At 63.2% G+C, this 56,486-nt stretch carries 52 protein-coding genes (1 of these 52 running past the window's edge); 34 read left to right on the top strand and 18 right to left on the bottom strand.

Annotation, left to right across the window (positions count from 1 at the left end):
* The 8 genes from H6A23_RS05880 to H6A23_RS05845 form a co-directional block, all read left to right on the top strand.
* Positions 1-187, top strand: partial view of a DUF6870 family protein gene (locus H6A23_RS05880; RefSeq protein WP_204831273.1) — the 3' portion only. The gene continues 65 nt to the left of window position 1, outside the view; the window shows 187 of its 252 coding nt (coding positions 66-252); its start codon lies off the left edge, out of view; its stop codon occupies positions 185-187.
* A 69-nt stretch (positions 188-256) separates the two neighbouring features.
* The gene (locus H6A23_RS05875; RefSeq protein WP_204831272.1) at positions 257-1,024 is read left to right on the top strand and encodes a ParA family protein; all 768 of its coding nucleotides are present in this window, start codon (positions 257-259) and stop codon (positions 1,022-1,024) included.
* On the top strand, positions 1,012-1,962 hold the full coding sequence (locus H6A23_RS05870) for a ParB/RepB/Spo0J family partition protein (protein WP_204831271.1): 951 nt from the start codon (positions 1,012-1,014) through the stop codon (positions 1,960-1,962). Before H6A23_RS05875 ends, H6A23_RS05870 begins: the two co-directional genes overlap by 13 nt.
* Before the next feature lie 219 nt (positions 1,963-2,181).
* Positions 2,182-2,586, top strand: a complete 405-nt coding sequence (locus H6A23_RS05865; protein ID WP_204831270.1) for a ribbon-helix-helix protein, CopG family — start codon at positions 2,182-2,184, stop codon at positions 2,584-2,586.
* A 2-nt stretch (positions 2,587-2,588) separates the two neighbouring features.
* Positions 2,589-3,803: a relaxase/mobilization nuclease domain-containing protein gene (locus tag H6A23_RS05860; protein WP_204831269.1), complete on the top strand. Its 1,215-nt coding sequence runs from the start codon at positions 2,589-2,591 to the stop codon at positions 3,801-3,803.
* Positions 3,800-4,339: a hypothetical protein gene (locus H6A23_RS05855; RefSeq protein WP_204831268.1), complete on the top strand. Its 540-nt coding sequence runs from the start codon at positions 3,800-3,802 to the stop codon at positions 4,337-4,339. Before H6A23_RS05860 ends, H6A23_RS05855 begins: the two co-directional genes overlap by 4 nt.
* Positions 4,340-4,591: 252 nt before the next feature.
* Positions 4,592-5,320 carry a type IV toxin-antitoxin system AbiEi family antitoxin domain-containing protein gene (locus H6A23_RS05850; protein WP_204831267.1) on the top strand — a complete coding sequence of 243 codons (729 nt, stop codon included), beginning with the start codon at positions 4,592-4,594 and terminating at the stop codon, positions 5,318-5,320.
* Positions 5,317-6,096, top strand: coding sequence for a nucleotidyl transferase AbiEii/AbiGii toxin family protein (locus tag H6A23_RS05845; RefSeq protein ID WP_204831266.1), 780 nt, complete (start codon positions 5,317-5,319; stop codon positions 6,094-6,096). The genes H6A23_RS05850 and H6A23_RS05845 overlap by 4 nt, the downstream gene beginning before the upstream one ends.
* Before the next feature lie 269 nt (positions 6,097-6,365).
* Here H6A23_RS05845 and H6A23_RS05840 read toward each other — a convergent pair whose 3' ends face one another.
* Positions 6,366-6,539 (bottom strand): hypothetical protein, encoded by a 174-nt coding sequence (locus tag H6A23_RS05840; RefSeq protein WP_204831265.1) that lies wholly within the window; start codon positions 6,537-6,539, stop codon positions 6,366-6,368.
* Positions 6,540-6,804: 265 nt separating this feature from the next.
* Between H6A23_RS05840 and H6A23_RS05835 the strand changes: the two genes are divergently transcribed.
* From H6A23_RS05835 to H6A23_RS05815, 5 genes are read left to right on the top strand one after another with little or no spacing between them, the layout of a single operon-like run.
* Positions 6,805-8,022 carry an AAA family ATPase gene (locus H6A23_RS05835; protein ID WP_204831264.1) on the top strand — a complete coding sequence of 406 codons (1,218 nt, stop codon included), beginning with the start codon at positions 6,805-6,807 and terminating at the stop codon, positions 8,020-8,022.
* Positions 8,023-8,024: 2 nt separating this feature from the next.
* Positions 8,025-8,699, top strand: coding sequence for an RloB family protein (locus tag H6A23_RS05830; RefSeq protein WP_204831263.1), 675 nt, complete (start codon positions 8,025-8,027; stop codon positions 8,697-8,699).
* Positions 8,696-9,817 carry an SAVED domain-containing protein gene (locus H6A23_RS05825; protein ID WP_204831262.1) on the top strand — a complete coding sequence of 374 codons (1,122 nt, stop codon included), beginning with the start codon at positions 8,696-8,698 and terminating at the stop codon, positions 9,815-9,817. Before H6A23_RS05830 ends, H6A23_RS05825 begins: the two co-directional genes overlap by 4 nt.
* Positions 9,801-10,931 (top strand): nucleotidyltransferase domain-containing protein, encoded by a 1,131-nt coding sequence (locus tag H6A23_RS05820; protein WP_204831261.1) that lies wholly within the window; start codon positions 9,801-9,803, stop codon positions 10,929-10,931. Before H6A23_RS05825 ends, H6A23_RS05820 begins: the two co-directional genes overlap by 17 nt.
* Positions 10,921-11,358 (top strand): hypothetical protein, encoded by a 438-nt coding sequence (locus H6A23_RS05815; RefSeq protein ID WP_204831260.1) that lies wholly within the window; start codon positions 10,921-10,923, stop codon positions 11,356-11,358. The genes H6A23_RS05820 and H6A23_RS05815 overlap by 11 nt, the downstream gene beginning before the upstream one ends.
* A gap of 88 nt (positions 11,359-11,446) precedes the next feature.
* On the opposite strand, the gene H6A23_RS05810 is transcribed toward H6A23_RS05815, so the two are convergent.
* From H6A23_RS05810 to H6A23_RS05770, 9 genes are all read right to left on the bottom strand, one after another.
* A complete protein-coding gene (locus H6A23_RS05810) occupies positions 11,447-12,487 on the bottom strand; it encodes an ArdC-like ssDNA-binding domain-containing protein (protein WP_204831259.1) in 1,041 nt (346 codons plus the stop codon).
* 390 nt (positions 12,488-12,877) lie between these two features.
* Positions 12,878-13,807, bottom strand: coding sequence for a nucleotidyl transferase AbiEii/AbiGii toxin family protein (locus tag H6A23_RS05805; protein ID WP_204831258.1), 930 nt, complete (start codon positions 13,805-13,807; stop codon positions 12,878-12,880).
* Positions 13,795-14,571, bottom strand: coding sequence for a type IV toxin-antitoxin system AbiEi family antitoxin domain-containing protein (locus H6A23_RS05800; RefSeq protein ID WP_204831257.1), 777 nt, complete (start codon positions 14,569-14,571; stop codon positions 13,795-13,797). The genes H6A23_RS05805 and H6A23_RS05800 overlap by 13 nt, the downstream gene beginning before the upstream one ends.
* Before the next feature lie 336 nt (positions 14,572-14,907).
* Positions 14,908-15,315, bottom strand: coding sequence for a type II toxin-antitoxin system RelB/DinJ family antitoxin (locus tag H6A23_RS05795; protein WP_204831256.1), 408 nt, complete (start codon positions 15,313-15,315; stop codon positions 14,908-14,910).
* Positions 15,312-16,199, bottom strand: a complete 888-nt coding sequence (locus tag H6A23_RS05790) for a type II toxin-antitoxin system RelB/DinJ family antitoxin (RefSeq protein ID WP_204831255.1) — start codon at positions 16,197-16,199, stop codon at positions 15,312-15,314. Before H6A23_RS05790 ends, H6A23_RS05795 begins: the two co-directional genes overlap by 4 nt.
* Before the next feature lie 9 nt (positions 16,200-16,208).
* The gene (locus H6A23_RS05785; RefSeq protein WP_204831254.1) at positions 16,209-16,604 is read right to left on the bottom strand and encodes a hypothetical protein; all 396 of its coding nucleotides are present in this window, start codon (positions 16,602-16,604) and stop codon (positions 16,209-16,211) included.
* A gap of 23 nt (positions 16,605-16,627) precedes the next feature.
* Positions 16,628-17,035 carry a hypothetical protein gene (locus tag H6A23_RS05780; RefSeq protein WP_204831253.1) on the bottom strand — a complete coding sequence of 136 codons (408 nt, stop codon included), beginning with the start codon at positions 17,033-17,035 and terminating at the stop codon, positions 16,628-16,630.
* Between the two features lie 38 nt (positions 17,036-17,073).
* A complete protein-coding gene (locus H6A23_RS05775; protein WP_204831252.1) occupies positions 17,074-17,382 on the bottom strand; it encodes a hypothetical protein in 309 nt (102 codons plus the stop codon).
* A gap of 94 nt (positions 17,383-17,476) precedes the next feature.
* Positions 17,477-17,884 (bottom strand): type II toxin-antitoxin system RelB/DinJ family antitoxin, encoded by a 408-nt coding sequence (locus H6A23_RS05770; protein ID WP_204831251.1) that lies wholly within the window; start codon positions 17,882-17,884, stop codon positions 17,477-17,479.
* A 321-nt stretch (positions 17,885-18,205) separates the two neighbouring features.
* On the opposite strand from H6A23_RS05770, the gene H6A23_RS05765 reads away from it, so the two are divergent.
* From H6A23_RS05765 to H6A23_RS05725, 9 genes are read left to right on the top strand one after another with little or no spacing between them, the layout of a single operon-like run.
* The gene (locus tag H6A23_RS05765; RefSeq protein ID WP_204831250.1) at positions 18,206-18,550 is read left to right on the top strand and encodes a sugar transferase; all 345 of its coding nucleotides are present in this window, start codon (positions 18,206-18,208) and stop codon (positions 18,548-18,550) included.
* Entirely contained in the window at positions 18,547-19,770 is a 1,224-nt protein-coding gene (locus H6A23_RS11690; protein WP_204831249.1) for a glycosyltransferase family 4 protein, read from the top strand. The genes H6A23_RS05765 and H6A23_RS11690 overlap by 4 nt, the downstream gene beginning before the upstream one ends.
* Positions 19,760-20,815, top strand: coding sequence for a polysaccharide biosynthesis protein (locus tag H6A23_RS05755; RefSeq protein WP_204831248.1), 1,056 nt, complete (start codon positions 19,760-19,762; stop codon positions 20,813-20,815). The genes H6A23_RS11690 and H6A23_RS05755 overlap by 11 nt, the downstream gene beginning before the upstream one ends.
* Positions 20,815-22,005, top strand: a complete 1,191-nt coding sequence (locus tag H6A23_RS05750; protein ID WP_204831247.1) for a polysaccharide biosynthesis C-terminal domain-containing protein — start codon at positions 20,815-20,817, stop codon at positions 22,003-22,005. Before H6A23_RS05755 ends, H6A23_RS05750 begins: the two co-directional genes overlap by 1 nt.
* Positions 21,965-23,245: a hypothetical protein gene (locus H6A23_RS05745; protein WP_204831246.1), complete on the top strand. Its 1,281-nt coding sequence runs from the start codon at positions 21,965-21,967 to the stop codon at positions 23,243-23,245. The genes H6A23_RS05750 and H6A23_RS05745 overlap by 41 nt, the downstream gene beginning before the upstream one ends.
* Before the next feature lie 16 nt (positions 23,246-23,261).
* Positions 23,262-24,602 (top strand): hypothetical protein, encoded by a 1,341-nt coding sequence (locus H6A23_RS05740; protein WP_204831245.1) that lies wholly within the window; start codon positions 23,262-23,264, stop codon positions 24,600-24,602.
* Entirely contained in the window at positions 24,583-25,821 is a 1,239-nt protein-coding gene (locus tag H6A23_RS05735; RefSeq protein ID WP_204831244.1) for a glycosyltransferase family 4 protein, read from the top strand. The genes H6A23_RS05740 and H6A23_RS05735 overlap by 20 nt, the downstream gene beginning before the upstream one ends.
* Positions 25,814-26,821 carry a hypothetical protein gene (locus tag H6A23_RS05730; protein WP_204831243.1) on the top strand — a complete coding sequence of 336 codons (1,008 nt, stop codon included), beginning with the start codon at positions 25,814-25,816 and terminating at the stop codon, positions 26,819-26,821. Before H6A23_RS05735 ends, H6A23_RS05730 begins: the two co-directional genes overlap by 8 nt.
* Before the next feature lie 23 nt (positions 26,822-26,844).
* The gene (locus tag H6A23_RS05725) at positions 26,845-28,005 is read left to right on the top strand and encodes a UDP-N-acetyl glucosamine 2-epimerase (protein WP_353653023.1); all 1,161 of its coding nucleotides are present in this window, start codon (positions 26,845-26,847) and stop codon (positions 28,003-28,005) included.
* Between the two features lie 641 nt (positions 28,006-28,646).
* Here H6A23_RS05725 and H6A23_RS05720 read toward each other — a convergent pair.
* Complete coding sequence (locus tag H6A23_RS05720; protein WP_204831241.1) at positions 28,647-29,891, bottom strand: Fic family protein; 1,245 nt, start codon at positions 29,889-29,891, stop codon at positions 28,647-28,649.
* A 189-nt stretch (positions 29,892-30,080) separates the two neighbouring features.
* Positions 30,081-30,614, bottom strand: coding sequence for a hypothetical protein (locus H6A23_RS05715; protein WP_204831240.1), 534 nt, complete (start codon positions 30,612-30,614; stop codon positions 30,081-30,083).
* A gap of 43 nt (positions 30,615-30,657) precedes the next feature.
* On the opposite strand from H6A23_RS05715, the gene H6A23_RS05710 reads away from it, so the two are divergent.
* Both H6A23_RS05710 and H6A23_RS05705 read left to right on the top strand, forming a co-directional pair.
* Complete coding sequence (locus H6A23_RS05710) at positions 30,658-31,803, top strand: ImmA/IrrE family metallo-endopeptidase (protein WP_204831239.1); 1,146 nt, start codon at positions 30,658-30,660, stop codon at positions 31,801-31,803.
* Positions 31,800-32,321 carry a DUF4411 family protein gene (locus H6A23_RS05705; protein ID WP_204831238.1) on the top strand — a complete coding sequence of 174 codons (522 nt, stop codon included), beginning with the start codon at positions 31,800-31,802 and terminating at the stop codon, positions 32,319-32,321. The genes H6A23_RS05710 and H6A23_RS05705 overlap by 4 nt, the downstream gene beginning before the upstream one ends.
* A gap of 117 nt (positions 32,322-32,438) precedes the next feature.
* On the opposite strand, the gene H6A23_RS11510 is transcribed toward H6A23_RS05705, so the two are convergent.
* Positions 32,439-32,564: a hypothetical protein gene (locus tag H6A23_RS11510; protein ID WP_286165847.1), complete on the bottom strand. Its 126-nt coding sequence runs from the start codon at positions 32,562-32,564 to the stop codon at positions 32,439-32,441.
* A gap of 677 nt (positions 32,565-33,241) precedes the next feature.
* On the opposite strand from H6A23_RS11510, the gene H6A23_RS05700 reads away from it, so the two are divergent.
* The gene (locus tag H6A23_RS05700; protein ID WP_204831237.1) at positions 33,242-33,973 is read left to right on the top strand and encodes a discoidin domain-containing protein; all 732 of its coding nucleotides are present in this window, start codon (positions 33,242-33,244) and stop codon (positions 33,971-33,973) included.
* Positions 33,864-38,426 carry a discoidin domain-containing protein gene (locus tag H6A23_RS05695; protein WP_204831236.1) on the top strand — a complete coding sequence of 1,521 codons (4,563 nt, stop codon included), beginning with the start codon at positions 33,864-33,866 and terminating at the stop codon, positions 38,424-38,426. The genes H6A23_RS05700 and H6A23_RS05695 overlap by 110 nt, the downstream gene beginning before the upstream one ends.
* A 235-nt stretch (positions 38,427-38,661) precedes the next feature.
* On the opposite strand, the gene H6A23_RS05690 is transcribed toward H6A23_RS05695, so the two are convergent.
* Together H6A23_RS05690 and H6A23_RS05685 are read right to left on the bottom strand one after the other, a co-directional pair.
* Positions 38,662-39,897, bottom strand: a complete 1,236-nt coding sequence (locus H6A23_RS05690; protein WP_204831235.1) for a hypothetical protein — start codon at positions 39,895-39,897, stop codon at positions 38,662-38,664.
* A complete protein-coding gene (locus H6A23_RS05685) occupies positions 39,894-40,592 on the bottom strand; it encodes a hypothetical protein (protein WP_204831234.1) in 699 nt (232 codons plus the stop codon). Before H6A23_RS05685 ends, H6A23_RS05690 begins: the two co-directional genes overlap by 4 nt.
* A gap of 188 nt (positions 40,593-40,780) precedes the next feature.
* On the opposite strand from H6A23_RS05685, the gene H6A23_RS05680 reads away from it, so the two are divergent.
* The 6 genes from H6A23_RS05680 (at position 40,781) to H6A23_RS05655 (ending at position 46,999) form a co-directional block, all read left to right on the top strand.
* Positions 40,781-41,833 carry a hypothetical protein gene (locus tag H6A23_RS05680; protein WP_204831233.1) on the top strand — a complete coding sequence of 351 codons (1,053 nt, stop codon included), beginning with the start codon at positions 40,781-40,783 and terminating at the stop codon, positions 41,831-41,833.
* A 447-nt stretch (positions 41,834-42,280) separates the two neighbouring features.
* Entirely contained in the window at positions 42,281-42,871 is a 591-nt protein-coding gene (locus H6A23_RS05675) for a hypothetical protein (protein WP_204831232.1), read from the top strand.
* A gap of 121 nt (positions 42,872-42,992) precedes the next feature.
* A complete protein-coding gene (locus tag H6A23_RS05670) occupies positions 42,993-43,826 on the top strand; it encodes a class B sortase (RefSeq protein WP_204831231.1) in 834 nt (277 codons plus the stop codon).
* Between the two features lie 4 nt (positions 43,827-43,830).
* Complete coding sequence (locus H6A23_RS05665; RefSeq protein ID WP_204831230.1) at positions 43,831-45,195, top strand: LCP family protein; 1,365 nt, start codon at positions 43,831-43,833, stop codon at positions 45,193-45,195.
* Between the two features lie 65 nt (positions 45,196-45,260).
* Entirely contained in the window at positions 45,261-46,136 is an 876-nt protein-coding gene (locus tag H6A23_RS05660) for a protein phosphatase 2C domain-containing protein (protein ID WP_204831229.1), read from the top strand.
* 2 nt (positions 46,137-46,138) lie between these two features.
* Positions 46,139-46,999 (top strand): aldo/keto reductase, encoded by an 861-nt coding sequence (locus tag H6A23_RS05655; RefSeq protein WP_204831228.1) that lies wholly within the window; start codon positions 46,139-46,141, stop codon positions 46,997-46,999.
* Positions 47,000-47,059: 60 nt separating this feature from the next.
* On the opposite strand, the gene H6A23_RS05650 is transcribed toward H6A23_RS05655, so the two are convergent.
* The 3 genes from H6A23_RS05650 to H6A23_RS05640 form a co-directional block, all read right to left on the bottom strand.
* Entirely contained in the window at positions 47,060-49,087 is a 2,028-nt protein-coding gene (locus tag H6A23_RS05650) for an FUSC family protein (protein WP_204831227.1), read from the bottom strand.
* Positions 49,088-49,437: 350 nt separating this feature from the next.
* Entirely contained in the window at positions 49,438-50,682 is a 1,245-nt protein-coding gene (locus tag H6A23_RS05645) for an Nramp family divalent metal transporter (protein ID WP_204831226.1), read from the bottom strand.
* Positions 50,682-52,538, bottom strand: coding sequence for a magnesium transporter (locus tag H6A23_RS05640; protein ID WP_075279024.1), 1,857 nt, complete (start codon positions 52,536-52,538; stop codon positions 50,682-50,684). Before H6A23_RS05640 ends, H6A23_RS05645 begins: the two co-directional genes overlap by 1 nt.
* A gap of 190 nt (positions 52,539-52,728) precedes the next feature.
* Here H6A23_RS05640 and H6A23_RS05635 point away from each other — a divergent pair, with 190 nt between their 5' ends.
* Entirely contained in the window at positions 52,729-55,761 is a 3,033-nt protein-coding gene (locus H6A23_RS05635; protein WP_353653022.1) for a glycoside hydrolase family 3 protein, read from the top strand.
* 141 nt (positions 55,762-55,902) lie between these two features.
* On the top strand, positions 55,903-56,382 hold the full coding sequence (locus H6A23_RS05630; protein WP_204831225.1) for a PH domain-containing protein: 480 nt from the start codon (positions 55,903-55,905) through the stop codon (positions 56,380-56,382).
* The last annotated feature ends 104 nt before the right edge of the window (positions 56,383-56,486 follow it).

Raw genomic sequence — 56,486 nt, 5'->3', positions numbered from 1 at the left:
CTGCTCGTTCGCGGAGCAGATCGGCGACCCGTACCACTTCACGACGCACGGGGTGGAGGTGAGGCTGAGCTTCGCGGGGCAGGTGCCCGTCGAGGAGGCGGTCGCACGGCTGCTCGGCATCGGCGGGGCACCCATGGAAGCGGAGGCCGCGGGGCCGGCGCGGAGGGCCGAGCCCGGCGCGGCGTAGCGGTCGAAACGCGGGGCGCGCCGCGACCACGGAATCGTGGCGCGCCCCCCGATGGAAAGGACGGAAGGAATGAGGGTCATAACGGCAAGCAACTTCAAGGGAGGGGTGGGCAAGACCACCACGGCGGTGAACCTGGCGGTGCTCTGCGCCTCGCGCGGGCTCAGGACGCTGCTGGTCGACCTGGACCCGCAGGCGTCGGCGACCGACTACTTCGGCCTCTACGACGCGGCGGGGGAGTCCGGGCGCAACGCGGTCTCCCTGCTCTACGGCGACATGCCCGCGCAGGAGGCGGCGCACCAGACCGGCGTCGAGCGCCTGAGCTGCGTCCCGACGACGCTCGACCTCATCGACCAGAACGAGCTCATGCTGCGCGAGCAGCGGCTCAGGTTCGCCCTCGACGACGCGGAGGGGGCCTACGACGTCGCCATCCTCGACTGCGCGCCGAGCGCCAAGCAGCTCGCCATGTGCGCCTACGTCGCGACGAGCGGGCGCGGCACGGTCGTCATCCCGGTCAAGCTCGACTCGACGGTCATGAGGGGGACTGCCTCGGCGGTGGCGGCGGTCCGCGGCGTGGCGACGAAGCTGCGGATGCCCCTGCCCAACTGGAGGATCCTGCGCACGTGCGTGCCGGGGCGGATGACGAGGGCGGAGGCGACGGGCGCCGCGGTGCTCGACCGCTTCTTCCCCGACCGCCAGTACGCGACCGTGATCCACCACTCGGCGAAGGTGATGGAGGGGAGCTGGGAGTGGAGGCCCATCGTCTCGTTCATGCCCGGCAACCGCGCGGCGCTCGACTACGAGGAGCTCGGGAGGGAGATGGGACTGTGGCGGGAGTAGAGGAGATCGCGCGCCGCTTCAGCCTGGCGGGCGTGCTGGACGACGACGCCCGGGCGCGCGAGAGGTACCCCATCAGCGAGATCGAGGTTGCCGACATCGCCGACCACCCGGGGAACGCGGCATACAGCATGGACGAGGGGGCCATACGCTCCCTCGCCGAGTCCATACGGAGGGACGGGCTCACCGACATCCCCCTCGTCCGCAGGCTCGACGACGGGTCGTTCCAGATGATAAGCGGGCACCGGCGCAAGGCCGCCTACGAGCTGCTCGCGCGCGAGGACCCGTCCTTCTCGAGGATGCCGTGCCGCGTCATCGAGGGCATCGGCGACGATGAGGCCCTCACGCTGCTGCACACCGCGAACTACTTCACGCGCGAGCTCACCGTCCTCGAGCGCGCTCGGGCGACCCAGGCGCTCGGCATCGAGGTGAGGCGGATGCGCGAGGCGGACCCCTCTCTCAGGGGCGTGCGCAGCTCCAGCCTCAAGGCGGCGATCATCAAGGCGCAGACGGGTCGCGACGTCGCCCCGAGGACGATCGAGCACCACGAGCGCATCGCCCGGGTCGTCGAGGGGAGCCTGGAGCCGGAATGGCGCGAGCGGGCCGAGAGGGGCGAGCTGAGCGACGCCGACATCCAGAGGCTCGCGAAGATGGGCCGGCCCGCCCAGGCCGAGGCGGCCGCCGCGGCGGCGGCCGGGAAGCCCGCGGCTGCCGCCATCAAGGAGGCGGCGAGGAGGTGCGGCGGCCAGCCGAAGGGCGGGCGAAGGGGCGAGGCGGGCCCCACTGCGCAAAGTTTGCGCACCGACCCCACGGAGCTCGTCTCCAGGGCCGCCGGCCTCGTCCGAGAGGCACGCGCGGCGATGGCGCGGGGGGCCGGGCTCGACCCCTCCGCCCTCGACGAGCTCGAAAGGGAGGTGGCCGCGACGCGCGACGCGTCGTAGCGGCCACCCGGCGCGGGCGCGTAACCATGCGCCCGCGCCGGTCTTAGCAAGCTGCCTATTGCGTATCACGGCGCCCTACCGGGCGCCGCTCAAGCCGCAATAGGCCCCTCCCGCCCGACGGGGCGCGCGGGAGGGGCGCCACCCGCCGGCCGCGCGGGCGCCGGCCGCCGGAGGCGCCGATGCGGGGGTGGCCCCGCGCCCCAGGAAGGGAGGCAGCCCATGCCCTACCGGAACATGGTCAGCCTGAGGCTGGACGACCGCGACCTGGACGCCCTCGAGGACGCGTGCGAGAGGTCGGGGCTCTCGCGCTCGGACCTCCTCCGGTCGCTCCTGCGCGTCCCGCCGGGCGCGGACCGCCAGAGGACCGTCTACGCCGTCGACGGCAGGACGCTCGGCAGGCTCGCGACCGAGCTCGTCAGGTGGGGCCGCCACTACAACCAGGCGGTCCACGCGCTCAACACGATTGCGCTCTTCATCCGGAGGGGGAGCCCGCCCAAGGCTCCCGAGCTCGAGGCGATGCTGGGCCGCGCCCGCTCGACCCTCGAGGAGGTCGAGGCCGGCAGGGCGGTGCTCGAGCGCGCCCTGTGCGAGGTCGCGGACTCAGTCTCCGTGAGGAGGGGGTAGCCGTGCCCGTCGTCAAGCCGATCAGCGGGCACACGGGGTGCGGCGGCATCATGCGCTACCTCACCAAGGGAGGGCGCGCCCTCGCCGTGGACCTGTCGAACCTCTCCTGGTCGCCGGAACACAGCTGCGGGTTCAGGGACTGGGCCGAGGAGATGGACTTCACGCGCGTCGCCTACGGCAACCACACCCCCTGGAAGGGAAGGCCCGCCCGGACCTACAAGCACTACGTCCTGAGCCCCGACCCGAGGGACGGCATATCCCTCGAGACCCTCCGGGACCTGGCGCGGGCGTGGGTCGCCGAGAACTTCGGCGACTTCCAGGTCGCGGTCGTCTACCACGACGACAACGAGGGCGGGGTCATGCACGCCCACGTGGTCGTGAACAACACGAACCTCCAGACGGGGGCTCGCCTGCAGGACCCGGCGCCGAGGGAGCTCATGCGCTCCGCCCAGAGGCTCGCCGAGGAGCGAGGGCTGAGCTTCTTCCCCGACGAACCCGCCCCGGGGGCCGCGCCGCTGCTCGCGGCCAGGGAGGGCTCCCGCAGGGAGGGCGTCCACTACCGCAGGGCGGAGAGGGAGCTTCTCGAGAAGGGCGGCTACTCCTGGGTGGCCGACATCAGGTGCCGCGTGACCGTCGCCAGGCGGGCCGCGCGCGACGAGGCCGACTTCCTCCAGGTCCTCTCAGAGCTCGGCGTCGAGGTCTCGGACGCCGCCCCCAGGGGCGGCGAGGCGGACTGGGTCTACGCGCTCGCTGGCGAGGGGGCGCGGCGGGTCAGGGGCGAGAGCCTGGGCACGTCGTTCGGCCGGTCCGCCGTGCGCCAGGAGCTCGCGCTCCGCTCCGCGCCGAGCAGGGCCGACGCCATACGGGAGATCGCGCGCGGGGCGGTGGAGGTCGACGACCTGGACGACCTGAGGCGCCTCGCCGACGCCCTCGACGCGTTCTCGCGCGAGGGGGTCAGGAGCGTCGCGGACTGCGAGGCCCGCATCTCAGCGCTCGAGGCCACGGGCGACTTCGAGGCGATGGAGCGGCTCGCGGGCCACCGCGACTACGCCGTCGAGAAGGGCCTCCTCCCCGAGCGCGCCCCGGCGAGGCGCAGGAGGGTCGCGCCGGACGACGGGAGCCCGCGGCCCGGCGCGAACCGGCGCCCCATGTCCGAGCCCCGGTGGCGCGGAGGCGGCGAGGGCAGGGCGAGGGAAGGAAGGGAGAGCCAGCGATGAGGGTGGAGATCGACTACGCGGACGGGAGGCTCGGCGTGTTCGACACCGCGAACCTGGTCGCCGGGCAGCCCTTCGGAGGGGCGTGCGTCACGGCGGAGCTCGTGCTGAGGCTCGACGCTCGGGAGGGCGAGGGGATGTGCCTCGACATCCACCACCACGACATCCCCGACGCGGACGGCGGCGGCGACGTCCCGTTCGCCGACCGGTGCAGGGGCTACAGGGTGTGCCTCGCGGACGCCGACGAGCTCGACGGCATCGAGTGCGTCTCCGTGGACGGCAGGGCCGTGGCGTGGAGGCGCGCCGGCGGGCTCGTGGACGGGGCGAGGTTCGAGCGGGCCCAGCGCCTCTGGTACTCGGAGTCGCCCAACGCGTGCGAGAACTACAGGGCCTGTAGGATATACGACTACCTGGAGGCGTCCCGCCCGGACCTGCGGGGCGACCCTGCGGCGATCTGCTCGCTCTTCGGCTACCCGGTGGAGGCGCTCGCGGAGGCGAGGCGCGCCGAGGCAGCCCAGCCCGACGACGAGGAGGTGTAGAGGGTGAGGCTCGTGCTCAAATTCTTCCGCTGGCTCTTCAGGGCCGTGTTCAGGTGGTTCATGTGAGCCGCGCTGACGGTACCGGCGAGCGGCCGGACGACCAAAGTCACTTCGGGTATTCGATATAGATTGCACAAAGTAACGAAAACAGTTACCTTATGAGACATGAATCGAACTAGTGACACACATGAAGACGGAAAGCCGAAGGCGTCGGGCCTCCCCGCGTGGATGCTCTCGCACGGCGTCACCTCGATGACGACCGGGGAGGTCGCCTCGCTCCTAGGCATCCCGCCCGAGCAGGTGAGGGTGCGCCTGGCCGCCCAGAGGAGGTCCGGCGCGATCGTCTCGCCGGCGCGCGGGCTGTGGGTCCCTGTTCCCCCGGAGCGGGCGGCGTGGGGCGCGCCCGAGCCGGGCGCCTACATCGACGACATGATGGCACACCTCGGCTGCGCGTACTACGTCGGCTGGCTCAGCGCGGCGTCCCTGCACGGGGCGGGGCACCAGGCGGCCCAGGAGTTCCAGGTCGCGACGTCGAGGAGCGTCCCGAGCAGGACGGTCGGCCGTTCGCGCCTGCGCTTCCTGGCGCGTTCCCGCATCGACGCCGTCCCCACTGTCAGGATGGAGGTCTCGTCATCGGTCGCGACGGTCTCCACCGTCGGCGCGACCATGCTCGACGTGGCAGAGGACCCCGAGGTCTCGGGCGGCATAGACAACGCGGCGACGGTCATCGCCGAGCTCGCGTGGGAGGGCGGCGCCTTCCTCGGGGACGCCCTCGCGGCCGCGCCCGCGCACTCCGCCGCCGCGGTGAGGCGGCTCGGATGGATCCTTGAGAACGTCGCGGGGTCCGATGGCCTCGATGCCCTTGCGGAGGCGGGGGGCGGGGGCTCGCCCTCCTACCTCGCCCCGGCCTCGCCGAGGGAGGGGCGCCTCGACCCGCGCTGGAACCTCATATTGAACAGGGAGGTCGACCCGGACGTATGATTCCAAGAAGCGTCGTGACGGCGTGGTCGGTGGGGCACCCATGGCCGGAAGCCGACCAGGTGGAGCAGGACCTGCTCCTCGCCCGCGCCATCTGCGAGATCGCCAACGACGAGCTGCTCGGCGGGGAGCTCGTGATACGCGGGGGCACCGCGTTCCACAAGCTCTACCTCGACAGACCGTGCCGCTACAGTGAGGACCTCGACTATGTCAGAAGAAGTGCCGGCGGCATCGGGGAGGTCATGAAGAGGCTCACCTGGATGGGCGGGGAGCTCGGGTTCGAGGTGCGGACGCAGATGGCGAGGCACCCGAAGGTGTTCTGGAGGTTCGTCTCGGGCACCGGCGTCAGGCGCAAGATCAAGCTGGAGATCGACACCTTCGAGCGCTCCCCGGTGCTACCCCTCGCGCGGCGGCGCCTGTCGGTCGAGAGCGCCTGGTGGTCGGGGGGTGCCGAGGTCCCGGTGTTCCAGACGGAGGAGCTGTGCGCGACGAAGCTGAGGGCGCTCTACCAGCGGTCCAAGGGAAGGGACCTCTTCGACCTGTGGCTCGCCCTGACGCGGCTCGGGGCCGATCCGAGGGGAGTCGTCGACGCGTTCGGCGCGTACCGGCCCGAGGGGCTGACGCGCAGGCTCATGGAGCGCAACCTCGAGGCCAAGCTTGAGGACCGGGACTTCTGCCACGACTGCGACGCGCTCATCGTCGGAGGTGCCGAGGGGCTCGGTTACGATGCCCGCGAGGCCGGGAGCCTCGTCCTGGAGGAGCTGGTCTCCCTCATCTGATTGCCTTTCAAAGGAAGGTGGGCTCTCGGCCGATGTTCGGCGTGGCTCAATTGTGGGAGGCGCCGATACTACGAGCGCTCAAGAGGGACTGCGAAAAACGCCGGCGTTCCGAGACCGCCGGAGCTTCTCTTGGCTCCAAAGATTGCGGCGGCTGGACGTGTAAGTGTGATGCGATGGCGTTGATTTGATATCCCGCTTTCGGCCAGTCGCTCATGTCGGCTTGGACAATATTGCAGTGCTTGGTCCAAGTCGGGAGTCCATCCGATGTTCTAAACCATGTTTCGGGTTTTGCCGTACAGGTCGTTGATGGCCCTGAGGTACTGCGAGCGGTGAGTCCGCGTGCCGCAGTCGCCCTTGTGGAGGATTATCCATAGCTCGAAGGTGAGGTTGCCGTGGGCGTTGACGTACCTGAGCCCGCGGCCGAGCGAGCTCGCCCTCTTCATGCCCAGGTTCTTCTGTTGGCTCTTCAGGGCTGCGTTCAGGTTGTTTATGTGACCGTGTCCTGTCTGCCTGTTCTTCATCTGAGCGGAGCGTTGGTGGTGAGGTGAGGGTGAGCGGCGGTGCAGGATGGCGTGCGTTCGTGGATGGATTTGCGTATGTGAAGCCAGCTTGGTAGTGTTGACCGAATATACTCAAGAGCTATAATCAGAGAAAGTTTCTGAATACCGCTTCTATATATCAACAGAAGGAGAGAAGGAGCGACATCCGATGCTCTGCCAGTTCACATTTAGCAACTACCGCTCCTACCGAGACGAGGCGACCCTCACGATGCAGGCCTCCTCAATGAGGGAGTTCTCGCGGTCCCTCCTGCCCGGGGGCGACAGCCAGTCCTTCCTGCCCGTGGCGGCGATCTACGGACCCAACGCCGGCGGCAAGTCGAACCTCATCGAGGCGCTCGGCTACGTCCAGTCCGCCGTGGCGCGCCCCATACTCTCGCTCACGCGCGGGCCGGAGGGGCGCGACGACCCGGCGCCGCGCCTGCCCCGGTGCGCGCCGTTCGCCTTCGACGGGACGCACGGCGCCCTGCCCTCGGAGTTCGAGGTCTACTACCGGGTCTCCGGGTACGAGTACCGCTACACGCTCGCGGTCAGCTCGTCCGAGATCGTCGGCGAGAGCCTGGCCCGCCGCAAGGTCGGCGCCTCCCGCGCCGCGCGGCTCTTCGACCGCGAGGGAGGGGACGTCGACCTCGGCCCGTCGCTGCGGCGGGCGGGGGTCTCGACCGGCTTCAACCCCGCGATCCCGTACCTCTCGTACCTGTACATGAACACCGACCTCGAGCCCGTCCGCGACGCGGCGAGCTGGTTCCTCGGCTCCGTGGTCCTCGACTACAACAGCTTCTTCCTCGAGCACCTGCTCGAGGACCTCCTCGACGAGGGGGACTCCCCGGAGACCACCAGGTTCCTCAGGGCGGTCGACGTCCACGTGGACGGCTTCCGCGTCGAGCGTGACGGGGAGGGCCGCCGGCAGCGCGTGTTCGTGAGGCACAGGGTCGGCGGGTCCGACTACGAGCTGCGCCTCTCAGAGGAGTCGGCGGGCACGCAGAAGCTCATGGGGCTCGCGCGCGTCGTCATGAGTGCCCTCGAGGAGGGGGGCACTGTCCTGGTCGACGAGCTCGACGCGAAGCTGCACCCCAAGCTCCTGCGCTACGTGATCCTGCTGTTCAAGGACCCGGAGGTCAACAGGGGCGGCGCCCAGCTGATCTTCACGAGCCAGGACGTCTCCACCATGCGCAATGACGTGTTCCGCCGCGACGAGATCTGGTTCGCCGCCCGCGACGAGGACGAGGCGAGCCGGCTCTGGTCGCTCTCCGACCTGCACGAGCCCAACGGCAACCTCGTCAGCAAGAACGCCGCCTTCGACAGGCAGTATCTGTCGGGCCGCTACGGCGCGGACCCGTACCTTACCCGCATCGAGGAGTGGGAGTAGCCATGGCGGCGAAGAAGCGTGGATGGCGCAGCGGGAGGCGCTCCGTGGCGACCAGCCCCGTCCAGATGACGCGCCACCTGATCGTGTGCGAGGGCAAGGAGACCGAGCCTCGCTACTTCGAGGGCATGAGGGACGCGCTGGGAGCCGCAAATGGGAGGAAGGTCGCGGTCGTCGTCCGAGGCAGCGGGAGGCACACCCTCGACCTGTTCGGCTACGCGGAGGACCTCTGCCGGTACGCACCCGACCCCTTCGACCACGTCTGGCTCGCGTTCGACAAGGACGACTTCCCGGCGGCCGACTTCGACCTCGTCGAACGGAGGTGCGCTGAGGCCTCGAGCCCGGCCTGCATGTTCCACGCCCTCTGGTCGAACCCGTGCTTCGAGGTCTGGCCGCTGCTGCACCTGCGCTACACCACGGCGCCTATGGACGCGGCGGGCTGCCAGAGGGCGCTCTCCGACGCGCTGAGTCGCGAGCTCGGCGTCGACTACCGCAAGAACATGGACGGCCTGTTCCAGCTCATCGACCCCATGAGGGACGTGGCGGTGGGCAACGCCGCCAGGCTTGCCCGGCACCACGAGGAGATCGGTAACTCGAGGCCGTCTGCCATGAACCCCGGGACGCGCGTCGCCGACATCTTCGGCGAGGTCGGTCCCTACCTCGAGGGGAGCGGCGATTGAGTAGGAGAACGGCTCCGACATCCGCGACTGTCAATCTTCTATGGGCTCTGTCCGCAGGGCACTGCGAACTCTGCGGGTCCGACGTGACCAACGCCTTGGCGTCAGGAACACAAGGGAAATATGGTCAGGTAGCGCATATCGAGGCCTACTCCCCAGGTGGTGCGCGGTACAGCGCCGACCAGACAGAGGAGGAGCGCAATTCGATAGACAACCTCATGCTTCTCTGCCCCGCCTGCCACAAGCTTATCGACGACAACGCGCCCGACTTCGGGGTCGAGTTCCTCAAGGACCGGAAGCAGTTCTTCGAGGCCTCGGTGAAGGCTGCCGTAAGCGCGATCGAACCAGCGTGTTCCGACGTGCTCATTCTGGGAATGCGGATAGGGGGCAAGGACTTCCAACTTTCGGAGAAGGGCTGGAAGAGGGCGTTGGTCGACGCGGGGGTCAACGTTGGCGACAGGCAACCATTTGACGCCTCCCGTGATGTTCCCGAAGGCTGCGGTCCGGAAACGCTTCGCTCGCTCAGACGGCGTATCGACATATACCGCGAGTTGATCCACGGGGACGGATCGAGGCGGACGAGCGTGTTCGCAATCGCCCCCCAGCCCGTTCTGATCGGACTTGGGACCATGCTTGCCGACGACGGAAACGTCGACGTCTATCAGAAGCGGCGCGATGCCGAAGGCTGGTCATGGGCAAGCGACGGCAGGCCGAATAGCTTTTCCCTCGAGGCCGTGTCATCGGGCGGCTCCGAGGGTTGCGCGATCGTTGTTTCCGTTTCAGGCCCAATCGACAGAGAGACCTATGCCGATGCGCTGTCCGACTCAGTCGAGACCGTGTATGAGCTGCGCGCCTCGAGGACCGGTCCGACTGCGATAAGGCTAAGGGACGACTGGTACGAATTCAAGCGAACCGTGACCTCCGCCGTCTTCGAGATTCACGAGAGGCACCCAGAGGTGCGCAGCCTCCATGTACTACCCGCGATGCCCGTTTCGGCTTGCGTGGCGTTCGGGATGGCGTGGAATGAGCGACTTATTCCAGAACTAGTAATTTACGAGAAGCACGAAAGCGTCTTCTCGAGAACGCTCTCGATAGGGGGCCCCGATGGATTTGCAGATTGATGATGGCCTGAACGGCATCTTCGACGAGCTTGCGGAAACACTGAACATATCCGAGACGATGCGCGAAAAGGCCGAGAGGGCCTATTCCAAGCTCGGAGAGTGGATCGAGGGCAACTCGGAGGGGGAAGCTGCTGAGGTCTACGCTCAAGGCTCCTTTGCCCTGGGGACCGTCGTCCGTCCGCCAAGCGGCGAGGATCTAGACTACGACATCGATTTGGTATGCCAGCTGCCGGGCATGGTCGAAAGCACTGCCGAGGAGATCAAGCTGTTCGTTGGGAAGAGGATTAGGGAGCACGGAACCTATGCGAAGAAGCTCTGCCCGGAGGGCAAGCGCTGCTGGACGCTCGATTACGACGTCTTTCACGTCGACGTCCTTCCGTGCGCCGACGACCCCCGACGGGGAGGGACGGCGGTCCGGCTCACACACAAAGATCCGGAAACCGGCGAGTATTCCGACAAGTACAGCAACCCTAAAGGATATGCGAAATGGTTCGAAGGGAGAATGGGCGACAGCCTAACCGAGGCGAAACGCCGATATGCGGGGAGGGTGTACTGCTCCGTCGAGGACGTACCCACCTTCGCCGTTAGAACCCCGCTCCAGAAGGCCGTTCAGATACTGAAGCACCACCGAAACCTGATGTTCGAGGGGGCAGACAACGCCCCCATCTCGATAATCATCTCGACTTTGGCGGCGCGGGCATATAACGGGGAGAAGGGGACGTACGATGCCCTTGTCGGGATCCTCGAGAGGATGGATGCTTACATTTCCGGTGGCCCGGGGAGCTACAGAATCGCAAACCCGGCAGACGAGAAGGAGAACTTCGCCGAGAAGTGGAACGAGAAATCCGAGAAGGCGACAGCGTTCTTCTCGTGGCTCGATAGGGCGAGGAAGGACTTCCGTGGGCTATCTGCCGTTCGTGGGCTCGATGCCATAGCCGGCTCCCTTGAGACTTCATGCGGAAAGGTGATAGCCAATCGTGCGGTAAATCGGTTTGGGGAGCGCCTGCATGAAGCGAGGGACTCGTCTTCCCTGTTTGCCTCTTCTGTGGGGCTGACATATGCTGCGTCACCTTCAACTCGTCCTGTCCCGCGGCATGAGTTCTATGGCAACTAGGATTCCCCCATTCCTCAGGAGGCACAGGAGCCTGTCATCTGCCATGCAGCTTCTGGGTCTGAGGAGGCTGTTCCCTGATTCCATCGGCTCAATCGATAGGGGAAGACTCAAGTGGTCGTTCGACCGTTTCCAGGGGTCTCCGATTTCCAGCCTTTACAGGATTGAGATTGAGGGCAGGCCTGGGGAGAAACCTTCCATCTGGTTGTCCGGAGGCGCCATCCATTCTGGCAACGCCAAGGATGCGCCCCATAAGTACTCCGTGGATGACGATGGCCCCAGGATTCAGGTCTGTCTGGACAGGTTTGACTGGAAGCCCGATCAGCTGTATTCCGAGACGTACATACCATGGGCGATGGAGTGGATAGTCCACTTCGAGATATGGTGCGCGACGGGGGAATGGACTGGTGGGGGCGTCCATCCGACGTAACAGAGATGATGGCTGTTGCCAACAGCAAGGTGGAGCGGGATGGATTGGTTGGCTAACATCTGGTTGCGCTAGGTTCCAAGCTCGCCAGCTAGCGTGCGGGCTCGTTGAAGCGCGACCGCTGAGTTCTCTCGCTATGGGAGGCGAGTCGGGCCGCGCCAGCGCGCTCCGCCAGGCCCCTGGGGCTGCGCCCCGGCGTCCGCTCGAGCTCCTTGTCCCTGCTCCGTTCCTCGGGATCGCGTAGCTTCGACGTCTCCCTCTCGATGGCGTCGATGATGCCGTGAGAGGCGGAGCGTATCTCGTCGAGCGACGCCCTGAGCTCCGAGATGTCCCTCCCGCTGCTCCACGAGGCGACGTAGCCGAAGCTGTAATCGCTCGTGTCGAGCCCCAGCCAGCTTGATACGACGTAGGCGACGCTCTCGGCCTGCACCTCCCGCGTCCCGCGGTCGGAGAGGGACGGGCTCTTCTCGCCTGGCTCGGCGTCGTGCATGACGCTGTGGGCGAGCTCGTGGACGGCCGTCTTGAGCGTCTGGGCTTGTGACATGCCCTGCTGTATGGCGATGCGCTTCGGCTCGGCGCGCGAGAAGTAGCCCTTCGCGCCGCCCTCGATGTCCTCGTAGGCGATGGGGTACCTGCTCGCCTTCCCGATGGCATCCATGACCGCCTCGAACCCCTCCACGTCGCCCCTCAGCTCGTCGACACCCAGGGTGGGGAGGTCCTTGCCCTCGGTCTGGCTCACGTCGAAGACGGTCGCCATGCGGAAGCCGGCTACCCTCCTTACGGGGACCGGCTCGTTGCCCGGCTCGGCGTCCTCCCCGGGGGCCTCCTCGGAGGGCCTGGCCCTCACCACGATGGGGCAGAGGATCCTGATCCCGTGCTCGCCCTTGCGCACGTGCCTGTCGAACTTGTCCTGCCATGCGCGGTACCCGGCGACGAGCGCCGCGTCGGGCCTCTGCATGGCTATGAGCAGGCAGTTGTTGAGGCTGTAGTCGTGGAACCGGGACATGACGGACAGGTACTCGGCGTACCTCCCCGACGTGAACACGTCCCTCACGCCTTCCTCCAGCCGCTCCATCGTCTGCTGGAGCTCCTCGCTTCTCTTTTGCGCGGGGTTCTCGTTTCTCTTCGCCATGCCGCGGGCCCTTCCAAGATCGACGTTCTCGGTTCCGGGGTCGCGGCCGGGGGCTCGTTTTCGATCCCGCGACTTCCGCGCGGCGCTTCTTGCTGGCATGGAAAAGGAGAGGGCGGCCGAAGCCGCCCTCTCCCGTCACGAATCGCCTTGACGCGGCTATTTGCCGTCCGCGTCGTCCTCGTCGTCGCGCTCCTCGAAGCGGTCCTCCTCGGGGATGGTCCCCGCGTCGCTCGTGCAGACGCGGCCGTACTCGTCTCTCTCTGGCTCTGGCATCGTGACCTCCTATGACATGGCGGCTCTGCCGCCGGGCTGTGGCCGCTCCGACGGCGGCCTCACCTATGGGGCCGTCGGGGAGGGAGGCGTTTCGACTGAATCGGGGGCCTTTCGGCGCTACGCCCCCATCTTCCTCAGGTTCCGCAGCTTCCAGAGCGCCGCCGGGCTCATCTCCGCTGCCGCCGCCATCCTCTCGTCAGGGAAGATCAGCGCGGGCCGGTACTCGCCCGCGGCGAAGAGATCAAGGTACTCGCGCTCGTCGTCGGTACGCGGCAGGACGCGCGACTCTATAAACCTCTCTGCGGTCGCCATGAGCATACCGAGCGTTGGGCGCTCGTCCTCCTCCCTCAGCATGGGGAGGAGCTGGCTCTCGAGCTCCGCCTCCCTGTCGGCGAAGCGCTCGGTCCGCCCGGCGAGGGGCTGGGGGAACCTCGCCGAGAGCGAGGCGTAGTAGAGCATCGCCCGGTGCGCGAGGAGCTCGCTCTCCTCGTCGGCGCCGGCGAGGACGCGCTCGAGGTTGCAGACGTCGTAGAGGTCGCGCACCTTCACCCGGTCGAACAGGGCCTTGACCTTGCCCCCGGCGAGCTCCGCGTCGCAGAAGGTGACGACCCGCGTGCCCGGCCTGACGGCGCAGGGCCTCGCAGTGGGCGGGACGAGCGGGGAGCGGTTGAGGAACACGCAGTCGACCTTCACGTGGTCGGGGCCCCAGTCCCCGCGGTAGCGGAGCATGAACGTCCTGCCAGCGTGCTCGGACTGCGTGGGCGGAACATCGTAGCCGAGGTAGCGCGCCACCTCCTCTATGCCCCGCTCGATGCGCGGCCGCTCGGCCAGCATCTCATCCCGGTCGACCGCACCGACGTAGGAGACGTCGATGTCGACCGACAGCCTCGGCACGTCGAGCATGAAGAGGTTTATCGCCGTCCCGCCGTGCATCGCGAGCCTCCCCGCGAGGTCGGGGTGGCGCCCCATCTCCTCCATCAGGTCCAGCAGGCGCTCGACCTTGTCGACCGTCCTCGGGGCGAAGCCCTCCATGCTCACCGCGCCCATGACAAGACCTCCTCCAGAGTCTCCGGCAGCCTCATGTTCCACTCGCCCGACCATCCCCTGGTCGCGGCGGCCCCCTTGTCGAGCTTGGAGACCGTACCGGCGCTCGCCCGGCGCAGGCGTTCGATCACCTCCGCCGGGACGCGCCACGCCCCTCTCTTTGCCTCCAGCAGCCACCCGACGCGTGCCGCCATGGACGCGCTGTCTGCAAGTGCCAGTTCGGCGGCCCGCCCGGCGTCGAGGTAGGGGAGCGCGGAGAGCGAGCGCACGGCCTCCTCAAGGCCACCAGCCCACTCGGGGTGCTTCAGGCAGTCGAAGAGCGTCTGCTCCCTCGTCGTGACGAGGACGGAGCCGAAGGCCCTCCCGCGCACCCTCTGGGTCGGGATGGTGCTGTCGGCGGGGTGGGGGATGTATCGAGTCCCGCTGAACGAGAACGGCGACCGTGCCGCCGTCGTGCGGAACCGGCACTCGAAGCCGACGTTGTGGGCGACTCCGTGCGCCTCGAGCGCGCTGTGGTAGGAGAGGACGGCGTCGGGGTCGAGCGCGGCGACGACCTCGTAGGGGTCGACGCCGGCGCCCTCGAACCTGCCGCTGTTGGAGACGTAGAGGCCCCTGCGGACGCGCTCGACCGACCCGGAGGCGACCGCCTCCTTGAGCTGCTGCTTGGCCGCGCCGCTGGAGTCCGCCGCCGCGAGCAGGGCCTCGGTGGCGAAGACGTGGTGGCTGCCTATGTACTCCGTGAACTTCATACTTACGGATTTAACCATAAAAGGTAGTAAATAGCTACCTTTTCCATAAGTATCTGTAAGCATCGAGACGCTTGTTTCTTCTCCTATTCCTCTCATTGAGACCCGCTCCACGCGGAAGGCGTTCGATATGCCATCTCTCTGCGAACGTAAAGACGCTCCTGAGGTGCTTCGCCCGTATCGACGTTCAGCCCCGAAGTTCCGCGCGTACGCTCCGACAACCTTGTCCACGCCACTCATTGGAGTACGCCTGAAGCCCAAAGTTCGATACAGGGGCTTCATTTCAGTGGTGATTGTGATGCCCTTTCGTCTTGCCAACATCCCGCCTTTCATTCATTTTTCCGTGTTTCTATATCTTCAGTTGTTAAGCGGCACACGCAGCTCGAAGGCGATCTGTCCCAGGTAGAGGTGCGCGAGGGCGTTCGGCGTGATGCACATCGAGCGGCACCATCGCCTCATCGCCGCCTTGTCGCCGGGGCTCATCTTGATGCTCATGCTGCAGGCGATGCCCGACCTGCCGTCTGTCCCGTCCTTCGCGATGCCGTAGAAACTTGCGTCCTCGTCGCTCATCCCTATTCCGGCGACCTCCTCCTCGCGCGTCACCTTGAAGGGGATCCTGTTCTGGCGGATGCCGAAGCGGACCATTGCCTTGATCGCGCCCGCCATGGTCATGCCCTTTGATGAGAGCACCTTGAGTGCTCGCTCCTTGACGCCCCTGTCGACGGTCAGGTTTATCGCCGAGCGCTCGTCCCTCGGGTCTATCATTTCCTGTCTCCTTCCCGGTAGGGGAGCCGCATCTCGTAGGCACACTGGGTGAGAAACGCGCGGATCAAGGTGGCTGCGGGTATGCCGTAGTCCCCGAGCCTCTCCTGCGCCCTTGAGAATGTGTCAGCGTCCAGGTGTATGCACATCGGCTTGGTCTCCCCGGACGATACCGGCCAGTCTCCCTCGGTGATTCCGTAGAAGCGGCGCATCGTCTCCGTCAGCCCCGCGGCCCTGAGGCCCGGGTCCCTGCTCACGGAGAAGGGGATGGAGTCGCTCTCTGCGACGCGGGCCAGCAAATCGTTCGCCGCGTCCCTGACTGTCAGCCCGCTCGCTTTCAGGATCTTCTTCGCCTGCTCCTTCACCTCTGGGTCGATCTGGATTGCGATCTGTGCCTCCTTGGCGCTCATTGTTGGTTCTCCTTTAGTAGATCCGCCTGTTTTGCGACAGGGGCTCTCTCGGGGCTCAACGAGTCTCGCGTGTTCGCTGTGTCGTCTCGCAAATGGTATCCGGAGCTCGAAGGCGACCTGGCTAAGGAACATGCGAACAAGGTTATTCGGGTTGACGCACATCGCCTTGCAGAAGGTACGCATCTCCGACTTGAACTTCGGGTCCATCCGGATGTTCACTCCGACCCTAACGCCGCTGAGGCTGAAGTCGCTCCTCTCGATTCTGTAGAACTCGGCAACCTGGTCGCTCATGCCGACGCCTGCGAGTGTGGGGTCCCTCGTGACATTGAAGGGGATGCGGTGCTCCATGATGCCGAGGCTCACCATGCGGCGCACCGCGCCTCCTATGGTCATCCCGTTTGCCTTCATGACCGACTGAGCGCGGTCTCTTATGATCTGATCGACCTCTACGCCGAGCGTAACGTCGTACCTTGCCATCCTTTCCTCCTAGCAGCAGATAGCGGAGTCGAAGACGCTCTGCTTGAGGAACATCGCCACCGCCGCGGTCGGCGACATACCCCAGTCCTCGAGAATCGGCATGGCCTTCTTGTAGAGCTCGGGGTCGATGCGGACGACGAGGTTGCACTTCTCGTTGGTTCCCACCGGCCAGGAGGTACGGTCGACGCCGAAGGCCTTCGCGATCCCTTCCGTCATCCCCGCGCCGCGGTCGGATGCGTTGCGGTTGATGCGGAAGGGGAGGGTCCCTCGGCTTACGCACTCTTGCAGGAAGTGCCCGACCGCGTCCTGCATGTTTGTGTTGCATGCCTTGAAGACCAGCTTCGCCTGGTCCTTCACGCCCCGGTCGATGGTGACTGTCACTCTTTCCATCTTGCTCTGCTTCATGGTTACCACCCTTTCTTGATTGCCTAGTCTTTGATCTCGTCTTTGATTGATGGCGGTTTAAGCTCCCATGCCGTCTGGTCGACGAACGCGGCGATGATGAGGGTCGGTTTGAGCGCGAGCTCATCGCACAGCGCGTCGATTTTGGTTTTGAAGTTTGAGTCGACACGCACGCCCCATTCGATCTTCTCGCCGCTCCTGTGCGGGGCGAGCGCGTCGATTCCGAGCGTCTCAGCCTGTGCGGCGGTGAGCCCTTTCGCCCTGAGCTCCTTTGCGCGGCTGGGGACGAACGAGAGGCCGCGTCTTGCTATCGACGCCTGGAACATCCCCTCGACTGCCCCCTTGATGGTTAGCCCGTACGCGCTCCAGACCTTCGTAGCTATCTCCTTTGCCCTCTTGTCCGTTGTCACGGTGACGGTTGTCTGCTTCGCCATCCCTTGTCCCTCTTCCTTGCTTCTAGGTGCTTCTGTTCTCAGTTGTTCAGGGGTATGCGCATCTCGTAGGAAATCTGGGCGGCGTAGGCGCGCACTAGGGCGTTGGGCGAGATGCAGAGCGATCCGCACCACTCCTGGATCTGCCTCTTCTCCTCAGGCGTCACCTGCAGGGTCATGCCGCAAGTGATGCCGGTGCTCCCGTCGGTCCCGTCCTTCCGGATGCCGAGCCTGCGTGCGGAGGCCTCGCCCATCCCGACGCCCGCCAGGGAGGGCTCCCGCGAGATGCCGAAGGGGAGGCGGCCCTCCCTCATGCCGATCCTCATCATCGACTTCAGAGCGCCAGACATGGTCATCCCTTTCGCCGCAAGAATCGCGTTCGCCCTCTCCCGCACGCCCCTGTCGATGGTGAAGTCGAAAACCGAGCTTCTCATTTGCACCACCTCAGAACCCGACCGGCTCGCGCAGTTCGAAGGCGATCTGGGCCATGTAGGCGAGGGCCACGGCGTTCGGGGTGATCGCCATGGCCTTGCACCACCTGCGCATGTCCCGTTTCTCCTCGGGGCTCATCCGGATCATCGCCCGGTCGGGCACTTCATTGCGCCCGTCGGTCCCGTCCTTCGCGATCCCCAGGTCATGGGCCTCCTCGTCCGACATCCCGCACCCGGCGACGTCGGGCTCGCGGGTTATCTCGAAGGGGAGTCTCATCTCGTCAATCCCGACCCTCGCCATGGCGGTGACTGCGCCGGACATAGTCATCCCGTTTGCGGCGAGGACCTTCACTGCGCGCTCCTTTATCCCGTTGTCGATTCTTATGTTTATTGCCGCGCGGCTGCTTCTTGGGTCCAACATGGCTGCTCCTTTGCTTGGCGTTTCCCCACGCATAAGGGGTCGGGAAAACGCAACAGATTCGAGGTTTTCCAAACATTTCCGAGAGGAGTTAAGGCGGGAGGGCGGACTGGAGTCTCTTTTGGATTGCTTTCGTAGCACCCGGCGTAGGGCGGGGCAGGAGGCATGGCTGAGGGTGCTTCGTGAACTTCTCTCGGGTGCGTGCTGCTGGGAAGCTCCTCATTTCGTTCACGCCCTTCCGAGGCGCGCCGAGGCACCTCAATCAGGGCTCCCTGGGTCGTTCGTGTCCCCATTACGTCTTCTCAGGGAGGGCATCTTGTGGGCATGCGCTGTACTGCAGCCTCTGTAACACCTTCCGAGCCCGAAGCGTTGGACGAGATTCCTCAGTTCTGGAACGTGGTACGCGGCGACATGTCCCTCATCGGCCCGCGACCGGAACGTCCGGCGTTCCACGAGGTCTTTTGCCAGCGTATCCACGGCTGGGAGCAGCGCGTGATGGTGAAGCCTGGCATTACGGGCCTCGCTCAGGTGGAGGGCGGCTACGACCTGCTGCCCAAGGAGAAGGCGCGGATTGACATTGCGTATATCGAGAGCCGATGCATCAAGCTTGATTTTGGCATCATCTGGCGTACGATCCGCACGATGATTAGTGGGGAGGGCGCGAGGTGAAAATCCTCGTTGTGTGCCAGCATTACTGGCCTGAGCCCTTTAACACCGCCGATGTCTGTGAAGAGCTGGTTAGACGCGGTCATCGGGTTACCGTTCTTACGGGCCTCCCTAACACGGGGCTAAAAGACGGTGATGTGCCTGCGGAGTATCGAAATGGCCAAAATCGTAAGCAACAGCGCAACGGAGTGACGATTCTTCGCGCATGGCTTCATCCACGAAAGACGGGCGCAAAAAACAGGGTGCTGAATTATTTGAGCTTCTGGTTTGCGGGTAACAAACTGGCCAGAAGACTCAAGGAAGATTTTGATGTGGTGATTGGGTACCAGTTTTCTCCCGTCATGCAGGTGGATCCGGGACTAGTGTATGCGAGGAAAACCGGGACCCCGATGCTCCTGTATAGCTTTGACCTTTGGCCTGAGAGTCTGAAGGCCGGAGGCTTCTCAGAGTCGTCGCTTCCGTTTAAGTGGATCAAAGGCGTTTCCCGGAAAATATATTCTGACGCTGATTGTCTTGCCGTCACATCTTGTGGGTTCTTCGATTACTTCAGGGATGAGCTTGGAATTGAGCCAAAGCGCCCCCTTTATTTGCCGCAGTATGCGGAGGACCTATTTACCTCTAAGGAAAGCTCCTCTGGGGCGGTAGGGTTTGATGCCAACAAGACAAACCTCGTCTTTGCTGGCAACGTCGGTGTGGCGCAGTCGGTAGAAACGATTGTTGAGGCCGCAAACATTCTGCGCGATCACCATGAGTTGGTCTTTCATGTTGTGGGATCGGGATCTTCGCTGGAAAAGTGCAGAGGGCTTGCTGAGAGCTACGCTCTTTCCAATGTTGTGTTTCACGGCCGTAGGCCTCTCGAGGAGATGCCCTCTTTTTACGCAGCGGCGGATGCCATGCTGGCGACGTTCTCAAACGACCCCATTTTGGCCTACACGCTTCCGCGCAAGGTGACAACCTATCTCGCCGCCGGCAAGCCCGTGCTTGGAACCCTTACGGGCGAGGCGCGTCGCGTTATTGAGGATGCGGGGTGTGGGTACTGCTGCGCATCTGGGGATGCTGAGGGGCTCGCAAAGATATGCCTTAGGTTCGCCTCTGACTCCAAGAAGGAAGAGCTCGGGAGCAACGCCAGGGCGTATTTCGACGAGCACTACTCCAAAGAACGCTTTTTCGACAGTTTGGAACAAACGTTGAACAATCTGAAAGGAATACGACATGGCGCATGATTCTTTTGCTGGCAAGACTCTCATGATTACCGGGGGTACGGGAAGCTTCGGCAACACCGTGCTCAAGCACTTCCTTGAGTCCGACATCGGTGAGATTCGTATCTTCTCGCGCGACGAGAAGAAGCAGGACGACATGCGCCACGCCCTGCAGGCCCGCCATCCCGAGCACGCGCACAAGGTGCGCTTTTTCATCGGCGACGTGCGCGACGCGCAGAGCGTGCGCGACGCCATGCACGGCGTCGACTACATCTTCCACGCGGCGGCGCTCAAGCAGGTGCCGTCCTGTGAGTTCTTCCCCATGGAGGCCGTCCGCACTAACGTCATCGGCACGGACAACGTGCTGCACGCCGCGATCGCCGAGGGCGTCGACCGCGTCGTGTGCCTGTCCACCGACAAGGCCGCCTACCCCATCAACGCCATGGGCAAGTCCAAGGCCATGATGGAGTCCATCATCTACGCCAACGCGCGCAACGGCGCCGCCCGCACGACCATCTGCTGCACGCGCTACGGTAACGTGATGTGCTCGCGCGGCAGCGTCATCCCCCTCTTCATCGACCAGATTCGCGCCGGACGGCCCGTCACCGTCACCGACCCCTCTATGACGCGCTTCCTCATGAACCTCGACGAGGCCGTCGACCTGGTGGAGTTCGCATTCCTGCACGCCAACCCGGGCGACCTGTTCATCCAGAAGGCCCCGGCCTCCACGATCGGAGACCTCGCCGAGGCGGTCCAGGAGCTCTTCGGCAGGACCGGCACCAAGGTCATCGGCACGCGCCACGGCGAGAAGCTCTTCGAGACCCTCATGACGCGCGAGGAGCGCCTGCGCGCGGAGGACATGGGGGAGTACTATCGCGTCCGCTCCGACTCGCGCGACCTCAACTACGACGACTTCGTCGTGGACGGCGAGGTCAAGACGCAGGCCGACGAGCCCTATACGTCGCACAATACGCGCCGACTCGATGTTGCCGAGACGGTAGAGAAGATCAAGACCGCCGAGTACGTACAGCTTGCGCTCGAGGGTCGCGAGAACGAGGCGGTTCAGTAATGAAGATTCTCGTTACCGGCGCCAAGGGGTTCGTCGGCAGGAACCTCTGCGAGTCGCTGAGGAACATCCGCGACGGCAAGGACCGCAGGGACCGCTATCAGTCGCTACTCCCGCTTACGGTGTACGAGTACGACGTCGACGGCACCCGAGAGGAGCTCTCCCTCTACTGCTCCCGGGCGGACTTCGTGCTTAACCTCGCCGGGGTGAACCGCCCCGAGGACCCCGGCGACTTCATGAGGGGCAACTTCGGGTTCGCCTCCGAGCTGCTCGGGCTGCTCGAGCACCACGGCAACAGGTGCCCAGTGATGCTCTCCTCGAGCACGCAGGCGTCCCTCGAGGGGCGCTACGCTGGGTCCGCGTACGGCGAGTCCAAGCTGGCGGGGGAGAATCTCTTCCGTGAGTATTCCGCCCGGACTGGTGCGACGATTTACATCTATAGGTTCCCCAACCTGTACGGTAAGTGGTGCAGACCCAACTACAACTCCGCCGTCGCGACCTTTTGCGACGCGATTGCAAACGGTCGCGAGTTCCATGTGAACGACCCTTCCGTTGAGCTCGAGCTGCTCTATATCGATGATCTTGTTGAGTGCATGCTCGAGCTTTTGCTGGGCAACGTGGAGCAGGATAGTAACGACATCTGCGTCGTGCAGCCTACGGATAAGGTGACGCTCGGCCAGATCGTTGAGCTGCTGGAGAGCTTTCGCGATGCGCGCGAAAGCATTTCCGTACCAGACCAGACCGACGGCAGTTTTTCCAAGAAGCTGTACGCGACGTTTTTGAGTTACTACGATGCTGGGTCGCTGGCGTATCCGCTGCATGTGAACTGCGATGAGCGCGGCTCGTTCACCGAGTTCCTGCGCACGCCAGACCGTGGGCAGGTTTCGATCAACGTGTCCAAGCCCGGCGTGACCAAAGGAAACCATTGGCACCACACCAAGTGGGAGAAGTTCCTGGTTGTGTCTGGCGAGGCGCTGATCCGTCTGCGCAAAGTCGGTGTCGACGCGGAGGGCAATCCCTATCCCGTTGACGAATATCGGGTGAGTGGGGATAGCCCGACTGTGGTCGAGATGGCGCCTGGCATGACGCACAGCATCACGAACGTCTCGAAGACGGACGACCTCGTTACCGTGATGTGGGCTAACGAGGCGTTTGATCCTGAGAGGCCCGATACTTATTACGATGCAGTCTGAAATGAAATTAGCAAGTAGGATACTTTCTACGAGGCTTGATCACGTGATTCCGGGGTTACTCATCGGTATCGCCGTTTGCCTCAACAGCTGTAGCGCGATTTCTACACTAAATGATTGCTCATGGATTTGTCTACCACTTGCTGCGCTCGCATGTGTTGTACTACTGCTGTTTCCTAATACTGAAGGTAGAAAAGCCGCACTTACTGTCGGCGCGCTAGTCTTTACGCTTCCGATTGTCATTTCAGCTATCGTAAATCTGAGTTATTCAAATATCGTTAACTCGATGACTCTTCTTATTACCATTCTGTTGGCATATTTATGTGTTCGTAAGACAAAGGCTGAATGGTTATGTAGGGCTTTTGTTTCGACGATGTGTGTCACATCGTTTTGCTCATTGTGTCTATGGATATTGACAAATGTTGCGAAGGTCGATTTACCCGTTCCGGTGTTGGAGAATGTGAACGGTGTTCACTACAAGACGCTGGGCATTGTTTCACAGTACGTTGAACCCTACATTCAACATAGTAATAGCATGGGATTCTTTTGGGAATGCGGTGTATTCGCTTCTTATCTTTTACTTGCTATTGTTGTTGAGTTTATGCTCGCGGAGAGGGTTTCGAAGCTGCGTCTGGCCTTGTTAACTATAACGCTTTTAACGACTGGCTCGACTGCAGGATACTTGCTTCTCCCGCTCGCGATTTCTTTTGGATTTCTTAGGCAAAGTAGTAAAGCAGGGGTTGTCATTTCTGTCTGCCTGCTTGCTTTTACGCTGATTGTCCTCTTAAACTACTCTTCTATTGCCGACACGCTTGCCGGATTTAATCCTTCTCTATTTGGGAAATTAACCGATACCGGTGCAGTGACTAGATTGACAAGACTCCAGTCTCCGGGAATATGCTGGGAGCTTTTCCTTCAGAATCCGTTATTTGGTCTCGGATACGGGGGTGCTCTCGATGCCTATGCTGCTTGTACAATATCGACTTCAACAGTTGATTCGCTAACGACTACTAGCTTTTTTCAACTTGCTGCTTTTGGGGTGGCAGGCTTTGCAATATGGTTCGTTACGCTTTCCAGCATTTTCGGTGCCCATCGAGCTTCATTCTCGGCTAGTCTTATATTAGCGTTTCTGCTGCTGGCTATCCTTAATAAGGAGCCTCACACTTCCTCATGTTTGACCTATTTACTGATCTTCTCCTTCCTCTCTCTTCAAGATCAGAGGACGATTTTTCGCAATAGCTAAAATATTTGGAGTGAAAATGAAGCGTGGTCTAAGGTTTAGCGTTGCGGTAAACGCGGGTATCAAAGTGCTCGCACTCATAGTCTCTTTTCTTTCGACACCTTTAATGATGAGTTTCTTCTCTAATGAAGCCGTTCTCGGTGCTTGGTTTACCATTCTTTCCGTGTTGAATTGGATTTCCTTTTTTGATTTTGGGATTGGTAACGGCCTAAGAAATGACCTTACATATGCCCTCAGCGTAGGAAATAAAAAGAAGGCCAAATGCGTCATCTCTTCGTCAGTTTTTCTTCTTGGAGCAGTCATCGTTTTGCTTATACCTCTGGGCGCGGCTCTTTCCTTGTTGATTGATTGGAATGTTGTTTTATCCGTCGGTAAAAATGATCTTGCTGAACAGGATCTTGCCATTTGCATGGCAATTGTCATAATAGGCACACTTCTTCAACTTATTTTGAAGTTAGTGAACTCTCTTTTTTACGCCATGCAGAAGAACGCAGCACCGGCTTTTTTGCTGCTTCTTTCAAATTGCCTCATTTTGTTGTTTGTCGCTTTTCCTCCCGCGCTGTCAGGGTCTGGTGAGAAGCTCGCCTACATGTGCATTGTGGAAATGGTGGCCTTATCTGCTCCATTAGTTTTTGCGGCAATCGTGCTGTTTGCATCAGAGATGAAAGAGTTCGCACCATCAATTAGGGCGGTAAAGACAGACTATTTTCGTTCTTTAGGAACGATTGGACTTAAGTTTTTTGCGATTCAGGTCGCTCTTCTCTTTATTTCATCAACCAATGAATTGTTTATAGGTTCCCTTTGCGGCTCGGGAGACGTCGTTCCCTATTCGCTCGCTTATAGAATTTTTAATCTCGTACTTGTTTTCTTTGGGGTTATGGCTCAGCCTATTTGGTCCGACATGGCCGAATCTTTCTCTTCGGGCAACCAAAGAAGGCTCCTTTCGGTACACAAAAAATATCTTTACTTGGCGGTAATCGCTTCTATAGCGACGGTTTTAATCGGGGTTTTGGTCAATCCTGTTCTTAGAATATGGCTAAGCGACAAAGCTCCAACTTTAAACAACTTTGAATCCTTTTCCCTAGTTTTTCTTGTTGTTCTTACGGTACTGACCAACTCGGAGACTTGTTTAGGTAACGCTACAAATCGTTTAACGCCTCAGGTAATTTGTTATTGCTTAGGCGCTATCGCCAAGTACCCATTATCTGCTGCTCTTTCGATTATCGCTCCTAGCTGGGCTTCTGTTGTCGTTGCTAATGGGCTGGTCCTTATTCCGGTTCTAGCTTGTCAACATATTGCTAATCGATGGTTAACGATGTCTGCGCGCGAGGAAAACAACAATGTCAATCAAACAGCATGAGACGCTTTACTTTATTGGCGGGCTTTTCCCCCATGAACGTGAGGGGGAAATTCGAAAGCTAACCAAATCTGGCCTTCAAAGCGCAGCAAATAATCTTCAGTGGAAGTTTTTAAAAGGTTATGACGCGTGTCTTGGCGCTAAAAATGTTCATATTATCAATTCCGAGTACATCGGTTCCTTTCCGCTGCGTTATGGGGGGTTGCGAATTCCGCGGTACCTGTTTGCTCATTCCAAAGGTGCTATGGATGATGTTGGGGCTGGTTTTATTAACCTGCCTGTGATCAAAGAGCTGTCTCGTGCTCGGCGTATTATTTCCGAGATAGACAGAATTCCCCGTATCGAGGGCGAACAGCTTTATTTCGTTGGCTATGCTGCCACATATCCTATTGTTATGGCGCTCCAACATGCCAAAGAGAGGTTTAAGAGCAGTGTTTGCTGCCTGATCGTACCCGATCTTCCTCAATATATGGAGCTCGGTAAAAATGGTGCCGGGATTCTTAGGAAAATAAAAAATGAAATTGTTAACAATAAAATGAAGAAGATGGATTGCTATATCCCCCTTACCGCTGCAATGGCGCCATACCTCGGAACCGATTTGGAACATTGTTGTGTTGTTGAGGGTATCGCAGACGACGAGGGCGTCGAATCCGCATCAACGGTGCGCTTCAAGCTTCCCGAGAGATACATTTTATATACCGGTACGCTGCAGTATCGTTATGGTATTGGCGACTTAATTAGCGCATTTAGACAAATTGATGACGATAGCATTGATCTTGTCATATGCGGAGACGGCGAAGCTGCAGATGAAATCAAAGCTCTTAAAAGAGAAGACAAAAGAATAATCTATCTTGGCGTGTTATCCGTTGATGCAGTTGCCTTTTTGAGAAAGCATGCACATATTTTAATTAATCCGCGCAAGAATGAGGGTTCTTATACAAAATTTAGTTTCCCATCGAAGATGATGGAATATCTTGCAACAGGTGTACCCACCGTTGCGTACAAATTGGATGGAATGCCTGAGGATTACGACGGCCTTTATTTCGATGCCACTGAGGATGGCTTGAAGGCCACGATAAAAAGAGTTCTCAGCATGGGATCCGAAGAGTCTTCGAGTTTTGCCGAACGTGCAAGGAAATACGTTCTAGAGGAAAAGAGCCCAAAACGGCAATGTGAGAGAACTCTCGCACTGTTGAGGAGGGAGACCATGCGAAATGGCTAACGTCAGACAATTTGATATTCCTGTAGCGATATTCATCTTCAAGAGACATGACACCCTCAAAACTATTTTTTCAAGACTCTCTGAAGTTCGGCCGAGAAAGCTGTATCTCATTGCCGACCAAGGAAGAGACGATGCGGAACGGCGTTTGGCTGTCCAGGCGAGAAAGTGCGTTGAGTCGTTTATTACGTGGGACTGTGAAGTCGTTCGAAATTATGCTGAAAGCAACCGAGGGGTGTACGGGAATATTGCATTAGGTGCGAAGTGGGTTTTTGAGCGCGAGCCCGTTGCCATATTCCTTGAAGATGACAACCTGCCTTCTGTATCGTTTTTCCCATTTTGCGCTGAAATGCTAGCACGCTATCGTGATGTCAACGAGGTTCTTTGGATTTGCGGAACAAACTACCTCTCAAAATATAATGCTCCAAATGGGTCGTCATACGTATTTACGAGACAGCTTATGCCATGTGGCTGGGCATCTTGGTCAGATAAATTTATGACTTCATATGATTTTGAATTGAAGAAAATGCTACCCGAGCATAAACGTCACGCTCGCAGCACATATTCGGTTCACAGGCTTTATCTACAGCAGCTTTTCAATGTTGAATACGAAAAGTCTCACAGAGAGAGAACCGGGCAGTTTTATTCGTGGGACTATCACATGGCTTGGACGCTTCGTACCGGCGAATACTACGGGATTGCGCCAGCGGTCAACCTTATTAAGAATATTGGTGTCGACGACTACTCTGAGCATGGTGGAAATGATTTTACGTTAGATATGACAAACAGATTTTGTTCGATGGATGGGTATGAGCTAGATTTTCCTCTTAAACACCCTGGCTCAATTGAAGTTGATCCAAGGTATGAACGACTTATTGAACGAAGGCTGCTCTATCCAGCCAAAGATTACATTGGAGTTTTGGTTAAGCTTGCAGCTAAACGGCTCTTGGGCTTCCCACCAGATCTCTCACTTAGACAATCTATTGCGAAAGGCGAAGAATAATGCATTACAAGAGAGAAGAAGCTGTGCATTTTAAAAACGACGGCCGCCTCAAGCTCCTCATAATCGTGGGCACGCGCCCAGAGATCATCCGCCTCTCTGAGGTCATCAAGAAGTGTCGGCGCCACTTCGACTGCCTGCTCGCGCACACGGGGCAGAACTATGACTACACGCTGAACGGCATCTTCTTCCGCGATCTCTCGCTCGACGACCCGGACGTCTACATGGACGCGGTGGGGGAGGACCTAGGCTCGACCATCGGCAACATCATCGACGCCTCCTACAAGCTCATGGCGCAGGTCGGGCCTGACGCCCTGCTCGTGCTGGGCGACACCAACTCGTGCCTCTCGGCCATCCCCGCGAAGCGCCTGCACATCCCCATCTTCCACATGGAGGCGGGCAACCGCTGCAAGGACGAGTGCCTGCCGGAGGAGACCAACCGCCGCATCGTGGACGTGATCTCCGATGTCAACCTCGCCTACTCCGAGCACGCGCGCCGCTGGCTCGCCGCCACCGGCTGCGCGCCGGAGCGCACCTACGTGACGGGCTCGCCCATGGCCGAGGTGCTCCGCGCGAACCTGGGGCAGATCGACGCGTCCGACGTGCTCGACCGCGAGGGGCTGGAGGAGCGCGGCTACTTCCTGCTCTCCGCCCACCGCGAGGAGAACATCGACACCGAGGCCAACTTCCTCTCGCTCTTCGGCGCCGTCAACGCGCTCGCGGAGGAGTACGGCAAGCCGATTCTCTACAGCTGCCACCCGCGCAGCCGCAAGCGCCTGGAGGCCACCGGCTTCGCGCTCCACCCGCTCGTCCGCACGCACGAGCCCATGGGCTTCCACGACTACAACCGCCTGCAGTCCAGCGCCTTCTGCGTGGTCTCGGACTCCGGCACCCTGCCCGAGGAGTCGAGCTTCTTCGCCTCCGTCGGCCGGCCGTTCCCGGCCGTGTGCATCCGCACCTCCACGGAGCGCCCCGAGGCGCTCGACAGGGGATGCTTCACGCTCGCGGGCATCGACGAGCGCGGGCTCCTCAACGCCGTGCGCGTGGCGGTCGCGCTCGACGCGGAGGGCAGCTACCCCGCCGCCCCCGTGCCGGACTACGCGGACGAGAACGTGAGCACGAAGGTCGTGAAGATCATCCAGTCCTACACGGGTATTGTGGATCGTATGGTGTGGAGGAAGTGCTAGGGGAGGTTCTTCTCGCCAGTCGACGTGCTTGAGCTGGGCTTGCCTTACGCCATATGGGCACTGAATAAGGCCTGGCCCCTGCGATTAAACGAATTTGGCCCTTTGGGGTCTTCCAAACGCCGGAGGGGTATCCTCCGGCGTTTTGCGTGTCAGGGGGCGCGGGAGCTGGGCACCTCTGTGGCTGGGCTGGGTGACGATGGACGTGGTTCGAACCGCCGCTTCATGAGTGGACGAGCCCTCTGATGGCGTTATCGTGCCCGATGAGCGCGTATTGGGCGACAGGGCGGCTCTAGCATTCCATTTCATATGTCGCTTCTGCTCGGCAGTCGTGACGAGTACAAGGGGATGGATCCCTCGGCGCGCTCCCCGCTCCTCCCGTCTTTCATACCGCCCTTCCATCAGCTGCAAGGCCTTCTCGCCATCGCAAGTGCGTGCTTTCGGGCGCGGCGTGGCCCTCCACAAGGGGTCGTATGTTATCCAGGTGCCGCGGGTGCCGACGCACGGTGTGACGACTTACGTTGAGTGACAGTCTTTGGACGGACGGGGCCCTTCTTGGGACCTGGCTTGGTCAGAATGAGTCACTCATCCTGGGATGTGGGGGAGGTTCGGAGCCGAGCGTTGAGGTTGATATCAGCAATTCCCTAGAGGTCCTTCTCGGGAATCTTCAAAAGCTCCTTCGCCTTGTCCGTGAGCACGAACCTGAGAGGCCGCGCGCTCACGGTCTTTACAAGGCCCTTCTCCTCGAGCCTCTTTGTGTGACGCCTCGCCATTGGCTCCCTGAGGTTTAGGTATTCCGCCACGTCACGAAGAAGCACATCGGGGAACGCGCCAAACAGGGCGTACTGGGCCAGCATAAAAAGCATGTCGCGCTCCTTGTCGGGGAGGTCGATCGAATTAACGAGCTCGTCGATTGCTGTCACAGTTACCTCAAACTGGCCCTGGCGCGTCTCCAGGTCGGAGAGAACGCGATGCTGGGCGGTGTCCACATACTCCAGCATTGCGAGGACAAAAGGCGTGAGCTCGCCGTGGTTGAGCGGATCTTCGACTTCGCGGAACGCCCGGTAGTAGGCGCCCCTACTCTCAGCAATCGAGCGAGAGACGGACAGTGCGGTGAGCGTTGAGAGCGGCCTGCTGAGGTAGAGGGCAAGAAGGTAGCGCCCCGTCCTGCCGTTCCCGTCATAGAAGGGGTGCGCGTACTCAAAGAGGAAGTGGGAGACGATTGCGCCGTATGTCTCGGGGATATCTTCCGAGGAGGCCAGTGCAATCATGCGTGTCATCGCGGACACGATGCGGCTTTCGGGAGAGAGACCCGTATGGATAATTCTGCTGCCGCTCCCGATGATGTTGACCTCGCCCTTTCGGAACAGAATGCCGTCCGGAGCGTCCTTGCCCAGGTCCTCGCCCTCCATAATTCGATCGTAGATGGTGCGGATGTCCTCGGGGGTCTGAGGGAAAATGTGCTCGCGGTCACTTAGCTCAAGATAAAGTCGTGCGAGTTCGCGAAAGCGTTTATGCTCGAGTTTCGATGGGTCGACAGATGTTGTCTCGAGCAGGTCGTTAATCTGCCTCCGCGTGCTGTGGACGCCCTCGAGTTCATTGGAACAAACGATCTCATCGATGACGAGGCTCCTGATGAGGGCTCCGGTTGCGATGGGTGGCAGCCTCGAGAGCAAGAGCGCGATTTGTCTCTCGCGGCGAAGGATGGTTTCGTTGAGAACGGAGAGCTCGCGAGGGACGGCAAGAAAGAGCTCTCCGTGAGGGGTCTCAACGCCGGTCCTGAAGGTTGACTCTGCTTCAAGTCGTGTCGCGGCGAGCGCCTCGTTTTTCTCGTAGCGCTTGCTTGACGAATCCATGTGGAAGAGCTTGGCGAGGGTTCTATATGCCATGTGTGCCTCCAATCGAGAGTGCGATTATAGATGGAATCCCACTCTCTTATTTGTACTATTCGGAGAATAGTACAAATAAGAGAGTGGGATTCGGGGCGCTATTTGTACTCTTGGCCGATTGGGAGATTAAGAGTTCCAACTCGCTTTGCTTGCGCAATTGCTAAGGTATCGCGTCGGTGGTCTCGCCCGCTACTCGTAAAACCGTAGCGCCTCGCGAATGTAGCGCCTGAGGAGGACGAGGCCTAGGGCGTCCCACTCCATGCTTTCCTTCCTGGCGCTGATCATGAGGTCGAAGTAGCGTCGGGACATCGGAATGTGCGAGCTGTACTGCTGGACTATGCTCGCGATGACCGTCTGGTGGCTGTTGCCCTGCCTATTTGCGCCGAGGACGGGAAGGAGCGGCAGGTCGAGATACTCCCTCCGCAGACGTTCGAAGACGCTTCGCATGAGCGAGGACGAGGCCGGCCCGGTGATGGCATCCATGTCATGAGCCGCGGCGCCGGAGTCCTTGGAGCAGTTGATGACGAAGAGGATTCTGAAGGCGCGGGGGGGGGGGAAGTCCTCGCTGCGGTCCTTGCTTGCCTCTCCTGAGACGGGGTCTCTCAGCGCGTCCTCGTCGTACTTTACCAGGAGGCAGTCCCCGTACTCCAGGCTGCTGTCGCGTCCCGGCTCCGCTTGGCGATGCGTACCGCGGAGCGTATGACTCCGGATTTCTGTTCTCACGCTATGATATTCATAATCTGCGGTGGGGGAGGTGCGAGATTTTATGGGAATGAGCCCAAATCCAAAGGCTCTGCTCTGGGCTATTGAGCGCTGCGGGGAGTCCGTCGACTCCCTCAAGAAAAGATGGCCCAAGATCGAGCAGTGGATCGACCGCAGCCACGAGCCCACCCTCAGGCAGCTCGAGGATTTTGCGGGGCTCACTCACGTGGCGCTCGACCTGCTTTTCGGTGATGACGTCCCCCGTCTCGACCTTCAGATTGCAGACTTCAGAACCTTGGAGGGCCCCGGTGGCGAACCAAGCCCCGAGCTCTATGACACCGTGACGCAGATGCAATATCGGCAGGACTGGCTAAGAGAGTATTTCGTGGAGCTCGGCTGTGACGCGATTCCCTTTGTCGGCTTACTCAATGCAAGGGATATGGAGGACGCTGGGAGCAGTGCGGCGGCCATTCGGGACTATCTCGGCCTGGGTGAGACATGGGCCTTTGCAGAGAGGGGTGTGTCGGGCGCCCTGAGGGCCTTGCGTGACAAGATTGAGGCCCAGCGCATTTCCGTCATCATTAATGGGGTCGTCGGAGACAACACAAGGCGCCCGCTCAACGTTGCTGAGTTCAGGGGCTTTGTGCTGGCCGACAACATGGCGCCGTTTGTCTTTGTGAATGGGCGCGATGCCAAGTCTGCGCAGATCTTCACGTTGGCTCACGAGCTTGCGCACCTTGCGTTTTCCCAGACGGGCGTGGTCCAGCCTTGCGAGGACATTTCCCGCGGCACGAAAACGGAGCGCCTCTGCGACGCCATCGCCGCAGAGATGCTTGTTCCGAGGAACGCTTTTTTCCGCGTCTGGGATGATTCTACAGGGGCATACCAGATGCTCGACAAGCTGAGGAGGAGTTTCAAGGTCAGCTTTATCGTGTGCGCGCGAAGGGCCCTTGATCTGGGCCTTGTGTCCGAGGCCGAGTTTGCCAGCTCCGTTGCGAAGCATCGTGACGAAGTCGAGAAGGCTGTCCCAGAGTCTGGCTCTGGGGGTGGGAACTACTACCTCACTAAGGCATACCGAGTCGGCCATGTCTTCGGTGAGGCGGTCTTTGGCGCCACGCAGACCCGGCGGATCACGTATCGCGAGGCGTTCCGCCTCACGGGCCTCAATGCTAAGACGTTCGACGAGTATTTCAGGGGGTATGCCGCATGACGACCCCTCAGTTCATTATCGACTCAAACATCCTGATTGAGTCGAAGCGCATCGATTATGGCTTTGATATTTGTCCCGGTTTCTGGGATCTCCTGAGAAAGGCGTTCGAGATGGGCATCGTGATCAGCCATAACAAGGTGCTTCAAGAGATCAAGCGCGTTAACGACGACCTCAACAATTGGGCGTCGGGGCTCTCCCAAATCTGCTTTCCGCGGGAAACCGCCGCGGAGTTCGCGGTTTACCAAAAACTCTGTAGCTGGGCGCGTAACGGGAGCTACAAGCCGTCCGCCATAAACAAGTTCTGTGATCCAAATTATGCTGACCCGTGGATTTGTGCCAAGGCGGCGGTCGAAGGGCTGACCCTTGTGACCCAGGAGGTATCGGAGCCTCACGCAAAACGAAGCATTAAGCTGCCCGATGCATGTATCCACATCAGCGTTCCGTTCTGTAACAAGTACGATATGCTGCGTGCCCTGAATGCGAGATTCGTACTAGACGCCGGACATTCGTTCATTTAGGCGGGTTCAATCAGCGGGAGTCGACAACTGCGCACATGATGCCCGGGCAGCTTGCCCTCGACGTGGAGCGAGCTCTCGGGTTTGGGCTACCTACTGCACCCGCCCTTCGGCGCCATTTCACAGCATGGCGTTACGCGGCTCAAAGTCATATGAAATGGCGCGGGGAAGCATATTCTCGATGGGCGAGTTGGTGCCCACGTAAAGCGGCAGGTCAAAGAGTCGCTTTGTCAGCGCGATTGTCATGCTTGCGCTCCCTTACGCGCATGGTTCTCTTCTCATTTTTGGTGCGTGTGAAAATGAGAGTAAATGAGGCACTGCGGTTCAAACAAGTGGCTGGATGGGATGCCCCCATCTTCTTCGGTGCTCCTTTGATGGCAGCCCATCTCTGACTATCTCAGAATTCAGAGATATATCTCTGAATTCTGAGATAGTCAGAGATGGGTCCGAAATGTTCTGCGCCGGCAGTTGGCTCGCCTCGAAGCGTGACCGGCTGAGCCGGCTGCTGCCCGCGTGGATTGCGCGAGTCCTTGCGAGGGGCGTGCAACCGATTATCGTGATAAAGAAGATTTATTTCTGATATAAATTAAGTGCCATAAATCCAACCGATACAGTTGCGCTCATCGAAGCGACTCACTACGAAAGGGCTAAAGCCTAGAAGAACTTTAGGTATCTTGAACTGGTGTTTATTCGATTGCTCTGGCATGGGCAACGCACGATAAGACCCACCGGCGAGCGGATAAACAAGGACCGGTCACAGAGAATTTTGCGCTCTTTGGCTTGACGAGAAAGTTTCCGCGCCGTAGGTTCGGCGCGCTTTGACTCCGCCCGGAGGCAGCCGCGAAACCTCTTCCCATGCTGCCTCGCGCCCTCCCGGAATCGCGAAGAAGCGACGCTCGGAAGATTTCGTCGATGGAGACGCCATGCAGAAGCTGAAGCACCTTAAGTGGCATGCGATGCCGGAGGTCGGGGTTGTGGTTGTGGTTGCCCTTGCCGTCGTGGCCCTTGCGATGACGCTTGCGCCGCGTCGGGTGCAAGCCAAGGAAGTCGACTATGTGAGCGGTGCCACCGTGGTCGCACAGTCGTCCGAGGGCCCGGAGCACCCTGCTGCCGCAGTCGTTGACGGGAGCCTTGAGACCTGGTGGATATCCGACGACATGAAGGCCGGGCAGGAGGCGGGGCAGAGCCAGACCCCGCAGTGGATCGTCATCGACCTGGGCCCGTCCTTCTCGCCCTCTTCTGTCACAAGCATTGCGGTTGACTGGCGTCCCAATAAGGTCTGGGGGCAGGCCTACCGCGTCGAGACCGCAGATGGCTACGACGGGGATAACACCTCCTGGACCACGATGGCGCGCGTCGAGCGCGACGCCAAGGGGCTCATCAACCCCCAGAATGCCGACGGCCAGAACATCGCCGACGGCGTGAGGGACACCATCACGGCGTCATCCACGCCAGCGCTCGAGGACGGCGCAACGGCCCACCGCTACGTCCGGCTCTATATTGAGAAGGTCAACGAGGCCGCACCGGGCAACAACGTCAACGTCTGTGACCTCCACATCATGGGCGAGGTCGGGCCTGAGGAGCCCGGGGGGCTCGGACGTCGAGCCGTGGAACGTGGCGCTGGGCCGCCCGGTGGTGGCATCGAGCGTCGATGAGGGGACGTCCGCCGAGAGCGCCGTCGATGGCGGTACCACGACCTCGTGGAACTCCGCGCCCATGAAGGACGTCACTCACTCGGACACCTCGGGTGACGATGACGCGCAGACGCCGCAGTGGCTCTATGTGGACCTCGGGGTGAGCGGGACGCAGCTCTCGAGCATCCAGGTCATCTTCAAGAGCAACAAGGTCTGGGCGCAGCAGTATGAGATCCAGACGAGCGACGAGGCCCCAAACCCCGAGACTGGCGAGGCGGGATGGACCACGGTGGCGTCCGTGAGTCGTGCCTCCGCCTTTGCCACGCTCACGCAGGGCGCAGGTCAGAACATCGCGAGCCCGTCCTCCTATGCCGACACCATCACCGCGAGCACCACGCCTGCGCTCGAACAGGCCACGCTCGGCCGCTACGTGCGCCTGTACGTGGAGAAGACCAACTGGCAGGCGCCGGGCGTGAACGTCAACATAGCTGAGTTCGTGGTCAACGGCGTGAACTCGCTGCGCCCGCTCTCCGACGAGCTGGACAAGCTTAAGACCGAGACCGTGTACGTGGAGGGCGGCAAGCTCGTCTTCCCGGAGGCCCCCGAGGGCGTCGTGTACAGCGCCTACGGTAGCGAGCTTGAGAACGTTATCACCAACGATGGCACGGTGACCGGCCAGAACATGGGCCCGCGCGACGTCACGATCATCGTGCGGGCCTCACGAGCGGGTGACCCTGACGACTACGTGCAGAAGAACCTCGTTGTGACTGTGCCCGACAACAGCGCCACCGCGGCCTATGCGGACATGGTGCCCTCCGGCTCCAACAAGAAACCCGAGGTCATCCCCACCATTCAGGAATGGGCGGGCGGCAGCGGCTCGTTCGTGCTCGCCGACGGGGCAAAGATCGTGCTCAATGACCGCGCGGGCGTCGGCCTCTCCGGCGTGGCGGACAACATGACAGCCGACGTCAAAGAGATCTCCGGCATCGGCCTCGCTACCGTAAGCGGGGCGGCTCCCGTCGCTGGTGGTATCTACATCGAGACCCTGCCCGCGGACGAGGCCGCGGCCTACGCCTTGGGCGACGAGGGCTACCTCCTGAGCGTTGCCGAGGACGGCATCAGAATCTATACCGGAACCTACACCGGCGCCATCTACGGCACCATCACCGTGGAGCAGATCCTCTGGCAGGCTGCGGACCATGCCTCGGTGCCCTGCGGCCTGGCTCGCGACTACCCGGCCTACGCGGTCCGCGGCGTAAAGCTGGACATTGCCCGCACACCGTACCGCTATGAGCAGCTCGAGGACTACGCCAAGATCATGCTCTGGTACAAGATGAGCGAGTACGACCTGCACGTCAACGACAACGACAACGCCAACATCAACGGCGCAACCTTCGACACCCATGCGGGCTTCCACCGCATCGAGAGTGACACCTATCCGAGCCTCGCTGAGATGTCCGGGACCAAGCACGCCGGCATCCCCGAGGACCTGGTGAACGCGGACTACTACAACAACAATGAGGACTATCAGGGAAACCCCGTCTACACCAAGGACCAGTGGCGCGCCCTCACCCAGCTCTTCGGGAGCTATGGCATGCACCTGCTCACAGAGATCGACCTGCCCGGCCACTCCCTGCTCTATAACAAGTACGCCGAGGAGAACCCGGATAACATCGGCTGGCTTAACGGCGGCACCATGCTGTCCCCCAGCGCGGTGAGCAACTCGGGCTACCTCGAGCTCCTTGACCTGACCGGCGAGAACAGCGAGCGCGCGCTGCGCTTTGCCCGCGGCCTCTGGAACGAGTACACCGACCCGGCCAACCCCACGATCTACGGCAACGTGGTCGGCATCGGCTCCGACGAGTACTGGGTGCACAATGCCGAGACCTACAACGCGTTTGCCAACTTTGCCAACGAGATGCGCGGGGTCATCCAGGGCAACCTCGGCGCTGACACCAAGATCCGCATGCGGGGCGCCGGCTCCACGGCCTTTTCGACTGCCGAGGAGACCCTGGGCATGACGACCGAGGAGCTTGCGAAGAACTTCCAGCTGGACATCTGGTACCCCGGCTATGACAACGCCAAGCAGCGCGTGGCCGAGGGCTACGACGTCGTGAACTGCCGCGACGCCTACATGTACGGCAACCCCGGCCGCACCTTCCGCGACGTCCCCTCCGCCGAGTACCTCTTCAATGAGTGGAATCCCGCGATCTTTGACGCCGGGCAGCCCGGCGAGAACACCAACACCCTCGTGGGCGATCCGCACCTGCTGGGCGCAAAGGCCGTCATCTGGGGCGACCAGAGCCAGAAGGGCATGACCGAGCGCGACGTCCACCAGCGCGTGCTGCGCGCGTCCGCCATCGTGAGCGAGCGCAGCTGGGGCGGAACCGAGGAGGACGACGCCTTCGACTCCTACGAGCTCCGCGCGAGCCGGCTGGCGGAAGGTCCCGGCACGAGCATTGCCATGGACGTGAAGAGCGAGAGCTCGCTCGTTGCCAGCTACGACTTCGGTAACGTGACCGACGGCGGCGCGACGGTGCTCGACGCCTCGGGCAATGGGTACACGGCCACGCTCGAGGGTGTGAACGTGAGGAACGGCTGGGCCTCCTTCGACGGCTCCGACCTCATGAAGACCGGGGTCAAGATCGTCTCCTACCCCTACACGGTGAGCTTTGACCTGCGCCTCTCCGCCGAGGACGGGGCGGCCAACACCCAGGAGAGCTCGCTCTTCTCGGGCTACGACGGCCGCATCCAGGTGGCCGGGCACAACGGCAACATGAGCGCAGACGTCAACTACTTCACGCGCGACCTCGGTTACCGGTTCCCGTCCGACGGCTCCGAACATACGGTGACCATCGTGGGGACGATGCAGGCCACGCGCCTCTACGTGGACGGCACTCTGGCGACCTTCCTGTCCCAGAAGGCCGACCAGGATGGGGTGCGCCCAGGCGCCGTCTCCACGCTCTACTCCTCCGTTCCACTGCCGCTCGAGAAGATCGGCCAAGGCCTTCATGGCGACATCGCCAACATCGACGTCTACAACAAGGCGCTCTCCGCCGAGGAGGTCGCTGCCATGGTGAGCGGCTCCGGTGACGACGGAATGGTCAACGTGGCTCAGGACGCGCACGCCGGCGGCATGTCCCGCCACGCGGGCGACGCCTTTGACAACGCCGACTCCCGTGTCCGCGTTGCCTTCAAGGCCATCGACGGCGAGGCGTTCCCCGTCCCCGGGGATCCCTCTGCGGCGCCCGACGGGTCCGGCTCAGAGATCTACTCCTACTGGAAGGGCAACCACCCTGACAGCTCGCTGACGGTCGACCTTGGCGAGCCCCGCACGTTCTCTGAGGTTCAGATTCAGTGGCGCGACGGCGGCATGGGCCGTGACTTCAAGATTCTGACGTCTGACGACGGCGAGGCTTGGGCTGAGGCCAAGAACGTGGTCGGGAATCAGGATTACTTCGAGACGGTGACCCTCGACGAGACCGTGACCGCGCGCTTCGTCAAGTTCCAGGGCGTCGCGTCCAACGCCGGCTCCGGTGCCTACCTCATCCAGGAGCTCAGGGTCATGCAGGCGGTCGACAAGGACGACCTGGCCGACAAGGTCGCGGCCGCCGAGGACCTGGCCGCCGAGAAGAACATCACGGCCGCGAGCACCGGCGATGCCGAGTCTGCGCTCTGGGCCTCCCTCATCGAGGCGCGCGCCCAGCTCAGGAGCCCGCTTGCGCTGAGCGACGACGTGTCGCGCGCGGGCGACCGGCTCGCCGCGGCGGTCGAGCGGTTGGGCGATGACGCGCCCGAGACGTTCACCATCACCGCCACGGCCGGCAAGGGCGGTACCATCACGCCGTCCGGCACGGTCGAGGTGACCGCTGGCGAGAGCACGTCCTTCTCGATAGCCGCGTCCGAGGGCTACAGGATCGCCGACGTTACCGTGGACGGCGTGTCCGTGGGTGCGGTCGAGAGCTACGCGTTCAAGGACGTCGACGCTCCCCACGCCATCGCGGCAACGTTTGCGAAGGCTTCTGCGCCGGAGCCCGAGCCGCAGCCGGGAGCCCATGCGGTGACCGTGGTCCTGGGCAACGGGCGGGCGAACCTCACCCTCACGGTCGGGGATGGCGAGCCGCTCGGCGAGCCCGCTGCGCCGACGCGAGCGGGCTACCGGTTCGCCGGATGGTTCCGCACCGTCGACCCGAAGACCGGCGCGCTCTCCGACCCGTATGACTTCTCGTCGCCCGTCACCGGCGACCTCACGCTCTATGCTGGCTGGCTGCCCGAGGGCGGTGGCCGGGCGGGCGAGCAGCCCGCAACGTCCGATTCCGCCGGGACTTCCGCGCAGGCCGCCAAGGCCGTCTCCAAGAAGGGCCTCCCCGAGGCAGGCGACGCGACGCCTCTTCACACGCTCGTCGCAAGCGCCTTGCTCGGCGCCGCGGCCCTCGGCTCCGGCGTGCTGCTGCGCTGGCGTAGAAGCAGGTAGGACTTCTTGTTGGGAAGCGGGGCGGCTCAGGCCGGGAGCCGCCCCGCTCTGTTGGGGACGCTGGCATGGCGGCGCCCTCGTTCTTCTCGCCCGCAGCGGAGCCGCGCTGAGTGAGTGACGGACTTTGGACGGATGGGACCTTCTCAGAGGCTCCAAACGTCCGAAATCTGTCACTCGAGCCGCATGACCGCCGGGGTATTCGTGGAGGTGACCGTTGAGATCTGGTCAGCGAGTCCTACAGCGACCGCCCGTACTCAAACCCCGTGAAGGGGAACGAGATGAGGTTCGAATTCGGGTGCTTCTTAGCTTCTATGAGGAGGTCGCCGTACTCCTCGGCGGTCAGGTCACGAATAACGTACGTGGCGATATGATGGATGGAGCTGACGTCGAAATACATCTCGGCGCTTGGTGTCCTAACGATGTTCCCGCTGGCGTCTGTGAACTCGAAGTGTCCGAGCACGGTGCAGCTGCGGTCGGCGAAGAAGCATACGGGTACAACTCGGATGTCATTCCCCTCTACAACTAGGCTCGTGGAGGCCTCGAAGATGTCCCTCGTCTTATTGGTGTCAATTTTGATCCCATAGATAGAATGTTCGCCATCCATCCCGCCCATTCCTCCGCCCTTAATTGTCCAGTCCACTTCCCCGTTGGGGTATGTGGTGATAGAAATTGCGGACTTCATCGAACCGTACTCGCTGCCCCGTCCTGAGCAAAATTCAACCCCCACTTCGAAGACGGTTTCCTCCTCCGGAGCCTTGACGAGGTCGCTTGCGTCCAAGAACGGTACTCTCTGGCTTGTTCCCATGGGGACGTCCGGGCACTCCCACTCGAGGACGCTTGATCCGAAGCAGTGCGCGAACTCCTCGTCATCGCAGGTGGCGCGACAAGTCAAGTCCGTGCCATCGAGCCGGCCCGTGTTGGTGACGGAGAGGGCTAAATTGCTGAAGCCGTCGCGCAGGGGCCCGTCCTCTGGAAAATAGTCAAAGTTAATGCTCAGCTCGGCTCGCAGGTCCGCCGTGATGCGCTCTGCGACAAGTCTTACTCCCGTGATGTTCACGGACGTCTCATCGTAATTTGTGATGGTGACCTGAGTCGCGCAGCCAGCGGAGAAGTACGATACCTCCCCGTCTTTCAGTTCGTCCGAAAATGCCCGATACGACTCCGTGCTGAACACCGGATGCAGCGGAGCATCCCCTTCGGACTCGAGAAGATACGGAACGCCGCTGGGATCGATGTTCGCGAAGTCGGCGGAGAGACCGCGGGGCGCTATCAGGTCGCCAAATATCGGAACTAGTGCGATGACCGCGGCGATTGAGGCGATAACTGCAAGGAGCCAGGCAGCGCCCTTCCCGGAGGGGGTCTCCGAGAATTCTCCTGCCTGCTCGGCTCCGCCCTTTACTGCCTCGGCCGCTTGAACGAGTGCGGAGGAGAACCGCGAGCGTACGCAGGTGATAAGGTCATCAAGTCTCATGGGTTCCTCCTGCCCCTGCGGTGGAGCTCGAGAAGGCGCTCCTTTATCGACTTGAGGACCCCCCGGGCTATGGTGTGGATGAGGCTGAGGCTCGTGCCTTCGGGGACTTCGCCGCGTGCAACCGCCTCGATGACGGCCTGGTTCCCAAAGAGCATGATTATGTTGGCTGTCAGAATGATGGCGACATATACGAGGAGTGCGATTGTCCGGGCATTCCAACCAAACGCGTTAATTACGGCGTAGTACGTCCATGCGAGGACGCCCCCGAGGGCAAAGCCGAGCGTTATGGAGAGGGCCCAGTTCGTCCAGCTTCTTCCTACGTAGGGCGGGACGTAGCGCGAGTTCCACTCAAAGTCCTTCTCGCCCAGCAGATCGTTGATTCGATGCTCGATTTGCTGGAGGAGCCCTCGCAGCGCCGCAACGCGACGAAACTCATGCTCTAGATACGAGACTACCGTACATGAGATGAAGATGAAGGCGACAGATACCCACCCGCGACTGTCGGCAGGCGTGTCCCTGCCCGCTACGTAGAAGTTCCCGGCGGTCAGAAGCGTGACCAACACCATAAGGACTGTGTTGTATCGGGCCTCGGTCGCGTTGATGAACCCGTCGAGGTGCTTCCACTGTTCGACAAGCGCCCCGAGCCGCTCCTTGGGCCCCACGACATCACTACTGAGCTTGTCTGTGCCACCCATATTAACCCCTCCGTTGTTTATTAAGTATTCATTAGACGTCAGGCAAATGGTGAAGCTGTCTATGGAAGGCGGAAAGACGCCTGCGGGCGGGCGGTTTGACGGCTCATATTATGTTCGGCAGGACGTCAGCAATAATTTATGCTTGGTCGAAGGCTGCGGCCTGTGGGCGTTCGCGAGATGGGGGAAGCATGGACACGACCCAGATAGTAGCGGATCTGCTGCCGGCGATAGCGTCGATTTTGGAAGCGATTGGGTTTCCGGCGATCATCGTCGCCGCCGCAAGATTATTGTCTCGCGGAAGACCGAAGGTCAGTGAAGAAGTACTTGCAGATCTGAAGGATGCGGGGGAGGGCTGGTCGTTTGTCGGATACTACGAGTCCAACCACGCCATGCTCAGGGACGGGGCACTGAAGAGAATCGTACTGCTGAGAGATTCCTGTGTTGGCGCGGCGCGGAGCTCAAAGGGTTTCTCTGGGACGGAGCTGAAGAAGGATGACCTTGGCGGCAACACTGGGGCGGTGGCCGGAAAGGCTGGAGACGGCGAGGCGCGGCCCGCGCGTCTAGGGAAGAATCACAAGATGGCTGTCGCGGCGAGTTGCATCCTTGCCATAGTTCTTCTCGCCCTCCTTTCCGTGCCCCTGCTGTTACAGCTTTGGATAATGTTCTTCGGTCAAATTTCCACCGAGGGCTGGCCGCCCATTATTAAGTGCGTGTTCGACTTCGTGTTCGACTATCCCGAGTCCTGTTCAACTGCTTTAGTCTCGGTTCTTCTCTTCGCGGCTTCCATGGCTGTCGTATTACTGACGAACAAGGAGAGAAAGTATTTAAATGTAAAGATGCACTCATTGCTGCCGGCCCTGACGGGGGCAATCGTGGTGCTGGCCTTCTGCCTAGGCGTGTCCCTGTTTCTTGAGTCCAAGGTCATTGAGGGTTCCGTGACGGCTCCCGGCTGGTGGCATATTGTTCCACCGTCGTTCGCGCTCGTTACCGCAGCTCTAGTTCTTGTGTACACGGTGGTTGTCAGAAACGTATCCGAGGAATATGCGATACGGGAAACGTATCCGGAGGATTTTTTTATGCGCCCGCTTGACCGGGACATGCTCGTATCCATTTACGGGTCGATAAGCAGGTTCAAGGGGTTTATGGTGACAGGCGAGATTGTGTTTATGGAGGCGGCTCTGATGGCAGGCTGGTCAATTATGTCGATTGCCCTAGTTTTTGCTGCGGCCGCGTCAGCGTAAGAGTTCGGACGCGTTGAGTCAGGGGACGAGGCGCGGCTGCTCCTTCGTTTGTTCGCGTGCGCCCTCGCGTTGGTATTGGGCTAACGTTCGCCGTCGGTGCGGACCATTGCGTGAAGCCTGCGCCGCCGTGCCGCCTACCGTGCGCCGAGACAGAGGATTCGGACAGAAACGGCCTTCCCGAGGGCCAACTCTGTCCGAATCCTCTGTCTCGGCGTGGGGAGGGCCTCGGTGAGGGGAGGGACTCGGCGAGAGACCTCGCTGAGGGGGAGGGGCCTCGATGAAGACCTCGACGGGGCCGGCTAGCCCCCGTTCGCCGGCAGCACGTGTAAGGAAATCCAAAAACATCCCCCCGGTGATTGACCTTATAACCCTAAGGCTGCTAGAGCCATAGCATTACTGAGGGGAGGGGGAACCTTCTCCCGCTCTCGACGAGAAGGGACACCATAAATGAAGAAGCTCGTGAGTGCCTTTGCTGCCTTTACGATGATGCTCGCGCTGCCCACCGTTGCCATGGCGGCGCAGTTCAACAGCCCCAGCGGCACCACGGTCACCGCCCCCGGCACGGGCGTCGCCATCTCCGTCTCCGGCGATGTCTCCGGTAACGGGTTCATCCACGTTGACCCCTCTGACGTTGCGGCGTCCAACGTCCCCGAGGGCGTCACCCCGCTTGCCTCCTTCGAGGTCGTCGCGGACGACAACGTCTCCTTCACCGAGCTCTCCCTCACCTTCAGCGTTGGCTCCAAGTACGCCGGCGCCAAGGCCACGGTCTACATCCAGCACGGTGACGGCACCACCGACGTCCAGGAGGCCACCGTCGCCGCCGACGGCACCGTGACCATCGCCGTCGACCGTCTCTCCATCTTCTCCATCGTGGTCGACGAGTCCACCATCCCGGCTGATGGCGGCGTTGCCACCGACACCTCCGCCACCGCCCCCGCGACGGACGTCAACTCCGCTGCCGTTGCGGGCGTGACCGTTGCCGCCCTCGCTGGCGCTGGCGTGGTTGCCGTGACCCTTCGCAAGAAGGTTTCTGAGTAACGCAGGAAACGCCCGGTCAGGCCGGGTGTCAAATGGACGATGAGGGGCCCGTCTCGCGCGGGTCCCTTTTTGTAGGATACGGGGAGCGGCCGCGAGGCCGCAGGCGGGCAAAGAGGATACGATGCCAGGTCAGGACAAGGGCGAGAAGAACGGTGGCGCGCGGCGCAGGGGCGTGATTCCCCTGGTCGTGGCCCTCGTGGTTCTTCTCGCCGTGGCGGGATGCGGGATTGCGTACTTTGTCATGCAGAGCGCGGCCGCGGAGAAGATTCGCTCCGAGCAGGAGGCGCTCGGACCTGGCCGGGCCGCCGACGAGGCGCCCGCCGAAGCCGCCGACCCCGAGCCTGCGGAAGACCCGCGCCCGGCCAACCCGGTGGACTTTCCCACCCTCAAGGCCGAGCACCCCGACGTCTACGCCTGGATTGAGATTCCGGACACCCAGATTGACTACCCGGTGGTGCAGAGCGCTGTGGACGACAACTTCTACCTGCGGCGCGACCTTGACGGCAACTACTCCGTCTACGGCAGCATCTACAGCCAGAGCATGAACGCGACGGACTTCTCCGACCCCGTTACGGTGCTCTACGGACACAACTCCTCCGATGGCCTCATGTTTGCCGACCTGCACAAGTTTGAGGATCCGGAGTTCTTTGCCGCGCACGAGGACCTCTACATCTACACGCCGGGACACATCCTCACGTACCGAATCATCTCTGCATACCGCTATGATGACCGGCATATTCTCAACAGCTTCGACTTCTCTGACCCCGAGGTGCGCCGGCAGTACTTCGATGCGGTGCTGAACCCCGTTTCTATGGTCGTGAACGTGCGCGAGGGCGCTTCGCTCTCCGTGGACGACCGCATTGTGCAGCTGAGCACCTGCCCGCGCGAGGGGTCCGTGAGCGGCGGGCGCTACCTCGTGACGGGCGTGCTCGTGAGCGACGTGGAGACCAGGTGAGCGCATGACCAAAGACGCTGACGAGAAGAACGTGGCGCCCGAGGAGGAGTTTGTCCCGCGGGGGAAGCACTTTCGGGCGGACCCGGACCCGGAGCCGGAGTCCGTGGCCGAGGAATCGGCCGCCGGGGAGGCCCCTGCCGCGGCCGTAGACGGGGTCGAGCCCGAGTGCCCGCCTGAGCGGGCGGCCGGGGCGGAGGCCGCGCCCGATGCCGCCGAGGGGTCGGAGACCGCTGTCGACGGGGAGGAGCCCGCCTGGCCCACGCTTGACGAGCTGCCCCAGAAGCGCCGGCGCAGCGAGGAGAGCATCAAGCGTCACGCGCGCAAGCGGATGCTGCGCCGGCTGAGGATCGTGGGCGTGGTCCTTCTCGCCCTTGCGCTTGCGGGGGGAGGGGCCGCGCTGGCCGTGGCGCACATGATCGAGGCGGGCGGCCAGGCGCTCAAGGAGGCCTCCAAGCCGCAGAACATCCAGACGGCCGCGGAGGCGGTCACCGCCGACGATGGTCTCACGGTGGAGTACCAGGGCAAGAAGTACCGCTACAACGAGGACGTCGTCTCCATCGTGGTCATGGGCTACGACCGGCGCAAGGACGTCTCCGAGACGGGTGCCGCCGGCCAGGCGGACGCCGTGATGGTGGTTGCCCTGGATACGCGCACGGGGCAGATGCGCGTCATCGGCGTGCCGCGCGACACGATGGTGGACGTTGACGAGAACGTTGGCGAGGCGTTTCTGGGCCAGGACAAGATGCAGATCGCGCTGGCGTTCAGCTACGGCGACGGGTATGAGACGAGCGCGCAGAACGTGGTGCGCGCCGTGTCGCGCGTGCTGTACAACATGCCGATGAACTACTACTTTGCGCTGGACATGAACGGGATCGGCCCCATCAACGACGCCGCGGGCGGGGTGACGGTGACGCCGCTCTCCTCCATCCCCAACACGGCCATCGTGAAGGACGTGCCCATCAAGCTCTACGGCAACAACGCGATGCGCTACGTGCAGTACCGCGACACCTCGCAGCTGACGTCCTCGCTCGACCGCCAGGCGCGCCAGTCGCAGTACCTCAAGGCGTTCTTCTCGCAGGTCGTAGGCAACGCGGCGGGAGACCCGGGCATCCTGATCAGCCTCTACCAGACGGCGACCGAGTACTCGACCACCAACCTCGACCTGAGCGAGTTCAGCTATCTTGCCGCCACGCTCGTGGAGCACGGGATGAGCGAGCTCGACGTGGTCACCCTTGCGGGCGAGGCCGTCAAGGGCGAGCAGTACGTCGAGTACCACCTGGACCAGGAGGCCGTCTACGAGACGGTGCTCGACGTGTTCTACACGCCCATCGAGGAGGGCGCGCCGGAGCCGACCGCGGCGACGGAGTAGGCGGCGCCCTCGCGCGCGGAGGCGTCGCGCTATCCTAGAGGGCACTTCGAGGGTGGTTGCCCCTGATGCGGCGGAGGGAGCCGATGCGCCACTTCCACTTCACTGACCGCGGCAACGCGGTGAACGAGGACTTTGCCTGCTCGACGCCTCGCTACGGCATCGTGATCGACGGGGCCACGGGGCTTGCGGGCGCGCCGCTCTTTGCGGGGCGCTTTGGGAGCAACGCGCAGTGGTTCTCGCACGTGGTGGGCGCGGCCGTCTGCGAGGCACTGGACGCGGGGCATCCGGCCGAGAAGGCGCTGGCGCGCGCCGTCGATGCGGCCCGCGCGGAGCTCGAGGGAGCGCTGGGATGCTCGCTCGCGCAGGTTGACCCGGATGCCGTCCCCTCGGCGACGCTTGCGCTCGCCGTTGTGTCCGGCGACGCCGTGGAGCTCTACGGGCTGGGGGACTCCCCGCTCGTTGCCGTTCTGCGCGACGGCTCGACGTTCTTCTCGACGGACGAGGTGCTTGAGGGGCTGGACGCCGAGGCGCTCCGCGTGAGCCGCGAGCGGGCCGCCGCATCCGGGCGCGCCCTCTCGGGTCCCGAGAAGCGCGCGCTGGTGGATGACGTCATTCTGGACCACCGGAGAATGCGCAACGCCGAGGGCGGCTACTGGTGCCTGGACCCGTCTGGCGCGGGGCTGGCGCACCTGCGCCGCGCGACGCTCCCGCGCTCCGAGGTGGTTGCCGTTGCCGGTATGAGCGACGGGATGTGGCGGGTGTTTGGCCTGTTTGGGCTGGCGGACGCCGCGAGCGAACTTCCGGCGCTGTCCGCCGGCCGCGTCGCGGAGCTTGTGGCGGAGCTCCGGGCGCTTGAGGCGCGGGACCCGGACTACGTGCGATATCCTCGCCTCAAGAGATCGGATGACGTAAGCGTGTTCTGGCTGGGCGGAGAGGAGTGACCATGGGAGTCATGCTGGCGGGCGGCGTGGAGATTCCGCAGATCGGGTTTGGCACGCTCCAGATTCGCCCCGACGAGACGCAGGCCGCCGTGGAGGAGGCGCTGGCCCTGGGCTACCGGCACGTGGATACTGCGGCCGCGTACATGAACGAGGCGGGCGTTGGCGCGGCGCTCGCGGCGACGGGCCTGGCGGGCGAGGTCTTTGTGACGACCAAGCTGCGGACCTTCGAGCAGGGGTACGACCCCACGCTGCGGGCCTTTGAGGCGTCGCGCGCGGCCCTGGGGGTCGACGTGGTTGACCTGTACCTCATCCACTGGCCCGCGCCCGCGCTGGGGACGTACGTCGATTCGTGGCGCGCGATGGCCCGCCTGCTGGACGAGGGTGCGGTCAGGGCGATCGGCGTCTCGAACTTCCTTCCCGAGCATATCGGGCGGCTGGTGGATGAGGTTGGCGTGGCCCCGGCGATTGACCAGGTGGAGAGCCACCCGAGCTTTTGGCGTCCGGAGCTGGAGGCCTACTGCCATGGGCGCGGCATCGTGGTTGAGGCGTACGCGCCGCTCGGCCACGGCGGGGACCTTGCCGCCGCGCCGGTCGTGGCCGCGGCCGAGCGGCTGGGCGTCTCGCCGGCGCAGGTGATCCTTGGCTGGCACCTGCGGGCGGGGAGGGTGGTCCTGCCCAAGTCCTCGCACGCGAGCCGCATGCGGGAGAACCTTGCCGCCGTTGAGGTGGCACCGCTGCTCACGGAGGCGGAGCTCGCCGCCATCGCGGCGCTCAACGACCCCGGGGCTCGTCTCTTTGGCGACCCGGCGACGAACGTCAACCGCCAGGACCCGGCTGACATGCTCGCCCGCGGCATGCTCTGATGACAAAGGTGTCAGGGTCGTTTGTCAGGAAAATCCTGACAAACGACCCTGACACCTTTGTCATGACGGGCGGATCTCCTCGACGTAGGCGGGCTTCTGCACGAGGGCCCCTTGGGCGTCGTCGATGGCGAGGCGCAGCTCTCCCGCGCGGTCGACATACTGCTCGAGGACATAGCGCAGGTCGGGCTCGTCAAGCTCGAAGAGCAGCTCCTCGACCTCGTCAACGCCCGTGCCAAATCGCTGCGGGTCGCAGTTGGCCTCGGCGAGGTCGATGATGCGCTCGAAGAGCGGCCGCTCGTCGTCCCCGACCTCGCGCAGGCGCACCAGCAGCTCAAGCTGCTCGAGCTCGCACATGATCTCCCAGAGGCAGAAGAGCGCGCGCTCCGCGGCGTCGCGGTAGTGCGCCAGCTCGGCGATCTCCCGGTCCCCCTCCCCGCCCTGGCCGAGCGACTCCACGAACTCGGAGGCCTGGGTGTGGAGCATCTGGAAGTGAAGCAGGGTTTCGGACGAGACGACGGTGTCCACGCGGTGCGTGAGGGTGAGGCGGACAAGGCCCCAGTAGCGCCCGACCATGCCGATCATCTGGTTGAAGTTGGCCACGAAGAGGCGGCGCTCCGAGGTGGGGCACACCAGGCGGTCGACGATCGCCACGGTGGCGATGGCGAGCAGGAGGCTTGCGATGCGCATGGTGGTGGCGTAGCGGTCATCGATGGAGACCGATGCCATGGAGACGGCGTACGCGGTCGCGAAGAACGCCGAGGGCACCGACCCCGGCTTGGTGGCATACATCGGCCCCACGAGGAACATCCCGAGGATGGTGACCTCGACCCAGCCGAGGTTGAGCAGCGCCAGGCCGTGTACGAAGAGGCATCCGATTACGGTCCCCACCATGCGGGTGCGCATGCGGTGCAGCGACTCGTGCGGGAAGGGCTGCAGCAGCAGGAAGGCGTGGAGGGCGAACCAGTAGAGGTGATCGACGGGGAACAGCAGGTTCGAGGCGCAGCTCACGGCGAGGACGGCGCCGCAGCGAATGGAGAAGCGCATCTCAAAGGATTCGAGGCTGAGGCGCTTGCGGAAGCTCGTCACGCGCGCGAGGTCGGAGGCGGAGAGGCGCCAGGGGCGCTGGTGCGGGTCGGGCGCGGTGCGGAGGATGAGCAGCACCAGGTTGAGGTAGCTCTGATAGAAGATGCGGAAACGGTCCTCGGCGATGTCCGCCTGGGCGAGCAGCTCCTGCGCGCGGGGGATGAGCCTGTGGCAGCGGGTCGAGACGTCGTCTGCGAGCGCGTCGTCGAGCTCGCGCGTGAGCTGGGAGAGCGCGCCGAGGGCGCGCGCGTGCTCCTCTGCGTGACTTGCGCTCCAGTCGAAGTTGCCGGCGAGGTAGGCGGTCCGCTGGGCGAGGGTCGCAAACATGTCGAGGAGGTTCTGCACGTGGACGGGGGCCGAGGAGTCCTCGCGGGCGGTGTAGGCCATGCGGGCGAAGTCGCGCCTGAGCCGGAGGAGCTCGGAGCTGAGCTTGGGCCCGATGCCGCCCCCGGCTGCCCGCGCGAGGTCGTCGGCGAGGCGGCGGACGAGCTCGTGCAGACGCGCGCGGGCGCCCTGCGCGTGGCGCTGGAGGTGCCCGGCCACGACGAGCGTGAGGATGAGGACGGCGCAGCAGGTGGCGAGCGCGAGGGCCTGGGTTGCGAAGGTATCCACGAGGGTCTCGGGCCTGAGCTCGAGAAAGCAGAAGAGCATCGTGTAGGGGAAGTAGCGGCGCGGGTTGAGCTGCGACGAGCGCATGAACACGAGCAGGAACGGCATGAGGAGGTTCATGATGACGCAGACCGCCACGCCGACGACGGCGACGCGCGCGGCCACGAGCACGAGCGCGCTCACCAGCACGAAGCGGGCGTACTGGCCGGGCGGGTTGTACTTGCGCAGCCTGGTCTGGAAGAGTGCGGTATAGGGGGAGACCACGAGCAGGTAGTTGGACCCAAACGCGAGGTGGACAATCCAAAAGAGCGCGATGAAGAAGAGAATGGTGGGCAGGGTGTCGACGAGGCGGCTCCAGAAGTCGCCGGCCCATGTGTGCGCTCTCTCCGAATGCATCCCCTCGCCCCCTCAGCTCCCTTCGACCATACCGCAAAGTCGTCCCGCGCCCCGGGCGGACGCGGGGAGGCGCTTGAGTGCGTCGGCTGGCGGGCCGAGCTGCGCAGTTGGCGCCTTGGTGCGAAAGAGCGGGGCAGCTGTGCGCAATTAGCCCCTTGGTGCGAAGGGGTTTGGGGGCCCGTCGGGTATCCGGTCCGACAAAAGCCCAGATAGGCAGCTGCCCATCAGGCCATTTTTCTCCTGACGGGCATGAAATGGCTTCGCACCAAGGGGCTAATTGCGTTGGAGGGGCGGATTATTTCGCACCAAGGGCCTCATTGCGCGCGGGATGGAGCCGGCTGCGGACCAGGCTACATCCCCAGCGCCTGCATCACAAACATCACGACGGTGAGGATGGCCACGGCGACGATGGTGAACCACGTGAGCGCGTTCCAGACGCGGCCGTTCGCATATCGGCCCATCACGTGGCGGTCGCTCGCGATGAGCACCATGAAGACGAGGAGGACGGGCAGCAGGACGCCGTTTATGACCTGCGCCACCATCATGATTCCGAAGAGGTTGACGTCGGGCAGCACGACCACGACGGCGGAGATGGCGATGACCGCCGTGATGATTCCCCGGTAGGCGGGCGCCTCCGACCAGCTGCGGTCCGCGCCGCGTTCCCAGCCGAAGGCCTCGCAGATGGCGCTTGAGGTGATGCCGGGCAGGACGCAGGCCGCGAGGAGCGAGGCGCCGGCAAGACCCGCGCCGAAGAGCGCCTCCGCGTAGCTGCCGACGAGCGGCGCGAGCGCCGACGCGGCGTCCTCCGCGCCGTTCACGACGACTCCGGCCGGGTTCAGCACGGCCCCCGTCGTAAGGATGATGAACCACGAGATGGCGCTTGCCACCACGGCCCCCGTCACGGTGTCGATGCGCTGGTAGGGCAGGTCGGCCGCCCGCGCATTCTTCTCGACCACGTTGCTCTGGGCGAGGAAGAGCATCCAGGGCGCGATGGTGGTGCCGACGTTCGCGACCAGCAGCGAGAGGTACTGCGGGGAGGCCATGACGTGCGGGACCACGGTGTGGAGCAGGGCGTCGCCCCAGTCGGGCCCCACCATAACGCCGGCGATGACGTAGGTCACGAAGACGCACGCGATGGCGAGGAGGACCTTCTCGATGCGCCGATACGAGCCGCTCATCGTGAGCAGCCAGATGGCAAGCGCCGCCACCGGCACGGATACGATCGGGGGAACGCCGAAGAGGGCGAGCGCCGAAGCGATGCCCGCGAACTCGGAGAGCGTGACGGTGGTGTTTGAGATGAGGAGGGCGAGCATGGCCACGACGGAGAGGCGCACGCCGAACTGCTCGCGGATGAGCGAGGCGAAGCCCTTGCCCGTGACGCAGCCCATGCGCGCGGACGTCTCCTGCGCCACGATGAGCAGAAAGCACATCACCGGAACAGTCCAGAGCTGGTTGAAGCCGAAGAGCGCGCCGGCGTTGGAGTACGTGGCAACGCCGCCCGCGTCCGCGCCGGCGAGGGCGGCCACCATGCCGGGGCCCATCGCCGCGAGGATGCGTCGCGGCTCGAGTGGCGAAGAGGGGGCGTCGCCTTTCATTATCGCACCAGCCCCAGGGGTCCGGCGAGCGCCAGCACGGCGGCCAGGAACACCACCACGGCAACCAGCATGGAGACGAGGGAGAGCGTAAAGCCGGAGGTCTCCTTGTTGGCCTCGTCACGTCGGCGAAGGACGGCCAGGTAGATGGGCGTGGTCGCAAACGAGACGAACGTGGAGACGGCCGCGGCCACGCCCCCCGCGGAGAGCGCGGGGCCGAGCCGCTCGACCGAGGAGGGCACGGCGGGGGAGGCGATGACGCTCTCGAGTCCGAGGACGATGAGCACCACGAGCGCGCCGAGCGCGACGCCGAGGCCCAATCCCTTGAACGCAAAGCCGAGCGCGGAGGGCGCGTCCTCGTCATCGGGGTCGTTCTCGAGGAAGAAGTTGGTGACGTAGCTCACGGAGTCGTCCGCGAGCACGAGCGCGACGGCGAGCGGGATGGTGGCGGCAAGCGTCTCGCCAAGGCCGAGCCGCGTCCCCGCGACGAGGGCGAGCGCCACGACGCCGACGGCCCACAGGACCACCCACACGTTGCGGCGCACGAGCCAGATGAGCGTGCTCGCGTGCCCGGAGTCCTCGCCATCCGCGGAACCGCCGGCAACGCGCAGGTCCTCGGCGTGCTCCTCCTCCAGGACGTCGAGCGCGTCATCCACGGTGACGATGCCCAGAAGGCGCCCCTCGTCGTTCACGACGGGCATGGCCAGCAGGTTGTACTTGGCGATGTCCTCGGCGACGTCCTCCTGGTCGTCCTCGGGGCTCGCCGTGATGAGGTCCTCGGTCGCGAGCTCGGAGAGCCGCGTCTCGGGGTCGGCCACGATGAGGCCGGGAAGCGTCACCACGCCGGCGAGCTTGCCGTCCTCGTCGGTGAGGTAGACGTAGCGCACGGACTCGAAGTCCTCGTCCAGCCCGCGCAGCATCTCTACGGCGTCGGCCACGGTGGCATCGTCGGGCACAGTGGCGACCTCGGAGGTCATGATGCGGCCGGCCGTGTTCTCGCGGTACCCCAGCAGCTGGCGGATGGCGCGCTGCTCCTGCACGCCCATGAGGCGCAGGAGCTTCTCGGCCTTGTCGTAGTCGAGCTCGGAGACAAGCTCGGCGGCGTCGTCCGGGTCCATCTCGGCCAGCATGCGCGAGGCGTCGGTCTCGTTGAGCGAGCCCATGAGCTCGGCGGCCATGGCATCGTCGTCGAACTCTGCCATGGCGTCGGCGCGCTGCTCATCGTCAAGCTGCGCGAAGACCTGGCCTCGCAGGCGCGGGTCCAGCCGCTCGATGATATCGGCGATGTCGGCGGGGTGCATGTCGTCGAGCGTCTTGTGGCTCACGGAGAGCTTGACGTTGGAGAGGTCGCGCTCCACGAGGTCCATGTAGTTCCATGCGATGATTCTCTCAGGCATGGGGTGGCCGAAGGTCCGCGCCAGGCGCAGCGCCACGCTTTCGAGCGCGGGGTGGAGGCTGCGCAGGAGGCCGCGGGCGCCCACCTCGGCGCCGAGCAGGCGCAGCTGGGTGGAGCTCGTGTCCGAGAGCTTGAGGTCGTTCACGCGCACGACGCGCATGCCGTGCGTGTCCACTATCTGCTTGTTCAGGATGTCGCGGGCGAGAAGGACCTCGTCCGGCTGGAGGTACGAGAAGCGCAGGTCGGTGGCTATGACCTTGAGGTTGACCTCGTTCTCGTCATAGCGCTCGACGTACTTGCGCCATGAGATCATGATCGGCGTGCGTCCGGGGCCCATGAAGGCAAGGCTCGTGACCCGGGGGAAAACCTCGCCGGTGGCGATGCCGAGGTCGGAAACCGTGCCGATCTTCTCGCCGTCGGCATCCAGAACGGGGTTGCCCAGTAGCTGGGACAGGTAGATCATCTGCGCTCCTTCGCTTGCGTCACTCGACGCGCCACGGGAGCGCGCCGCAGGTCATCGACTGTGAGGTCGAGGTTTCATGCGGACCCTTCTCTTAGGGGATTTTCCAACCGTCATTGTAGCCCATGCCGTGTCGTGGAGGGTCGTTAGAATAGGACGGGAGCCGCGAGGCTCGTCGATCTGAGGAGGGCGCGTGGGCAAGAGGGGTCGCAGGGTCGTGAGGGTGGTCGCGTGCGCGGGGGCCGTCGTGGCGCTCGGCGCGCTCGTGGCGGCCAACGTGGCCATGGCGCTTCTCGGCGACACCGTGGACTCCTTCCTGGGCACCGACGTGGTGAACGTCGAGCCCGAGGAGCGCGAGGCCGCGATGGAGGACGGCCGCGCCCTCGGGGAGCGCGTGGAGGCCGAGGGCATTGTGCTGCTGCGCAACGAGGACGAGGCGCTGCCCCTCCCCGCGGACGTGACGCAGGTCAACGTCTTTGGCTGGGCGTCCACGCAGTGGGTTGCGAGCGGGTCGGGCTCGGGCCAGGTGGCCGGCGAGACCATGGGCCTTCTCGACGCGCTCGAGGAGCGCGGCATTGCCTACAACACGCAGCTCACGGACATGTACCGCGGCTTTCACGGCGAGCGGGCCTATCGCTCCGCGGGCGCGCTCAACAGCCACGCCTCCGAGTTCTGCCGCCTCTACGAGCCAAGCGTCCGCGACGAGACGTGCTACCCCGACGATCTTCTTGCCGCGGCGGAGGCGTACTCGGACACCGCGATCGTGGTCATTGGCCGCGTCTCCGGCGAGTCCATCGACTGCCCGGACGCGCAGTACAAGGTGAGCGGCCGTGACGGGGCGGTTGACCTCGACGTCACGCGCGGCTACCTCGAGCTCTCGCGCGAGGAGGAGGACCTGCTGCGCTACGTGGGCGCCACCTACGAGCGCGTGGTCGTGCTCGTCAACTCCACCAACACGATGGAGCTCGGCGAGCTGGAGACCATCCCCGGGATAGACGCCGCGCTCATGGTGGGCACCACGGGAGAGGTGGGCACCCGGGCCGTGGTCGGCGCGCTCTGGGGGGACGTCAACCCCTCCGGCCGCACCACGGACACCTACGCCTACTCCTTTGAGACGGCCGCGAGCTGGGCCAACGCGGGCGCCATGGGCGAGGGCCTCTACACCAACGGCGAGGGCCTCTACCCGGCCGACGGCACGCTCAACGCCAACGTGGGCGTGGCCGAGACGTATGACGGCGTGCGCTTCGTGGACTACGCCGAAGGCATCTACGTGGGCTACCGCTGGTACGAGACGGCCGACGCCGAGGGCTTCTGGGACGGCGTCGAGAACGAGCACGGCACGGGCTACGATGCGGTGGTCCAGTACCCGTTTGGCTACGGCCTCAGCTACACGTCCTTCTCGTGGCAGGTCACGGCGCGCGCCCCGGGGCAGGGCATGCGCGTGGACCGCGTGACAAACGCCTCCATCACCGTGCGCGTGACCAACACCGGCAGCGTGGCCGGCCGCGACGTGGTGCAGCTCTACTGCACGCCGCCCTACGAGCCCGGGGGCGTGGAGAAGCCCTCGACGGTGCTCGTGGCCTTTGCCAAGACGCGCCTTTTGCAGCCGGGGGAGAGCCAGGACGTGACGCTCTCCTTCACGCTCGACGACGTGGCCTCCTACGACTGCTACGACGCCAACGGCAACGGCTTTGCGGGCTACGAGCTCGAGCGCGGCGAGTACCTTGTGGAGCTCAAGCGCAACGCGCACGAGCTCGCGGACTGCGACTACGCGCAGACGGTCTACTACCTGCCCTCGGACGTGCTGTGCGAGAAGGACCTCCAGACGGGGGCCACGGTGGCCAACCGCTTCACGGGCGCCGCGGCCGGGGACGGCGTCTCCGTGGACGGCTCGGACTCCGCGGCCGGCATCACCTACCTCACGCGCGCGGACTTTGCGGGCACGTTCCCGCGCCAGGGGAGCGCGGACCGCGCGATGACGGACAACGTCATGGCCCGCAACCTCTACGGCGAGGACCGCGTGGAGGCCGACGCCCGCGGCTATGAGGGAAAGCTCGCCACGCCGCTCAACCAGCCGCTCGCCTCCGCGGCGGGCGACTACTGGCAGCTCACGGAGGACGGCGAGCTCACGCAGATGGGGCGCGAGCTGGGCCTGGACTATGACGACCCGCGCTGGGAGCTCCTGCTCGACTATGTCTCCCTGGCGGACATGGAGCGGCTCGTGCTGCACGGCTATCTGGCCACGGGCGCCATCGACGGCATTGGCAAGCCGCGCACCAAGGAGGTGGACGGCCCCGCGCAGGTGGGCTCGTTCAACCAGCTGAGCTATGGCGTGGGCTACCCCGGCCCGACGGTGCTCGCCCAGACGTGGAACGCCGCGCTCGCGCGCGAGTACGGCGCGCAGGTGGGCCTGGAGTGCGCGATGATCGGCGTGGACGGCTGGTACGCGCCGTGCGCCAACGTCCACCGCACGCCTGTGGGCGGCCGCAACTACGAGTACTACGCGGAGGACCCGCTGCTGTGCGGCGTCATGGCCGCCGAGGTGGTCGCGGGCTCGCGCGAGGCGGGAACCTATGCCTTCCTCAAGCACTTTGCGGTCAACAACCAGGACTCCTACCGCGACTCGCTCTACACCTGGCTCACGGAGCAGGCGCTGCGCGAGATTTACCTCGCGCCGTTCCGCCGCGCCGTCGCCGAGAGGACGACGGGCCTCATGACCTCGTACAACCGCATTGGCGCCACGTGGGCGGGCGGCAGCCGGGCGCTCCTCACGAGCGTGCTGCGGGGCGAGTGGGGCTTCGAGGGCGCCGTCATCACGGACTACGCCGACCATCAGACGTACATGAACGCGGATGAGATGCTGCGGGCCGGCGGGGACCTCTATATGGACGGCGTCTTCCGCAACGGCGCCTTTGCGTACGGGTTCACGCAGGACGGGCTTCTGGCCGCGGAGGGCACGCCCGAGGAGCCGCGCGCCGTGAGCTACCTCACCAACCTGCGGCGCGCCACGAAGAACGTGCTCTACACGTGGCTCAACGCGCGCGCGACCAACCTCGCCTACAACGAGGCCGCGGCGAGCGTGGGCGAGCCGGGCATCGAGCGGCCGGTCAAGACGCAGGGCTTCAACTACGTGGGGACCGCCCTCGCGATCGCCGACGCCGTGGCGGGGGTGGGCGTGATCGCGTGGGTGCACCGCGCCCTTGCTCGCCGCCGCGGGCGCTCCTGACAAAGGTCCTGACAAAGGTGTCGGGGCAAACTGTCATGAGCCTTTCATGACAGTTTGCCCCGACACCTTTGTCAGGATGCCCCTTGCCCCTGTCAGGTCGTGAGAGAATGTCTCCGTGGCCGCCCTGTCGGAAGGACCCGCATGTCAGATCTGCCCTCGCACCGGCTTGACCCGCGCATGCTGCGGGTGTGGTACATCTCCAGCCTCGTTGGCATTGTGGCGGTGGCGGCCCTGGCCGTTGTGGCCTGGCTCATCGTGCGCCACCTGGGCGGTGACGTCTTCTGGGTCTACCTCGTCGCGGGCGTCATCGAGGCCATCTGCGTGGGCGACATGCTTGTCTCGCCGCGCGTCGAGTACGCCACCTGGCGCTACGACGTCACGCCCACCGACGTCGACCTCTACAGCGGCGTCTTCACCAAGAAGCGCACGCTCGTGCCGCTCGTGCGCGTCCAGCACGTGCAGACCAAGCAGGGCCCCATCCTGCGTGCGCACGGCCTGGCCAGCGTGACCGTCTCCACCGCCGGGGAGAGCTTCGAGATTCCCGGCCCCGCAGAGGACGATGCCAACAGGCTGCGCGACCGCGTGGCCGAGCTTGCACGCCTTGCCAAGGAGGACGTGTGAGCGCCGGCGAGAAGGGCGGAAGGGCCGAGAAGAACGCGCGGCTCGAGAAGGGCGCGCAGTTTGAGAAGAGCGCGCAGCCCGAGACCTGTCTCTTATACACATCT

The organism is Olsenella uli, from assembly GCF_016900775.1.
GTDB lineage: Bacteria > Actinomycetota > Coriobacteriia > Coriobacteriales > Atopobiaceae > Thermophilibacter > Thermophilibacter uli_A.
Note: the sequence above shows the minus strand (reverse complement) of the source record. Positions and strands in the feature narration are given on the sequence as shown.

Excerpts from the sequence above, each read along its gene's own strand:
- H6A23_RS05775 (WP_204831252.1), bottom strand. The coding sequence starts at position 17,382 with ATGTCTGGCGCTCTGAAGTCGATGATGAGGATCGGCATGAGGGAGGGC.
- H6A23_RS05660 (WP_204831229.1), top strand. The coding sequence starts at position 45,261 with ATGCGGCGGAGGGAGCCGATGCGCCACTTCCACTTCACTGACCGCGGC.
- H6A23_RS05650 (WP_204831227.1), bottom strand. The coding sequence starts at position 49,087 with ATGCATTCGGAGAGAGCGCACACATGGGCCGGCGACTTCTGGAGCCGC.
- H6A23_RS05815 (WP_204831260.1), top strand. The coding sequence starts at position 10,921 with ATGGCAACTAGGATTCCCCCATTCCTCAGGAGGCACAGGAGCCTGTCA.
- H6A23_RS05700 (WP_204831237.1), top strand. The coding sequence starts at position 33,242 with ATGCAGAAGCTGAAGCACCTTAAGTGGCATGCGATGCCGGAGGTCGGG.
- H6A23_RS05750 (WP_204831247.1), top strand. The coding sequence starts at position 20,815 with ATGAAGATTCTCGTTACCGGCGCCAAGGGGTTCGTCGGCAGGAACCTC.
- H6A23_RS05855 (WP_204831268.1), top strand. The coding sequence starts at position 3,800 with ATGAGGGTGGAGATCGACTACGCGGACGGGAGGCTCGGCGTGTTCGAC.
- H6A23_RS05645 (WP_204831226.1), bottom strand. The coding sequence starts at position 50,682 with ATGAAAGGCGACGCCCCCTCTTCGCCACTCGAGCCGCGACGCATCCTC.
- H6A23_RS05850 (WP_204831267.1), top strand. The coding sequence starts at position 4,592 with ATGACGACCGGGGAGGTCGCCTCGCTCCTAGGCATCCCGCCCGAGCAG.
- H6A23_RS05875 (WP_204831272.1), top strand. The coding sequence starts at position 257 with ATGAGGGTCATAACGGCAAGCAACTTCAAGGGAGGGGTGGGCAAGACC.
- H6A23_RS05740 (WP_204831245.1), top strand. The coding sequence starts at position 23,262 with ATGAAGCGTGGTCTAAGGTTTAGCGTTGCGGTAAACGCGGGTATCAAA.
- H6A23_RS05805 (WP_204831258.1), bottom strand. The coding sequence starts at position 13,807 with ATGGGCGCGGTGAGCATGGAGGGCTTCGCCCCGAGGACGGTCGACAAG.
- H6A23_RS05705 (WP_204831238.1), top strand. The coding sequence starts at position 31,800 with ATGACGACCCCTCAGTTCATTATCGACTCAAACATCCTGATTGAGTCG.
- H6A23_RS05655 (WP_204831228.1), top strand. The coding sequence starts at position 46,139 with ATGGGAGTCATGCTGGCGGGCGGCGTGGAGATTCCGCAGATCGGGTTT.
- H6A23_RS05820 (WP_204831261.1), top strand. The coding sequence starts at position 9,801 with ATGGATTTGCAGATTGATGATGGCCTGAACGGCATCTTCGACGAGCTT.
- H6A23_RS05865 (WP_204831270.1), top strand. The coding sequence starts at position 2,182 with ATGCCCTACCGGAACATGGTCAGCCTGAGGCTGGACGACCGCGACCTG.
- H6A23_RS05680 (WP_204831233.1), top strand. The coding sequence starts at position 40,781 with ATGGACACGACCCAGATAGTAGCGGATCTGCTGCCGGCGATAGCGTCG.
- H6A23_RS05765 (WP_204831250.1), top strand. The coding sequence starts at position 18,206 with ATGCGCTGTACTGCAGCCTCTGTAACACCTTCCGAGCCCGAAGCGTTG.
- H6A23_RS05630 (WP_204831225.1), top strand. The coding sequence starts at position 55,903 with ATGTCAGATCTGCCCTCGCACCGGCTTGACCCGCGCATGCTGCGGGTG.
- H6A23_RS05720 (WP_204831241.1), bottom strand. The coding sequence starts at position 29,891 with ATGGCATATAGAACCCTCGCCAAGCTCTTCCACATGGATTCGTCAAGC.
- H6A23_RS05730 (WP_204831243.1), top strand. The coding sequence starts at position 25,814 with ATGGCTAACGTCAGACAATTTGATATTCCTGTAGCGATATTCATCTTC.
- H6A23_RS05810 (WP_204831259.1), bottom strand. The coding sequence starts at position 12,487 with ATGGCGAAGAGAAACGAGAACCCCGCGCAAAAGAGAAGCGAGGAGCTC.
- H6A23_RS05790 (WP_204831255.1), bottom strand. The coding sequence starts at position 16,199 with ATGGCAAGGTACGACGTTACGCTCGGCGTAGAGGTCGATCAGATCATA.
- H6A23_RS05785 (WP_204831254.1), bottom strand. The coding sequence starts at position 16,604 with ATGAAGCAGAGCAAGATGGAAAGAGTGACAGTCACCATCGACCGGGGC.
- H6A23_RS05685 (WP_204831234.1), bottom strand. The coding sequence starts at position 40,592 with ATGGGTGGCACAGACAAGCTCAGTAGTGATGTCGTGGGGCCCAAGGAG.
- H6A23_RS05770 (WP_204831251.1), bottom strand. The coding sequence starts at position 17,884 with ATGTTGGACCCAAGAAGCAGCCGCGCGGCAATAAACATAAGAATCGAC.
- H6A23_RS05800 (WP_204831257.1), bottom strand. The coding sequence starts at position 14,571 with ATGGTTAAATCCGTAAGTATGAAGTTCACGGAGTACATAGGCAGCCAC.
- H6A23_RS05830 (WP_204831263.1), top strand. The coding sequence starts at position 8,025 with ATGGCGGCGAAGAAGCGTGGATGGCGCAGCGGGAGGCGCTCCGTGGCG.
- H6A23_RS11510 (WP_286165847.1), bottom strand. The coding sequence starts at position 32,564 with ATGACAATCGCGCTGACAAAGCGACTCTTTGACCTGCCGCTTTACGTG.
- H6A23_RS05640 (WP_075279024.1), bottom strand. The coding sequence starts at position 52,538 with ATGATCTACCTGTCCCAGCTACTGGGCAACCCCGTTCTGGATGCCGAC.
- H6A23_RS05665 (WP_204831230.1), top strand. The coding sequence starts at position 43,831 with ATGACCAAAGACGCTGACGAGAAGAACGTGGCGCCCGAGGAGGAGTTT.
- H6A23_RS05690 (WP_204831235.1), bottom strand. The coding sequence starts at position 39,897 with ATGAGACTTGATGACCTTATCACCTGCGTACGCTCGCGGTTCTCCTCC.
- H6A23_RS05845 (WP_204831266.1), top strand. The coding sequence starts at position 5,317 with ATGATTCCAAGAAGCGTCGTGACGGCGTGGTCGGTGGGGCACCCATGG.
- H6A23_RS05840 (WP_204831265.1), bottom strand. The coding sequence starts at position 6,539 with ATGAAGAGGGCGAGCTCGCTCGGCCGCGGGCTCAGGTACGTCAACGCC.
- H6A23_RS05835 (WP_204831264.1), top strand. The coding sequence starts at position 6,805 with ATGCTCTGCCAGTTCACATTTAGCAACTACCGCTCCTACCGAGACGAG.
- H6A23_RS05670 (WP_204831231.1), top strand. The coding sequence starts at position 42,993 with ATGCCAGGTCAGGACAAGGGCGAGAAGAACGGTGGCGCGCGGCGCAGG.
- H6A23_RS05675 (WP_204831232.1), top strand. The coding sequence starts at position 42,281 with ATGAAGAAGCTCGTGAGTGCCTTTGCTGCCTTTACGATGATGCTCGCG.
- H6A23_RS05795 (WP_204831256.1), bottom strand. The coding sequence starts at position 15,315 with ATGATAGACCCGAGGGACGAGCGCTCGGCGATAAACCTGACCGTCGAC.
- H6A23_RS05780 (WP_204831253.1), bottom strand. The coding sequence starts at position 17,035 with ATGGCGAAGCAGACAACCGTCACCGTGACAACGGACAAGAGGGCAAAG.
- H6A23_RS05755 (WP_204831248.1), top strand. The coding sequence starts at position 19,760 with ATGGCGCATGATTCTTTTGCTGGCAAGACTCTCATGATTACCGGGGGT.
- H6A23_RS05735 (WP_204831244.1), top strand. The coding sequence starts at position 24,583 with ATGTCAATCAAACAGCATGAGACGCTTTACTTTATTGGCGGGCTTTTC.
- H6A23_RS05710 (WP_204831239.1), top strand. The coding sequence starts at position 30,658 with ATGGGAATGAGCCCAAATCCAAAGGCTCTGCTCTGGGCTATTGAGCGC.